The organism is Streptomyces sp. NPDC094034 (genome assembly GCF_040303865.1).
Classification (GTDB): domain Bacteria; phylum Actinomycetota; class Actinomycetes; order Streptomycetales; family Streptomycetaceae; genus Streptomyces.
Window position 1 is genome coordinate 1 of record NZ_JBEOUD010000041.1, and the last position, 55,906, is coordinate 55,906.

At 70.4% G+C, this 55,906-nt stretch carries 53 protein-coding genes and 1 tRNA gene (1 of these 54 cut by a window edge); 31 read left to right on the top strand and 23 right to left on the bottom strand.

Translation table 11 applies throughout. The features are described 5' to 3' along the window. Window positions 1-144 precede the first annotated feature (144 nt). Window positions 145-1,122, bottom strand: coding sequence for an NAD(P)-dependent alcohol dehydrogenase (locus tag ABTZ59_RS28840; RefSeq protein WP_351419569.1), 978 nt, complete (start codon window positions 1,120-1,122; stop codon window positions 145-147). A 102-nt stretch (window positions 1,123-1,224) separates the two neighbouring features. Between ABTZ59_RS28840 and ABTZ59_RS28845 the strand changes: the two genes are divergently transcribed. Beyond that, a complete protein-coding gene (locus tag ABTZ59_RS28845; RefSeq protein ID WP_351419570.1) occupies window positions 1,225-1,902 on the top strand; it encodes a TetR/AcrR family transcriptional regulator in 678 nt (225 codons plus the stop codon). A gap of 50 nt (window positions 1,903-1,952) precedes the next feature. Here ABTZ59_RS28845 and ABTZ59_RS28850 read toward each other — a convergent pair whose 3' ends face one another. Together ABTZ59_RS28850 and ABTZ59_RS28855 are read right to left on the bottom strand one after the other, a co-directional pair. Next, window positions 1,953-2,930, bottom strand: coding sequence for a DMT family transporter (locus ABTZ59_RS28850; protein WP_351419571.1), 978 nt, complete (start codon window positions 2,928-2,930; stop codon window positions 1,953-1,955). A gap of 177 nt (window positions 2,931-3,107) precedes the next feature. Further along, window positions 3,108-3,803 carry a TetR/AcrR family transcriptional regulator gene (locus tag ABTZ59_RS28855; protein WP_351419572.1) on the bottom strand — a complete coding sequence of 232 codons (696 nt, stop codon included), beginning with the start codon at window positions 3,801-3,803 and terminating at the stop codon, window positions 3,108-3,110. 221 nt (window positions 3,804-4,024) lie between these two features. Between ABTZ59_RS28855 and ABTZ59_RS28860 the strand changes: the two genes are divergently transcribed. Further along, on the top strand, window positions 4,025-4,312 hold the full coding sequence (locus ABTZ59_RS28860; RefSeq protein ID WP_351419573.1) for a YiaA/YiaB family inner membrane protein: 288 nt from the start codon (window positions 4,025-4,027) through the stop codon (window positions 4,310-4,312). Between the two features lie 141 nt (window positions 4,313-4,453). Continuing rightward, the gene (locus ABTZ59_RS28865) at window positions 4,454-5,080 is read left to right on the top strand and encodes a TetR/AcrR family transcriptional regulator (protein ID WP_351419574.1); all 627 of its coding nucleotides are present in this window, start codon (window positions 4,454-4,456) and stop codon (window positions 5,078-5,080) included. Window positions 5,081-5,158: 78 nt separating this feature from the next. On the opposite strand, the gene ABTZ59_RS28870 is transcribed toward ABTZ59_RS28865, so the two are convergent. Further along, window positions 5,159-5,620 (bottom strand): MaoC family dehydratase, encoded by a 462-nt coding sequence (locus ABTZ59_RS28870; RefSeq protein ID WP_351419575.1) that lies wholly within the window; start codon window positions 5,618-5,620, stop codon window positions 5,159-5,161. A 127-nt stretch (window positions 5,621-5,747) separates the two neighbouring features. Between ABTZ59_RS28870 and soxR the strand changes: the two genes are divergently transcribed. Continuing rightward, window positions 5,748-6,230 carry a redox-sensitive transcriptional activator SoxR gene (gene soxR / locus ABTZ59_RS28875; RefSeq protein ID WP_351419576.1) on the top strand — a complete coding sequence of 161 codons (483 nt, stop codon included), beginning with the start codon at window positions 5,748-5,750 and terminating at the stop codon, window positions 6,228-6,230. Between the two features lie 96 nt (window positions 6,231-6,326). Here soxR and ABTZ59_RS28880 read toward each other — a convergent pair whose 3' ends face one another. Continuing rightward, a complete protein-coding gene (locus ABTZ59_RS28880; RefSeq protein WP_351419577.1) occupies window positions 6,327-6,938 on the bottom strand; it encodes a hypothetical protein in 612 nt (203 codons plus the stop codon). Window positions 6,939-7,178: 240 nt separating this feature from the next. On the opposite strand from ABTZ59_RS28880, the gene ABTZ59_RS28885 reads away from it, so the two are divergent. Beyond that, a complete protein-coding gene (locus ABTZ59_RS28885; protein ID WP_351419578.1) occupies window positions 7,179-10,031 on the top strand; it encodes a penicillin acylase family protein in 2,853 nt (950 codons plus the stop codon). A gap of 129 nt (window positions 10,032-10,160) precedes the next feature. Continuing rightward, entirely contained in the window at window positions 10,161-11,732 is a 1,572-nt protein-coding gene (locus tag ABTZ59_RS28890) for a serine/threonine-protein kinase (RefSeq protein WP_351419579.1), read from the top strand. Window positions 11,733-11,828: 96 nt separating this feature from the next. Here the strand turns inward: ABTZ59_RS28890 and ABTZ59_RS28895 are convergent, their stop codons facing one another. Then, window positions 11,829-13,148 carry an MFS transporter gene (locus tag ABTZ59_RS28895; RefSeq protein WP_351419634.1) on the bottom strand — a complete coding sequence of 440 codons (1,320 nt, stop codon included), beginning with the start codon at window positions 13,146-13,148 and terminating at the stop codon, window positions 11,829-11,831. A 170-nt stretch (window positions 13,149-13,318) separates the two neighbouring features. After that, the gene (locus ABTZ59_RS28900) at window positions 13,319-14,632 is read right to left on the bottom strand and encodes an exo-beta-N-acetylmuramidase NamZ family protein (RefSeq protein ID WP_351419580.1); all 1,314 of its coding nucleotides are present in this window, start codon (window positions 14,630-14,632) and stop codon (window positions 13,319-13,321) included. 219 nt (window positions 14,633-14,851) lie between these two features. On the opposite strand from ABTZ59_RS28900, the gene ABTZ59_RS28905 reads away from it, so the two are divergent. From ABTZ59_RS28905 to ABTZ59_RS28920, 4 genes are all read left to right on the top strand, one after another. After that, window positions 14,852-15,634, top strand: coding sequence for an SDR family NAD(P)-dependent oxidoreductase (locus ABTZ59_RS28905; protein ID WP_351419581.1), 783 nt, complete (start codon window positions 14,852-14,854; stop codon window positions 15,632-15,634). Window positions 15,635-15,844: 210 nt separating this feature from the next. Then, the gene (locus tag ABTZ59_RS28910) at window positions 15,845-16,438 is read left to right on the top strand and encodes a TetR/AcrR family transcriptional regulator (RefSeq protein WP_351419582.1); all 594 of its coding nucleotides are present in this window, start codon (window positions 15,845-15,847) and stop codon (window positions 16,436-16,438) included. A gap of 183 nt (window positions 16,439-16,621) precedes the next feature. Further along, window positions 16,622-16,816, top strand: a complete 195-nt coding sequence (locus tag ABTZ59_RS28915) for a hypothetical protein (protein ID WP_351419583.1) — start codon at window positions 16,622-16,624, stop codon at window positions 16,814-16,816. Window positions 16,817-17,150: 334 nt separating this feature from the next. Continuing rightward, on the top strand, window positions 17,151-17,990 hold the full coding sequence (locus tag ABTZ59_RS28920; RefSeq protein ID WP_351419584.1) for a response regulator transcription factor: 840 nt from the start codon (window positions 17,151-17,153) through the stop codon (window positions 17,988-17,990). Between the two features lie 108 nt (window positions 17,991-18,098). On the opposite strand, the gene ABTZ59_RS28925 is transcribed toward ABTZ59_RS28920, so the two are convergent. From ABTZ59_RS28925 to ABTZ59_RS28950, 6 genes are all read right to left on the bottom strand, one after another. Beyond that, window positions 18,099-19,331: an acyl-CoA dehydrogenase family protein gene (locus ABTZ59_RS28925; RefSeq protein ID WP_351419585.1), complete on the bottom strand. Its 1,233-nt coding sequence runs from the start codon at window positions 19,329-19,331 to the stop codon at window positions 18,099-18,101. A 7-nt stretch (window positions 19,332-19,338) separates the two neighbouring features. Then, on the bottom strand, window positions 19,339-20,370 hold the full coding sequence (locus ABTZ59_RS28930) for a phosphotransferase family protein (RefSeq protein WP_351419586.1): 1,032 nt from the start codon (window positions 20,368-20,370) through the stop codon (window positions 19,339-19,341). A 152-nt stretch (window positions 20,371-20,522) separates the two neighbouring features. Beyond that, window positions 20,523-21,434, bottom strand: coding sequence for an MBL fold metallo-hydrolase (locus tag ABTZ59_RS28935; protein WP_351419587.1), 912 nt, complete (start codon window positions 21,432-21,434; stop codon window positions 20,523-20,525). A gap of 99 nt (window positions 21,435-21,533) precedes the next feature. Beyond that, window positions 21,534-21,869 carry a DUF202 domain-containing protein gene (locus tag ABTZ59_RS28940; RefSeq protein WP_351419588.1) on the bottom strand — a complete coding sequence of 112 codons (336 nt, stop codon included), beginning with the start codon at window positions 21,867-21,869 and terminating at the stop codon, window positions 21,534-21,536. Then, window positions 21,869-22,261 carry a YidH family protein gene (locus ABTZ59_RS28945; protein ID WP_351419589.1) on the bottom strand — a complete coding sequence of 131 codons (393 nt, stop codon included), beginning with the start codon at window positions 22,259-22,261 and terminating at the stop codon, window positions 21,869-21,871. Before ABTZ59_RS28945 ends, ABTZ59_RS28940 begins: the two co-directional genes overlap by 1 nt. Window positions 22,262-22,271: 10 nt before the next feature. Further along, the gene (locus ABTZ59_RS28950) at window positions 22,272-22,796 is read right to left on the bottom strand and encodes an NUDIX domain-containing protein (RefSeq protein WP_351419590.1); all 525 of its coding nucleotides are present in this window, start codon (window positions 22,794-22,796) and stop codon (window positions 22,272-22,274) included. Window positions 22,797-22,891: 95 nt separating this feature from the next. Here ABTZ59_RS28950 and ABTZ59_RS28955 point away from each other — a divergent pair, with 95 nt between their 5' ends. The 3 genes from ABTZ59_RS28955 (at window position 22,892) to ABTZ59_RS28965 (ending at window position 26,084) form a co-directional block, all read left to right on the top strand. Beyond that, window positions 22,892-24,550: an FAD-binding dehydrogenase gene (locus tag ABTZ59_RS28955; RefSeq protein ID WP_351419591.1), complete on the top strand. Its 1,659-nt coding sequence runs from the start codon at window positions 22,892-22,894 to the stop codon at window positions 24,548-24,550. Window positions 24,551-24,802: 252 nt separating this feature from the next. Next, entirely contained in the window at window positions 24,803-25,468 is a 666-nt protein-coding gene (locus ABTZ59_RS28960; protein ID WP_351419635.1) for a molybdopterin-dependent oxidoreductase, read from the top strand. After that, window positions 25,410-26,084 carry a cytochrome b/b6 domain-containing protein gene (locus ABTZ59_RS28965; protein ID WP_351419592.1) on the top strand — a complete coding sequence of 225 codons (675 nt, stop codon included), beginning with the start codon at window positions 25,410-25,412 and terminating at the stop codon, window positions 26,082-26,084. Before ABTZ59_RS28960 ends, ABTZ59_RS28965 begins: the two co-directional genes overlap by 59 nt. A gap of 63 nt (window positions 26,085-26,147) precedes the next feature. On the opposite strand, the gene ABTZ59_RS28970 is transcribed toward ABTZ59_RS28965, so the two are convergent. Continuing rightward, complete coding sequence (locus tag ABTZ59_RS28970) at window positions 26,148-27,545, bottom strand: GntT/GntP/DsdX family permease (protein WP_351419593.1); 1,398 nt, start codon at window positions 27,543-27,545, stop codon at window positions 26,148-26,150. A gap of 20 nt (window positions 27,546-27,565) precedes the next feature. Next, window positions 27,566-28,075 carry a gluconokinase gene (locus ABTZ59_RS28975; protein WP_351419594.1) on the bottom strand — a complete coding sequence of 170 codons (510 nt, stop codon included), beginning with the start codon at window positions 28,073-28,075 and terminating at the stop codon, window positions 27,566-27,568. A gap of 154 nt (window positions 28,076-28,229) precedes the next feature. Here ABTZ59_RS28975 and ABTZ59_RS28980 point away from each other — a divergent pair, with 154 nt between their 5' ends. The 3 genes from ABTZ59_RS28980 to ABTZ59_RS28990 all read left to right on the top strand — a co-directional run bounded on the left by ABTZ59_RS28980 (window position 28,230) and on the right by ABTZ59_RS28990 (window position 30,799). Further along, window positions 28,230-28,931 (top strand): FadR/GntR family transcriptional regulator, encoded by a 702-nt coding sequence (locus ABTZ59_RS28980; protein ID WP_351419595.1) that lies wholly within the window; start codon window positions 28,230-28,232, stop codon window positions 28,929-28,931. A 153-nt stretch (window positions 28,932-29,084) separates the two neighbouring features. Further along, window positions 29,085-30,170 carry an S-(hydroxymethyl)mycothiol dehydrogenase gene (locus ABTZ59_RS28985; RefSeq protein WP_351419596.1) on the top strand — a complete coding sequence of 362 codons (1,086 nt, stop codon included), beginning with the start codon at window positions 29,085-29,087 and terminating at the stop codon, window positions 30,168-30,170. Next, entirely contained in the window at window positions 30,170-30,799 is a 630-nt protein-coding gene (locus ABTZ59_RS28990; protein WP_351419597.1) for an MBL fold metallo-hydrolase, read from the top strand. The genes ABTZ59_RS28985 and ABTZ59_RS28990 overlap by 1 nt, the downstream gene beginning before the upstream one ends. Here the strand turns inward: ABTZ59_RS28990 and ABTZ59_RS28995 are convergent. Continuing rightward, window positions 30,793-31,728, bottom strand: coding sequence for a pseudouridine synthase (locus ABTZ59_RS28995; protein ID WP_351419598.1), 936 nt, complete (start codon window positions 31,726-31,728; stop codon window positions 30,793-30,795). The two genes, ABTZ59_RS28990 and ABTZ59_RS28995, sit on opposite strands and share 7 nt — an antisense overlap. A gap of 184 nt (window positions 31,729-31,912) precedes the next feature. Between ABTZ59_RS28995 and ABTZ59_RS29000 the strand changes: the two genes are divergently transcribed. Then, entirely contained in the window at window positions 31,913-32,782 is an 870-nt protein-coding gene (locus ABTZ59_RS29000; protein ID WP_351419599.1) for a DMT family transporter, read from the top strand. 14 nt (window positions 32,783-32,796) lie between these two features. On the opposite strand, the gene ABTZ59_RS29005 is transcribed toward ABTZ59_RS29000, so the two are convergent. Next, window positions 32,797-33,240: a PAS domain S-box protein gene (locus ABTZ59_RS29005; protein WP_351419600.1), complete on the bottom strand. Its 444-nt coding sequence runs from the start codon at window positions 33,238-33,240 to the stop codon at window positions 32,797-32,799. A gap of 551 nt (window positions 33,241-33,791) precedes the next feature. Here ABTZ59_RS29005 and ABTZ59_RS29010 point away from each other — a divergent pair. The 7 genes from ABTZ59_RS29010 to ABTZ59_RS29040 all read left to right on the top strand — a co-directional run bounded on the left by ABTZ59_RS29010 (window position 33,792) and on the right by ABTZ59_RS29040 (window position 40,728). Then, on the top strand, window positions 33,792-33,968 hold the full coding sequence (locus ABTZ59_RS29010; RefSeq protein ID WP_351419601.1) for a hypothetical protein: 177 nt from the start codon (window positions 33,792-33,794) through the stop codon (window positions 33,966-33,968). A gap of 52 nt (window positions 33,969-34,020) precedes the next feature. Then, window positions 34,021-34,194, top strand: a complete 174-nt coding sequence (locus ABTZ59_RS29015; RefSeq protein WP_351419602.1) for a hypothetical protein — start codon at window positions 34,021-34,023, stop codon at window positions 34,192-34,194. 130 nt (window positions 34,195-34,324) lie between these two features. Continuing rightward, entirely contained in the window at window positions 34,325-34,708 is a 384-nt protein-coding gene (locus ABTZ59_RS29020) for a hypothetical protein (RefSeq protein ID WP_351419603.1), read from the top strand. A 17-nt stretch (window positions 34,709-34,725) separates the two neighbouring features. Then, a complete protein-coding gene (locus ABTZ59_RS29025) occupies window positions 34,726-36,201 on the top strand; it encodes an asparagine synthetase B family protein (protein WP_351419604.1) in 1,476 nt (491 codons plus the stop codon). Next, complete coding sequence (adfB, locus tag ABTZ59_RS29030) at window positions 36,198-36,467, top strand: actinodefensin-associated protein B (protein ID WP_351419605.1); 270 nt, start codon at window positions 36,198-36,200, stop codon at window positions 36,465-36,467. Before ABTZ59_RS29025 ends, adfB begins: the two co-directional genes overlap by 4 nt. A 799-nt stretch (window positions 36,468-37,266) precedes the next feature. Continuing rightward, entirely contained in the window at window positions 37,267-38,895 is a 1,629-nt protein-coding gene (locus ABTZ59_RS29035; RefSeq protein ID WP_351419606.1) for an alpha/beta hydrolase family protein, read from the top strand. A 3-nt stretch (window positions 38,896-38,898) separates the two neighbouring features. After that, window positions 38,899-40,728 (top strand): ABC transporter ATP-binding protein, encoded by a 1,830-nt coding sequence (locus ABTZ59_RS29040; RefSeq protein WP_351419607.1) that lies wholly within the window; start codon window positions 38,899-38,901, stop codon window positions 40,726-40,728. A 661-nt stretch (window positions 40,729-41,389) separates the two neighbouring features. Here the strand turns inward: ABTZ59_RS29040 and ABTZ59_RS29045 are convergent. Continuing rightward, window positions 41,390-42,400: an AraC-like ligand-binding domain-containing protein gene (locus ABTZ59_RS29045; protein WP_351419608.1), complete on the bottom strand. Its 1,011-nt coding sequence runs from the start codon at window positions 42,398-42,400 to the stop codon at window positions 41,390-41,392. A 391-nt stretch (window positions 42,401-42,791) separates the two neighbouring features. Between ABTZ59_RS29045 and ABTZ59_RS29050 the strand changes: the two genes are divergently transcribed. Further along, window positions 42,792-45,716 (top strand): AfsR/SARP family transcriptional regulator, encoded by a 2,925-nt coding sequence (locus ABTZ59_RS29050; protein WP_351419609.1) that lies wholly within the window; start codon window positions 42,792-42,794, stop codon window positions 45,714-45,716. A 207-nt stretch (window positions 45,717-45,923) separates the two neighbouring features. Here ABTZ59_RS29050 and ABTZ59_RS29055 read toward each other — a convergent pair. Beyond that, window positions 45,924-46,008 (bottom strand) — tRNA-Leu (locus ABTZ59_RS29055). Window positions 46,009-46,251: 243 nt separating this feature from the next. Between ABTZ59_RS29055 and ABTZ59_RS29060 the strand changes: the two genes are divergently transcribed. From ABTZ59_RS29060 to ABTZ59_RS29070, 3 genes are all read left to right on the top strand, one after another. Further along, a complete protein-coding gene (locus tag ABTZ59_RS29060; RefSeq protein ID WP_351419610.1) occupies window positions 46,252-47,577 on the top strand; it encodes a M20/M25/M40 family metallo-hydrolase in 1,326 nt (441 codons plus the stop codon). 149 nt (window positions 47,578-47,726) lie between these two features. Continuing rightward, complete coding sequence (gene chpH / locus ABTZ59_RS29065) at window positions 47,727-47,960, top strand: chaplin ChpH (RefSeq protein WP_351419611.1); 234 nt, start codon at window positions 47,727-47,729, stop codon at window positions 47,958-47,960. A 141-nt stretch (window positions 47,961-48,101) separates the two neighbouring features. After that, window positions 48,102-48,923: a chaplin gene (locus tag ABTZ59_RS29070; RefSeq protein WP_351419612.1), complete on the top strand. Its 822-nt coding sequence runs from the start codon at window positions 48,102-48,104 to the stop codon at window positions 48,921-48,923. Window positions 48,924-49,033: 110 nt separating this feature from the next. Here ABTZ59_RS29070 and ABTZ59_RS29075 read toward each other — a convergent pair whose 3' ends face one another. Continuing rightward, complete coding sequence (locus ABTZ59_RS29075; protein ID WP_030354641.1) at window positions 49,034-49,222, bottom strand: DUF5703 family protein; 189 nt, start codon at window positions 49,220-49,222, stop codon at window positions 49,034-49,036. Between the two features lie 47 nt (window positions 49,223-49,269). Here ABTZ59_RS29075 and ABTZ59_RS29080 point away from each other — a divergent pair, with 47 nt between their 5' ends. Then, window positions 49,270-49,920, top strand: coding sequence for a hypothetical protein (locus ABTZ59_RS29080; RefSeq protein ID WP_351419613.1), 651 nt, complete (start codon window positions 49,270-49,272; stop codon window positions 49,918-49,920). 140 nt (window positions 49,921-50,060) lie between these two features. Here the strand turns inward: ABTZ59_RS29080 and ABTZ59_RS29085 are convergent, their stop codons facing one another. Together ABTZ59_RS29085 and ABTZ59_RS29090 are read right to left on the bottom strand one after the other, a co-directional pair. Beyond that, complete coding sequence (locus ABTZ59_RS29085; RefSeq protein ID WP_351419614.1) at window positions 50,061-52,382, bottom strand: helix-hairpin-helix domain-containing protein; 2,322 nt, start codon at window positions 52,380-52,382, stop codon at window positions 50,061-50,063. Continuing rightward, complete coding sequence (locus tag ABTZ59_RS29090) at window positions 52,379-53,362, bottom strand: aldo/keto reductase (RefSeq protein ID WP_351419615.1); 984 nt, start codon at window positions 53,360-53,362, stop codon at window positions 52,379-52,381. The genes ABTZ59_RS29085 and ABTZ59_RS29090 overlap by 4 nt, the downstream gene beginning before the upstream one ends. 128 nt (window positions 53,363-53,490) lie before the next feature. Here ABTZ59_RS29090 and ABTZ59_RS29095 point away from each other — a divergent pair, with 128 nt between their 5' ends. Together ABTZ59_RS29095 and ABTZ59_RS29100 are read left to right on the top strand one after the other, a co-directional pair. Then, window positions 53,491-54,543: an LLM class F420-dependent oxidoreductase gene (locus tag ABTZ59_RS29095; RefSeq protein WP_351419616.1), complete on the top strand. Its 1,053-nt coding sequence runs from the start codon at window positions 53,491-53,493 to the stop codon at window positions 54,541-54,543. 324 nt (window positions 54,544-54,867) lie between these two features. Continuing rightward, a complete protein-coding gene (locus ABTZ59_RS29100) occupies window positions 54,868-55,653 on the top strand; it encodes a ferritin-like domain-containing protein (protein ID WP_351419617.1) in 786 nt (261 codons plus the stop codon). A gap of 115 nt (window positions 55,654-55,768) precedes the next feature. On the opposite strand, the gene ABTZ59_RS29105 is transcribed toward ABTZ59_RS29100, so the two are convergent. Then, window positions 55,769-55,906, bottom strand: the 3' end of a protein-coding gene (locus ABTZ59_RS29105) for a magnesium and cobalt transport protein CorA (RefSeq protein ID WP_351419618.1). Its footprint extends 897 nt past the window's final position; 138 of the gene's 1,035 nt are visible here — the last part of the coding sequence; its start codon lies off the right edge, out of view; its stop codon occupies window positions 55,769-55,771.

A 55,906-nucleotide genomic window follows, 5' to 3' on the forward strand; every position in this document is an offset into this window, starting at 1 on the left:
GGGAGCCATGGCGGAGCCCTGGTGACTGACGACAACGCGGCGAGGCGCGGTGCCAGGGCACGCGAGCCCGGCAAGATCCGAACGAAAGGCCCTAGCCGGGACCCAGGGCTTCGGACCTCGGATCCCCGACGTCGGCAGCGGCCCTCAGCTCTCCGGCCGAGCGACCCTGACCACGTACTTTCCCCGCACACCGCCCGACTCCAGCGCCTGGTGCGCCGCCGCCGTCTCCTCCAGCGGGAAGACCGTGTCCACGGCCGGGCTCAGCTTCCCCTCGGCCACATGACGGGCGAGGCGGTCGAAATCCTTCCGCGTGGGGTTGCCGCTGAAGAAGCGCACCCGGCTACGGCCATGGACCGTGCTGGCCGCGACGTAGCCGAGCGTCGCGGCGGCCCGTGCCGGGTCGAAGGCGAGGGTGACCATGCGCCCGCCGGGGGCCAGCAGGCGCCGGAATTCCCGCAGATCGCCTCCCGCGGTGTCCAGGACCACATCGAAGCGGCCCAGTTCCGCCGGGCGGACTGTCCGGTGGTCGACGGCCTTGTGAGCACCGAGTTCGCGGACGAAGCCGAGATTGGCGGCGCGGGCGAGCGCCGTGACCTCGGCGCCGTACGCCCGGCCGAGTTGGACGCCGGCGCTGCCGGTGCCGCCCGACGCGCCCCGTACCAGCAGGCGCTCCCCGGAACGCAGCCCGGCCTTCTCCCGCAGCGCGGTGATGACGGCGGTGGCCACCGGCAATGTGGCGGCTTCGACCAGGTCCAGCCCATCGGGCATCCGGCCGAGCCGTTTGGCGGGCACACTCACGTACTCGGCCGCGCTGCCGAACCCGGCGGTCCGCCCCAGGACACCCCATACGCGGTCGCCGATCGCGAACTGTGTCGTACCGGCGCCCAGCGCGGCGACCTCGCCGGTGAGGTCCAACCCGACACGCTGGGGGAACTTCCGGCCGGTCAGCAACGGCATGCGGCCGGCACGGGCCGTGAGCTCGCCGCCGTTGACGCTGAACGCGCCCACCCGCACAAGCACCTCGCCGGGGGCCGGCTCGGGGCGTGGCACCCTGCCCACGTAGAGCACATCGGGGCCGCCGAAACGGTCGAAGAGCACTGCCTTCATCATGCGGTCGTCCATCGTTCCCACCCTTTGTCACGGTGTCCGTACGGGAATCCGGGACCGACCGTAGGCTCTTAAACGGATGGAACCGTCCACTTGGACCGGAAGCGAGAGACATCGATGGCGAAATCCTCTCGGATCACAGAACCGGGCGGGGTACGGGCCGACGCCCGGCGTAACCGTGAGCGCGTACTCGCCGCTGCCCGCGCGGTCTTCGCCCAGCAGGGGATCGACGCACCGATGGCGACCGTCGCCCGCCGGGCCGGAGTTGGCGTAGCGACGCTCTACCGACATTTCCCGACCCGGGACGCCCTGGTGCGGGGCGCGTTCACGCGGCAGATGGAGACCTGCGCCCAGGCGCTCGACGATGCCCTGGCCGACCCCGACCCATGGCAGGGCTTTCAGCGGCTGATCGAAACGGTCAGCGAGCTCCAGCGCGCGGAGAAGGGGTTCCCGGCCGCGTTCGTCGCCGCCTTCCCCGACGATCCGGCGGAACACGCGCGGTCCCGGGAGCGCGTCGAGCGGGACCTCTCGACCCTGGTGCGCAGAGCGCAGGCAGCGGGCGCACTACGGGCCGATTTCCACCCTTCCGACCTCGTCGTGGCCCTGTTGGCGAACTGCGCTCTGATCAACACCCTGCCGGACGACAGCGCGGCATCCCGGCGTCTGATGGCCTACCTGATCCAGTCGTTCCGTGCCGAGGGGGCCAACGCCCCGCTGCCCCGGCCGTCTTCGCTGTCACCCCGCAACCTCCCGATCACGGCCGACAACCCGAAAGAACACCGGAATCCGCCGTGAGTTCCGGCCTGCTGGAAACTCACTCGCACCGTGGCCACGGGCGCGGGCGCTCAGTCGGCCCGGGCCGCCGCGTCCGTCGCCGTGCTGTCCCCGGCGGCCGTGCCGCCGTCGTGCCGCGCGACCACGGCAGCGCGGCGCGGGCGCGAGCGGGACACCGTCACCCCCGCCAGACACAGGGCGCCGCCCGCCAGCGTGAACAGGCCCGGTATCTCGTCCAGGAGCAGCCAGGCCATCAGCACGACCAGCGCCGGGACCGCGTACGTCGTCGCGCCCATCCGGCCCGCCGTCGTACGGGCCAGCGCGTAGGCCCAGGTCGTGAACGCCAGCGCGGTCGGGAACACGCCCAGATAGACCATGTTGAGCGTGGCGGACAGCGGGGCGTCGGCGGCCTCGTGGAGCAGTTGTCCGGCGAACGGCAGACAGGCGACGGCGCCGACCAGACAGCCGAAGGTGGTCACCTGGAGCGCGCTCGCCTTCGCCAGCGCGGGCTTCTGCGCCACCACCCCGCCCGCGTAGGCCACCGCCGCCAGCAGACACAGCAGCACCCCCAGTACCGAGGCATGGCCCTCGCCGGACATCGAGAGCCCCACCACGACCGCGCCCGCGAACGACACCGCCATGCCCGCCAGCAGCCGGGGCGGCAGCGTCTCGCCCAGCAGCCGGGCGCCGAGCAGGGCGATGAGGATCGGGCCAATGTTCACGACCATCGCGGCCGTGCCCGCGTCGACCTCCTGCTCGCCCCAGTTCAGCACCACCATGTAGACGCCGAACCAGAGCAGACCCGACACCGCGATCCCGGGCCAGGCGGCGCGCGGCGGAAGGCCCTCACGCCGTACGAGCCAGACCGCGCCGAGGACGAGCGCGCCCGCGACCAGCCGGCCGAGGGCCAGCGCGCCCGGCGAGTAGGCGGCGCCGGCGCTGCGGATCGAGACGAAGGCCGAGGCCCAGAGCACGACCGTCACTCCCGCCGCGGCCACGGGCAGCCAGGTCGGAGGGGCGGGGCGGGCGGAGATGTTCGAGTGCGTCATACGGTGAAGGTACGCGGACAACGCGTCGGCTCTCACCGCAATATCGCGGGCTCGACACCCAGCCTCTCGTACGGCTCCCGCTCCCCGTCCTCGGTCACCCAGGGACGTTTCGGCGCGGGCCGAAGCGCGCGCCCGCGGGAGCCGACGCCGTCCCCCTGTCCCCGGCCCCGTCCCCGGCTACGTCCGCGGCCCCGGCCCCGTACCCGTCCCTGTCCCTGTCCCTGTCCCTGTCGCCGACGCGTACCGCTCGTGCTGGAGGGAGAGGCCGTCGAGCAGCGCCCGCAGCCCGGTCTCGAAAGCACCCTCGTCCACCTGCTGCTGCCGCTCGGCGAGCAGATGGGCCCGGCCGAGGTGCGGATATTCGGCGGGGTCGTACGCCGTCGCGTCGTCGACGAAGCCGCGCGCGAACGAACCGAGCGCCGAGCCGGTGATGAAGTACCGCATCAGCGCGCCGATATGGGTGGCCTGCGCGGGCGGCCAGCCGGCCCGGACCATCGCCCCGAAGACGGCGTCGGCGATCCGCAGCCCGGCCGGCCGGCGGCCGGGGCCGACGGCGAGGACCGGGACGAGGTGCGGGTGGTCGGCGAGCGCCGCGCGGTAGGAGACGGCCCAGTCGTGCAGCGCGGTGCGCCAGTCACGGCCGTCGCTCTCCTCGAACATCGACAGATCGACCCGCGCGGCGACCGCGTCGGCGACGGCTTCGAGGATCTCGTCCTTGGTACGGAAGTGGTTGTAGAGGGAGGGTCCGCTCACCCCCAGCTCGGCCGCGAGCCGCCGGGTGGAGACCGCTTCCAGGCCCTCCGCGTCCACGAGCGCGCCCGCCGCCTCGACGATGCGTTCTCTGCTGAGCAGGGGCTTGCGCGGTCTGGCCATGGCGCACATGGTAGGGCCTGCCGATCAGGAGCCGGCGGTGCTGATGGACTGTGGGGTGCGCGGGTGAACCTCGGGCCAAGCGCGGCGCGCCGGGCTTCCTCGGGCTTCCTCGGCCTTCTTCGGTCGGGCTTCCTCGGTCGGGCTTCCTCGTACCGGCTCTGAGTACCCGCTGAGTAGGGATACGGATGTGGCGGGCGCAGGCGCCCTCGATGCTGACCGGTATGACTGAGACTCCCGTCAAGCAGCAGAACACCGCGGCCTTCTACGGTCAGGCCGTCCTCTCCTTCGGCCTCGCGCTGGCGGCCGTGACCGTCGGCATCATCAAGCTCGAAGCCAGCGCGTGGGTGCGCGGCTTTCTCGGTATCGCCGTCCTGTATCTGACGACCTCGGCGTTCACCCTGGCCAAGGTGGTCAGAGACCGCCAGGAGGCCGGTCAGATCGTCAGCCGGGTCGACCAGGCGAGACTTGAGAAGATGCTCGCTGAGCACGACCCCTTCCAGAAGCTCTGACCCGTCGTTCGTGGCCGCAGGCCCCCGCGACGGAAGCCCGGAGTCGCTCTAAGCGCTTGCTCACCCTCGGGGTATGGTGTTCGTCCCGCCCGGTGGGCCGGGCGGGACGGGTGAGCCGGATGGAACGGGAAGAGGTGAGCGATGCGCGCGGCGGAGCGGACAGGGGACGGCGAGAACGCGCCGTGGGGTGAGGTCACCCCGGAGGCAGCCAGAAGACTGCTGGTCGCCGCGGTCGAGGCGTTCGCCGAGCGTGGCTACCACGCCACCACCACCCGCGATATCGCCGGGCGCGCCGGGATGAGTCCGGCGGCGCTCTACATCCACTACAAGACCAAGGAAGAACTGCTCCACCGGATCAGCCGGATCGGCCACGACAAGGCCCTGGCGCTGCTGACGGCCGCGGCCGACGGCGAGGGCACGGCGGCGCAGCGGCTCGCCGAGGCCGTCCACTCCTTCGTGCGCTGGCACGCCGAGGGACACACCACGGCGCGGGTCGTGCAGTACGAGCTGGACGCGCTCGGCCCCGAGCACCGGGCCGAGATCGTCGAACTGCGGCGGCGCAGCACGGCGACGGTGCGGCGCATCCTCGTCGACGGCGTGCGGGACGGGGAGTTCGACGTCCCCGACGTACCGGGCACCACACTCGCGGTGCTGTCGCTCTGTATCGATGTGGCGCGCTGGTTCAACGCGGCGGGGGCCCGTACCCCCGACGAGGTCGGCGCCCTCTACGCCGACCTCGTCCTGCGCATGGTCGCCGTGCGGAAGTGATCGCGCGGAAGTGACCGTGCGGAAGTGATCGCGCGGAAGTGATCGCGCGGGAGCGGAGCCCCTCAGAAGTAGTACCGGTCAGAAGTAGTACCGGGAGACCGACTCCGCCACACAGGCCGGCTTCTCACCGCCCTCGCGCTCCACCGTCACGAGCGTGGTGAGCTGCACCCCGCCGCCCGCCTCCGTGAACTCCGTCAGAACGGCCGACGCGCGCAGCCGCGAGCCGACCGGTACGGGGGAGGGGAAACGGACCTTGTTCGTCCCGTAGTTGATGCCCATCTTCACGTTCTCGACCCGCAGGATCTGCGGCACGAACGCGGGCAGTAGCGACAGCGTCAGATAGCCGTGCGCGATCGTCGTCCCGAACGGCCCGGTCGCGGCCAGCTCCGGGTCCACATGGATCCACTGGTGATCACCGGTGGCCTCGGCGAAGAGGTCGATCCGCTTCTGGTCGATCTCCAGCCACTCGCTGTGCCCCAGCTGCTCGCCGACCCCGGCGCGCAGTTCCTCGGCGGAGGTGAAGATCCTCGGCTCGGCCATGTCCCTGTTCCCTGCCTCTCCAGCCCATGAAGCCTGTCAGGCGCATCCGTCTAAGCGCTTGCTCAGCATGTGGGGCCACCGCTCTCCTGTCAACGCGGACACAGAGTGGACGACCTAGGGTCTAGGGGTGCCTCAGATTCCGGAGAAGATCCACGAACTCACCGTCGGCCAGTTGTCGGCGCGCAGCGGTGCCGCCGTGTCCGCCCTGCACTTCTACGAGTCCAAGGGGCTCATCCGCAGCCGCAGAACAAGTGGTAACCAGCGCCGCTACGGGCGCGACGCACTGCGCCGTGTGGCCTTCGTCCGCGCCGCCCAGCGCGTCGGTATCCCGCTCGCGACGATCAGGGACGCCCTGGCCGAACTGCCGCAGGAGCGCACCCCGAACCGGGACGACTGGGCGCGGCTCTCGGCGGCCTGGCGCGCGGAGCTGGACGCGCGCATCAAGCAACTCGGGCGGCTCCGTGACCACTTGACCGACTGCATCGGCTGCGGCTGTCTGTCGCTGGAAACCTGTGTGCTGTCCAACCCGGACGACATCTTCGGTGAGCGCATGACGGGCTCGCGCCTGCTCGCGGAACGCCGGACTCCGAAAAACCCCGAATGCTCCTGACCCCGCGCACGGCCGTGAACCGCGCCGTGCCACAGGACTGAACAGATCACCGATTCCGCGGGGGCGCGCCATACCCGCGGTCCGCCCCCGCGGACCTCAGGCCACCGACGCCAGATCCTTGAGCCGCACCCGCTTCGCCCGCTTCAGTGCCTCGGACGTGAGGACGGGCAGCGGTACGACGATGCCGCAGCCCATACAGACCGGTCCCGACCAGGGCTCGCCCGCCAGGTCGGGGCGCCAGACGATGTCATGGTCCGCGCAGACCGGGCAGGTCGCCCCCGGGCCCGTCTCCAGTCCGGAGATCAGTCGGCGCAGCACCTCGGCCAGTGACTCGGCCGGATGGACGGCCGGGTCGTCGCACCGGGCGACGCCGTTACCGCCCCAGGTCCGCCGGTGCCAGTCGTCGAAGCTCATGGGGCGCCGCAGCCCTTCGTACTTCTCGCGCCTGCGCCGTTCCGCGAACTCCCTCTCGTACGTGAGCCAGACGGCCCGCGCCTCCTCCAGCTCGTCCAGCGCGGCCATCAGCCGCACCGGATCGGGTGCCCTGTCCTCGGGCTCGATGCTGTGCCTCGCGCACAGATGATCCCAGGTAGCCCGGTGCCCATAAGGGGCGAATCGCTCCAAGCACTTGCGCAGTGAGTACCGTCGCAAGGCCAGATCGCATCGCGGGTCGCGCACCTGTCTCGCAAGACTCCGGAATCCGGCCATCGCATGCCACCTCCGTCGCTTCATCGGCGTTGAGGAATGGACGTACGCCTGCCCCATTCGGCTCCATCAAAAAACAGATGGCACCCATGGATTCCGACATTCCGGTTGTTATCGAGCCGAATTCGATGGCGATTCACAGAAACCGGCGCCTGGCGGTTCGGAAAAGGTGACTGATGTTCATCTTACTGGGCGGTCATACCGTCGGTAACCTCCGGGCACCGGCCTCCCCGAGGAGCACCCATGCGACGACGCACCGGAAGACTCGCCAGCGCCACCGCCGCGGCGGTGTTCGCGCTGGGCGCGGCTCTGCTGACCCCGCTGCCACAGGCTGCCGCCGAACCCGCACGGGCACCCGCCCCCGCGGCGGACGCGGACGCCCGCGGCGCGGCGGCCGACCCCGTCACCGATCACTGCCAGGGCCAGTGCGCCGATATCCTGCCGCCCGGCCAGAACGGCAACGCCACCCTCGCCGACATCCTCGGCAACCGTCTGTTCGGCACCTTCCCCGCCCATGCCTCCGATCAACTCGCCCGGTACGACGCGCTGGTGGCGGGTCATGGCGGACTCACCGACGCGAAGCTCGCCGACTTCTTCAACGACGCCTCCTTCGGGGTACCCGCGGACCAGATCGAGTCCGTCACCTCCCCGCGCGACGACGTCACCATCACCCGCGACAAGAAGACGGGCGTCCCGCACATCAAGGGCACCACCCGCTACGGCACCGAGTTCGGCGCCGGCTACGCGGCGGCGCAGGACCGGCTGTGGATGATGGACCTCTTCCGCCATATCGGCCGCGGCGAGCTGACCTCCTTCGCGGGCGGCGCGCTCGCCAACCAGGGCCTTGAGCAGCAGTTCTGGCCCTCGGCCCCGTACACGGAAGCGGAGTACGAGGCCCAGATCGAGCGGATCAGGACCACCGAGGGCGAGCGCGGCGAGCTGGCCATGGCGGACGCGCAGGCGTATGTCGACGGCATCAACGCCTACCGCCAGAAGTCCAAGGACGGCCGCTACTTCCCCGGCGAGTACGTACTCACCGGCAAGATCGACTCCATCACCAACGTCGGCGAGATCCAGCCCTTCAAGCTCACCGACCTGATCTCCATAGCGTCCGTCGTCGGCGGACAGTTCGGCGGCGGGGGCGGCGGCGAGGTACAGGCGGCGCTCTCGCTCCTCGCCGCCCAGCAGAAGTACGGTGTCGTCAAGGGCACCGAGGTCTGGGAGTCGTTCCGCCAGCGCGACGATCCCGAGGCCGTGCTCACCGTCCACGACGGCACCCGCTTCCCGTACGCGCGCAAGCCCGCCCAGCCGCGCGGTACGGCCATGCCCGACGCCGGCTCGGTCCAGGCCGAACAGCTGGTGTACGACAGGACCGGCTCGGCCGCCACGAACGCCAAGGCCCCGGTCGCCGCCCCGGAGAAACTCAAGCCGCTCCAGGGCCTCTTCGACGACGGTGTCGTCCCGCCCGGATCGCTCTCCGCCAAGCGCGGGATGTCCAACGCGCTGCTCGTCTCGGGACAGCACACCGCGAGCGGCAATCCCGTGGCCGTCTTCGGGCCGCAGACCGGCTACTTCGCGCCACAGCTCATGATGCTCCAGGAACTCCAGGGCCCCGGCATCAGCGCCCGAGGCGTCGCCTTCGCCGGAGTCGGCATGTACGTCCAGATGGGGCGCGGCCAGGACTACGCCTGGAGCGCCACCTCGGCGGGCCAGGACATCACCGACACCTACGCCATCGAGCTGTGCGAACCGAACGGCTCGCCCGCCACCAAGGCGTCCACGCACTACCTCTACCGCTCCGTCTGCACCCCGATGGAGAAGATGGAGCGCAGCAACTCCTGGAAGCCGACCGTCGCCGACTCCACCGCCGCGGGCTCCTACCGGCTCCAGGTCTGGCGTACCAAGTACGGCATGGTCACCCACCGCGCGACCATCGGCGGCAAGCCCGTCGCCTACACCTCACTGCGGACCACCTACCGGCACGAAGCCGACTCGATCATCGGCTTCCAGATGCTCAACGACCCCGCGTACACCAAGGACGCCGCCTCCTTCCAGCAGGCGGCGCACCGCATCGGCTACGCCTTCAACTGGTTCTACGCGGACTCGCGCACGGCCGCCTTCTTCAACAGCGGCTCGAACCCGGTGCGCGCGGCGGGCGTCGATCCGGCGCTGCCCGTCAAGGCCGAGCAGGCGTACGAATGGCAGGGCTTCGACCCGGTGCACAACACCGCCACGTACACGCCCTTCGCCCAGCATCCGCAGTCGGTCGGGCAGGACTACTACATCTCCTGGAACAACCGGCAGGCGAAGGAGTACGACGCGGCGGGCTTCGGCTTCGGCGCGGTGCACCGCGGCGATCTGCTGGACGACCGCGTCAAGAAGCTGGTCGCGGACGGCGGCGTCACCCGTGCCTCGCTCACCAGGGCGATGGCCGAGGCGGCCGTGACCGATCTGCGCGGTGAGCAGGTGCTGCCGGAGCTGCTGAGGGTGCTGCGTTCGGCGCCCGTCACGGATCCGCAGCTCAGCACCGCCGTACAGCGACTGGAGTCCTGGCACGCGGCGGGCTCCCCGCGCAAGGAGACGGCGCAGGGCTCGCACACGTACGGGCACGCCGACGCCGTACGGATCATGGACGCGTGGTGGCCGAGGCTGGTGGAGGCCGCGTTTGGGCCGGGCCTCGGCGACGGCCTTTTCCAGGCGCTCACCGCCTCGCTCCCGACCGACGAGTCCCCGGCTTCCAGCCATGGCCCGACGGGCGCGCACAGCGGCTCCGCGTTCCAGTACGGCTGGTGGGGATATGTCGACAAGGATCTCCGTCAGGTCCTGGGCGAACCGGTCCAGGCCCCGACACCGGACACCTTCTGCGGGGGCGGCTCCCTGAGTGCCTGCCGTGACGTGCTCCTCACCGCCCTGAAGACAGCGGCGGCGGCACCCGCGGGCGCGGTGTATCCGGGCGACGACAGTTGCGCGGCCGGGGACCAGTGGTGCACGGACACGATCATCCACCGGGCGCTGGGCGGCATCAACCACCCGAAGGTCAACTGGCAGAACAGGCCGACGTACCAGCAGGTGGTGGAGTTCCCGAGCCACCGTTAGCGACCGGTCGGCGGCCGGGAGCTCGCGCGGCGTCCCGCGCGTACGAAGCGGGGGACGCCGCGGGCCGATCACCGTTACAGTGACGGCCGTTGGCGCGGCGGCTCGGGGGGCGGCAGGGTGGGCGACGACGTGAGTGACCGGATGCGCGCGACACCGCGGCAGGGCCGCCGTTTCGGACCGTTCACAGTACTGGCGGAGCTGGCCGGCGGCGGGATGGGCCGTGTCTACCTGGCCCGCTCACCGGGCGGCAGGACCGTGGCCGTGAAGACACTGCTGGCGGACGGCGCGAGCGACGTGGTCTCCGAGGCCGACCGGCGCCGCTTCGCCCGTGAGGTGGCGCTCGCGCAGCGGGTACGGGGGGTGTACACGGCGAGCGTCGTGGACGCGGACGCCACGGCGCCCATGCCCTGGATGGCGACGGAGTACATCGCGGCGCCCTCGCTGGGGGATCTGGTGGCCGGCTGCGGGACGCTGAGGCCGGACGCCCTGTACTGGGTCGCGGCCGGTATCGCGGAGGCACTGGTCAGCATGCACACGGCCGGCCTGGTGCACCGCGATGTGAAACCGTCGAACGTCCTCCTGCCCATCGAGGGCCCACGAGTGATCGACTTCGGGATCTCCCAGGCCGACGATGTGACCAGGACCCAGGCCGTGCTGGGTACGGTCGCGTTCGCCGCTCCCGAGCAGGCGAAGGGCGATCCCACCACCCCGGCCTCGGACGTCTTCTCGCTGGGTGCGACCCTCTTCCATCTGGCGGTCGGCAGGGCGCCGTACCGGGACGGCGGCGCGGGTCCCGCCCTGGAGCAGCTGGTTCGGGCGGCGATGGGCGACGTGGACGTGTCCGGGCTGGCACCCGAACTCGAAACCCTGGTGCTGCCCTGCCTGGCGCTCGACCCGGCGGACCGGCCGACACCCGCCCGGATCCTGGAGATGTGCGCCGCACATCTGCGGCGCCGGCCGGAGGCCCGGGGCGGGGCCGACTGGCTCGACCCGGCCTGGATCACCGAGATCGAGCGATACCGCGAGCGCCGCTCCCAGGAGGTGGCGGAGGCGCGGCGGCGCGCCGACCCGGACGCCGCGACAGGCCCGGTGGTGGCACCGCCCCCTACCTCGGTGCTGCCGCCCGCGCCGCCGGACCCACCACGGCGCCGGCCCGCGCGGACCTGGGCGTGGGCCGCCGCGACGGCCGTCGGGTCCGCGGCGCTGGCGGTCCTCCTGGTGTTACGGCCGTGGGAGAGCGCCGGACCGACGGTCGTCGCGCCCGACGAACCGGTCGGGTTCTACGCCGTGGAGCGGAAGACGACCGGAGTGTGCGGGGCCGACCCCGCCGCCCTGCCCGCCCCCGATCCGTCGCTCTCCTATACGGCGGACGACCGCGGTGCCTGTGCCACGGTCTCCCGCGCCGGCGGGCTGACCGTACGGAAGCTGGACGGCGTCCGCGCGTTCGAGGACCGGGAGTCGGGGCAGGGCTGGGTCGTCGAGGTCACCTTCAACAGCGAGGACGCGGCCCGCTTCACCCTTCTGACGGGGCAGGTCGCCGGACAGCCGGAACCGCGCAACGAGATCGCCGTCGTCACCGGCAGCCGGCTGCTGGCCAACCCCGTCGTCCTGGACCGGCTGACGAGCCCCACGGTCACGATCGCGACGAAACTCACCGAGGCCCAGGCGCGGTTCCTGGCCAGCGCGCTCGGCGCCCGCTGAAGGGCTGTTTCCCCACGGACCGAGCCTCGATGGAACACGGGCGAGCAGGGGCGAGTACGGACCGAGCCCGGACCGGACGGCGCCGGGCCTCGCGTGTCAGCCCAGCTCGCGCTCCCGTGTCTCCGGCAGCGCCCGCACGCACAGCAGGGAGACCACGGCCATCCCGAAGACGTACCAGCCCACCGACGCCGAGCCGAAGCCGGACTGAAGGCGCGGCACGACCAAGGGGGAGACGGCGCCGCCCAGGACACCGCCGAGGTTGTACGCGAGCGACGCGCCCGAGTAGCGCACGCGTGCCGGGAACAGCTCCGGCAAGTAGGCGCCCATCGGACCGGATGTCACGCCCAGACAGAACAGCGCGCCACCGAGGGCCAGCGCCATCAGCACCGGCCGCCCGGTGTCGAGCAGCGGGAACAGCAACAGGCTCCAGACCGCGGCCAGTCCGCACCCCGACAGGACCAGTCCCCGTCGGCCGTCCGTGTCGGAGCGGGTGGCGGAGAACCAGATGCCGGCCGCGAGGAAGAGGCACGCGACCAGGGAGAGCGCCAGCATCGTATTGCGGGGCACGCCCAGCGAGTTCGTGGTGTACGACAGGCCGTAGGTCATCGACGTGTAGAAGAGCGCGTACACGATCGCCATCGCGCCCGCACCGAGCAGCAGTTCACGGGTGTGACGCCGCAGGAGTTCCATCAGCGGAGCCCTGCTCGCCGCGCGTCGCGCCACGGACCGCGCGAACACCGGGGTCTCGCTGATCTTCAGCCGTACGACCAGTCCGACGGCGACCAGCAGGAAGGAGAGCAGGAACGGAACGCGCCAGCCCCAACTGGCGAAGGCGGCCTCGTCGAGCGACGCGGACATCAACCAGAAGACACCGGTGGCGGCGGAGAAGCCGACGGGCGGGCCGAGTTGGGGGAACGCCGCGTACAGCCCACGCTTCCCGGGCGGTGCGTGCTCGACGGCCAGGAGCACCGCGCCGCCCCACTCGCCGCCGATCCCGATGCCCTGGAGGAAGCGGAGCATGACGAGCAGCAGGGGCGCCCAACTGCCCAGGGTGGCATAGCCGGGCAGCAGCCCCACCAGCGCCGTGGACACACCCATCAGCAGCAGCGAGGTGACCAGAACGGTTTTACGGCCGACGCGGTCACCGAAATGGCCGAAGACGATTGAGCCGATCGGGCGAGCCAGGAAGGCCACCGCGTACGTGGAGAAGGACGCGAGCGTGGCGTTGAGGGGGGAGAGGTTGGGGAAGAAGACGTCGTCGAGGACCAGCGCCGCCGCCATGCCGTAGATGAAGAAGTCGTAGAGCTCGATGGTGTTGCCGATGAAGCTCGCCACGGCCACCCGGCGCGGACTCTCCTGGCGTTCCGGAGTGTCCGCGGCGGGCGCCGTGGGAGTGGGGGACAGAGTTTCGTCGATCACGACAGGCACTTTCACGGCCGGTGAACGACACGGTCAACGGCGCGCGTTGAGCACTCTCCGAAATCGCCGTGCTACCGATTGTTATCGGCCGCGTCGTGCGCTCGCCGACGGACTCATGCGGCCCTCGGCGAAGCGGGTCACCGGTGGAGCGGTCATCGGCGGAGCGGTCACCGGTAGAGCAGGTATCCCCCTCGTACGGCACGGAACGCGGCCAGTTCGCTCTGCCACGCGCCGGTCACCTCGTCCGTGTCCGCGCCCGCGTCGATCAGCGCCCGGACCTTCGTCGACCCGGTCAGCTTGTCGATCCAGTTGTCGGGGCGCCAGGCGAACCCGCTCCACGACCGCTTCGCCGTCACCAGCAGCGCGATGCCGGTGCGTACCGGATCGAACGACTCCCGGTCGTGGACATGGAGTTGGACACCGCCGACCGTCCGGCCCTGGAACTTGGAGAAGGTCGGCGCGAAGTACGCCTCACGGAAGCGCACCCCCGGCAGCTCCAGCGCGTTGGCCGCCGCCGCCCACTCGCGGCCGATGCCCTCCGCGCCCAGCAGCTCGAACGGCCGTGTCGTGCCCCGTCCTTCCGACAGATTCGTCCCCTCGAAGAGACAGGTCCCGGCGTACACCAACGCGGTGTCGGGCGTCGGCATATTGGGGCTCGGCGGCACCCACGGCAGGCCCGTCGCGTCGAAGAAGTCGCCGCGCCGCCAGCCCGCCATCGTGACGACGTCCAGTTCCACCGGCTTCGACGTGAGGAACTCGCCGTTGAACAGCCGCGCCAGTTCGGTGACGGTCATGCCGTGCGCCTGTGAGATCGGCTGACGCCCCACGAAGGTCGCGAACTCCCGTTGGAGTACCGGCCCGAGGGCCGCCCGCCCGGTCACCGGATTGGGCCGGTCGAGCACCACGAACCGCTTGCCCGCGAGCGCCGCCGCCTCCATGCAGTCGTACAGCGTCCAGATGTAGGTGTAGAAGCGGGCGCCCGCGTCCTGGATGTCGAAGACGACGGTGTCGACCCCGGACGCGGTGAAGATGTCCGCGAGAGGCTGACCGCTCTTCAGATACGTGTCGTAGACGGGCAGCCCGGTGGCCGGGTCGTCGTAACGGCCCTCGGAGCCGCCGGCCTGCGCCGTGCCGCGGAAGCCGTGTTCCGGGCCGAAGACGGCGACCAGTCTCACCCGCGCGTCGGCGTGCATGACATCCACGATGTGGCGTGCGTCGGAGGTGATCCCGGTCGGGTTGGTGACCACGCCGACCTTCTCCCCGGCGAGCCGCCGGTAGCCGTCGGCGGCCAGCCGGTCGAACCCGGTACGCACCCGCGCGCCGCCGCCGGGGTGCGCGGCCCCGGCTCCGTCTCCCGAGCGCGCGGCGGCCGGGGCGGGGGTCGGGGCCGGGGCCGCGACCGCGGGCCCCGCCGCACTCGCCGCACCCACGACACCCATCGCGCCACCGGCGGCCAGCAATCCCCGTCTGGACAGGCTCATTCCGCTACCTCCGCGCATCGGCTTGTCGGCTGTCATGGCCACGCACGCTAGCGCGGCGGTCGCCCGCGCGGAACGAGGCGGACCGTACGCCGCGTCGCCAGTCCCGCCCGGACAGGGCCCGGCCCTCTTCCCGCCGTACATACCGACCGGTTAGTCTGCCGGAGTCGACGAGGCCGTCGGCGAGGCAGAGGAACCGGAACGCCGGAAAGGCAGGTCCCGATGAGTTCGGTGCGCGGTGCGGGGGTTGTGGTCACAGGAGCCGGCGGCGGCATCGGCGCCGCGCTGGCCCGCGGATTCGCCGCCGAGGGCGCCCGGGTGGTGGTCAACGACCTCGACGCGGAGAAGGCCGAAGCCGTCGCCGCGGAGATCGACGCCGTCGCGGTCCCCGGCGACGCCTCCCTGATCGTGGCCGACGCGCGTGAAGCGCTCGGCGGCACCGTCGACATCTACTGCGCCAACGCCGGGCTCGGCTCGCCAGGCGACGCGCTCTCCGGCGAGGACGTCTGGTCGGCCGCCTGGGACGTCAATGTCATGGCGCACGTGCGCGCCAGCAGGGCGCTACTGCCCGGCTGGCTGGAGCGCGGGAGCGGCAGGTTCGTCTCCACCGTCTCCGCCGCCGGACTGCTCACCATGATCGGCGCGGCCCCGTACAGCGTCACCAAACACGGCGCGCTGGCGTACGCGGAATGGCTCTCGCTCACCTACCGTCACCGCGGGCTCAAGGTGCACGCCATCTGCCCGCAGGGTGTGCGTACGGACATGCTCACCGCCTCCGGCACCGCCGGTGAGCTGGTGCTCACCCCCACCGCCATCGAGCCGCCCGCCGTGGCCGAGGCGCTGTTCACCGCCATGGCGGAGGACCGGTTCCTCGTGCTGCCGCATCCCGAGGTGGCGGGCTTCTACCAGGCGCGCGCCGGCGACCCCGACCGCTGGCTCGCCACGATGAACCGCGTCCAGCAGAGGTGGGAGGCGGTCGAGGGCGCCGAGGGCACGCGGGACTGACCGACCGGGGCCGCGCACGATGGCCCCGCGCGGCCCCGCGCGGCCACGATCCTGCCCGAGCCGCCCAGGACAGCGGATGGGAAGATCCTCGGGCGGGAACCGCGTTCCCCCTCGTGGACGTCACGGCAGGCGTCATGGTCCGGGAACGGTACGAGGGCGCCACCCGGGACCGCACGAGGACGGCACGGAGCGAAAGGCAGGTGACGGCAGATGGCCAGAACGACGGACGGGGACGGTACCCCCGTTCCCCAGCGACTGCTGGCCGCCGCCACCCGGCTCTTCGCTGAGCGCGGCTACGACCGCACCTCGGTCCAGGAGATCGTCGAGGCGGCCGGCGTCACCAAGGGCGCGCTCTACCACTACTTCGGCTCCAAGGAAGACCTTCTCCAGGAGGTCTACGCCCGTGTCCTGCGCCTCCAGCAGGAACGTCTCGACGCCTACGCGGACGCCGACGAACCGGTGGAGCGCCGGCTGCGGGCCGCCGCCGCCGATGTCGTCGTGACGACGATCGACAACCTGGACGACGCCGCGATCTTCTTCCGCTCCATGCACCATCTGAGCCCGGAGAAGAACAAGCGGGTACGGGCGGAGCGCCGCCGCTACCACGAGCGGTTCCGCGCGCTGATCGAGGAGGGCCAGCGGAGCGGGGTCTTCTCGACCGCGACCCCGGCCGATCTGGTCGTGGACTACCACTTCGGCTCGGTCCACCATCTCTCGACCTGGTACCGCCCGGACGGCCCGCTCGCCCCGCAGCAGGTCGCCGACCATCTCGCGGATCTGCTGCTGCGCGCGCTGCGCCCCTGAGGCCGAACCCCGGTGCCGCCGCGGCCCCGTGCGTTCCCCCGCACCGAACGCGGGTGCTCCCCCTACGTACTTGTACGCATTGTGGGTGCCGCGCAGCTTGGTCACTATGAGTGTTGTTCGACCTACGGGACGGAAAGCGTTCCGTGCGTCTGACCACGCGCACACGACTCAAGGGGGACCGGCATGACTCAAGGGGGACCGGTGAACAAGATCCGCTCGTTCCCGCGCCGGGCCGGGCCGACACCCGCCCAGGCCGGCGCTCTCCGCGGGACCACCGCGACGTTCCTGAACTCCGACCGCGGCGTTCGCCGGACCTCCAGGGCACCCCGGACCGGCACGGCGGCCTGGACGCCGGTCTTCTACGTCGTGCCCTGCTGACGGCCCGACGGCCGGGAGCTCCTGTGGCGTGAGCCCGGACGGAGCGACGGCCGGAGGGCGTGACGGGTCGGAGGGCGCTGGTGGAGTCGCCGTGGCCGTGGCGACTGCGTCGGCGGGCACCCCCTCGGCCCAGGGCTCCCGGGGCAGCGGCTGTGCGCGAGCCCCGGGAGCCCCCTTGTGGTGTTTGGCCGTTCAGGCCGGTTCACCCCTCGGTCGGGCTGTCCATCGAGCGAGAGGTACGGCAGAATGAACACGGAGAGTACTGATATCGGTGCGTAAAGTCAGCATCGGCGATCACCGGTCAGCACCGGCCGTCGGGGGCGCGGGGGTTTCGATGGGGTCTGTCCTGTGGCGTGATTACGCCCATATGCTCGGTCTGGCTGTCGCCGTGCTGGAACGCCCGGACCCGGAGCCCGCCTGGTCCTCGGTCCTCGCCGAACTGGCCCGGGGCATGCACGCGTCGGCGGTCTCGCTCTCCCAGGCCAGTTACGCGAAGCGGACCGGCCGTGTGGTGGCATGGAAGTCCACGCACGCGTTCTCACAGGACTATCTGGACGCGCTGACCCGTCGGCAACTCCGCGCGGACAACCCCCTCGTGGCCCACTACACCTCCGCGCGGGACCACACCCCGCTGTCGGCGAGCCAGATCATGGGCGAACGCTCATGGCTGCGCAGCCGTAGCCACCGCCTGGCCCGAGGGACCCTCGGTGCCCATATGCTCGGGATTCCGCTGCCCGCCCCGGCCGGTGTCGCCCGAGGCTTCGTACTGCACCATCCGCAGGACGACTTCACGGCGGAGGAGCTGGCGTACGCCCGCCGCGTTCAGCCGCTGCTGGTCAGTATCGACTCCCACTACAGCGCCCTCGCGCGATGGCGCGCCGCCGCCGGCCGCGCCGCCCCTTCCTGTCCCGCCCCCTCTCGCGTCGCCTCCGTCGCGGACCCGGCCGAGCGGGCGGCGGAGGCGGGGCTCACACCCCGTCAGCTCACCGTCCTCACACTGCTCGCGGAGGCCATGCCGGCCACCGCGATCGCCCGACGGCTGCATATCTCCCCGCGCACCGTCCACAAGCACATCGAGGGCATCTACCGCAGACTGGGCACCTGCGACCGGCTCTCCGCGGTCATGCGCGCCCAGTCCCTCGGCCTGCTCCCACCGCCGTCGCCCGACTCCTGACAACGCAGGTCGGCAGCACGCCGTACGCACCGACCCCGGGCGCACCGACCCCGGGCGCGCCGACCCCGGACGCACCGACCCCGGACGCACCGGCCCCGGTGGGCCCGCTCAGAGGTACTTCTTCAGCTCCCGCCGCGCCAGCGACCGCTGATGCACCTCGTCGGGACCGTCCGCGAGCCGCAAGGTCCGTGCCGCGGCCCACAGTTCGGCCAGCGGGAAGTCCTGGCCGACCCCGCCCGCGCCGTACAGCTGCACCGCCGAGTCGATGATGTCGACGACCGCGCGCGGGGTGGCGATCTTGATCGCCTGGATCTCCGTGTGAGCACCCTTGTTGCCGACCGTATCCATCAGCCAGGCCGTCTTGAGTACGAGTAGCCGCAGCTGTTCGACCGTCACCCGGGCGTCCGCGATCCAGTTCTGGACGACGCCCTGCTGGGCGAGCGGCTTTCCGAACGCCGTGCGGGACAGAGCCCTGCGGCACATCAGCTCGATCGCCCGCTCGGCCATCCCGATCAGTCGCATGCAGTGGTGGATCCGGCCGGGACCGAGCCGCGCCTGCGCGATCGCGAAACCGCCGCCCTCCTCGCCGACGAGATGCGAGGCGGGCACCCGGACGTTGTCGAAGACCACCTCGGCATGGCCGCCGTGGGAGTGGTCCTCGTAGCCGTACACCCGCATGGCGCGCCGGACTTCGAGCCCCGGGGTGTCGCGCGGGACCAGGATCATCGACTGCTGGCGGCGGATGTCCTCGCCGTGGGGGTCGGTCTTGCCCATCACGATGAAGATCGCGCAGTCCGGGTTCATCGCCCCGGAGATGTACCACTTGCGGCCGTTGATGACGTAGTCGTCGCCGTCCCGCCGGATCCGCGTCTGAATGTTGGTCGCGTCCGAGGACGCCACATCGGGTTCGGTCATGGCGAACGCCGACCGGATCTCGCCCGCGAGCAGCGGCTCCAGCCACTGCTCGCGCTGCTCGGCGGTGCCGAACTGGGCGAGCAGTTCCATGTTCCCGGTGTCGGGCGCGGCGCAGTTCAGCGCGGTGGGGGCCAGCTGCGGGGAGCGCCCGGTGATCTCGGCGAGCGGCGCGTACTGGAGATTGGTCAGCCCGGCGCCGTACCGCGGGTCCGGCCCGGTGTGCTGGTCCACGAAGAAGAGATTCCACAGACCTTGGGCGCGCGCCTCGGCCTTGAGGTCCTCGACGACCGCCGGGGTGTCCCAGGGATCGGCCAGCAGGGACCGCTGTTCGTGCGCGACCGCCTCGGCCGGCAGGACGTGCGCGTCCATGAAGGCGAGCAGCCTGGCCCGCAGTTCTTCGGTCCGGGCGTCGAATGCGAAGTCCATGAGGTACTCAGCCTTCCTGGAGGGTGGTGAGGCCGTGCTGGATGAAGACGGGCACGAGCGCGCCGATCCGGTCGAAGCCGGGCCCCACGGTCTGGCCCAGGGTGTGGCGGTAGTGGATGCCCTCCAGGATCACGGCGAGCTTGAACCAGGCGAACGCCGTGTACCAGGAGATCGCCGAGGTGTCCCGGCCCGAACCCGCGGCGTAGCGCTCGATCAGCTCGCCGGGCGTGGGGTGGCCCGCCGCCTCGGCCGTCGTACTGATCGGGGAGCCCGTCAGCTCCAGGGGCGTGCTGTACATCACCAGCAGCCCCAGGTCGGTGAGGGGATCGCCGAGCGTGGACATCTCCCAGTCCAGTACGGCCCTGATCCGGTCGTCCGTATCGATCAGGACATTGTCGAGCCGGTAGTCGCCGTGGATCACGGTCGGGGCGGGGGAGCCGGGCAGCGACCGGCCGAGCGCCGCGTGCAGCTCGTCGATACCGGCCAACTCGCGGTCGCGGGAGGCGTCGAGCTGCTTGCCCCAGCGCCGCAGCTGCCGGTCGAGGAAGCCGTCGGGGCGGCCGAAGTCGCCGAGTCCGACCGCCGCGGGATCGACGGCGTGCAGCTCGACAAGCGTGTCGACCAGCGCGAGGACGGCGCCGCGGGTGCGCTCGGGGCCGAGCGGGGCGAGCTGTTCGGCCGTACGGTAGGGCGTGCCCGCCACGTACTCCATCACGTAGAAGGGCGCGCCGAGCACGGACTCGTCCTCGCAGAGCAACAGCGGCTCGGGCACCGGCACGGCCGTCGGATACAGCGCCTCGATCACGCGGTACTCGCGTTTCATGTCGTGCGCGGTGGCCAGCACATGGCCCAGCGGGGGTCTGCGGACCACCCAGCGGTGGGCGGGATCGGCGGTATCGGTGACGGCGTACGTCAGATTCGACCGGCCGCCCTCGATCAGCCGCGCGTCGAGCGGTCCGCTCACCAGGCCGGGAAGCGCGCGGTCGAGATGGCCGCGCAACCGCTCGGGAACGAGTCCTGGTGGGGGGACTGGGCTCATCGTGTGTACCTCCGTGGACGATCGTGGCCGGACACTCATGATGCCGACCAGTCGGTATGTCGTCCAGTGTCAGTGCTACCGCTACCGCTACCGCTACCGCTACCGCTGTCGGCGCCATGGGCCGGACGGATCCGCCGGGTGGCCAGGACCGGTCAGGCGTGACAGGCCGGGAGCGCGCCACCGTTCATCGCGGCCATCTCGGCGAAGACGGTGACCGGGTCCAGCGGCGAGCCCTCGGGCAGCCCGTCCAGCTCGGCGTACGCCCGGTGCAGATTGCCCACCAGCCGCTCGCTCTCCCGCAGCGCGGCGAACCTCCCGAGATCGGCCGAGCGCGCCGTCTCCAGCGGGGAAAGACCCTTGCCGTGGCCCTCCAGGGCCAGATCCGTCACGTACCGCAGATACTCCTCCGTCGCGTCGAACGCGGACGGGTCGGTGACCGGACCGTGCCCCGGTACGACCACGCTCGCGTCCAGCGAGCGCAGCAGCTCCAGCGCCCGCAGGGATCCGCGCAGCGAGCCCATGGCCAGGAACGGTGTACCGCCCTGGAAGACCAGATCGCCGGTGAAGACGATGCCGCGCTCCGGCAGATGCACGATCGAGTCGCCCCGGCTGTGCGCCACCCCCGGGTGGAACACACGTGCCTCGGTCCCGCCCACATGGAGGGTCAGCCGCTCGTGGTAGGTCACGGTCGGGAGGGTGATCGGGATGGCGCCGAAATCCGTTCCGGGCCAGGCCACCCGGAGTTCATGCCCGGCGGCGGACTGTTCCTCGCGGCACGCGTCATGGCCGATGACGGTGGCCTCCGGCACGAACAGGCCGTTGCCGTAGGTGTGATCACCGTGATGGTGCGTATTGACCACGGTACGGGGGAGCGGGACGCCGGCCGTCAGGATCGCTTCGCGCAGCAGCACCGCGCGGCGTTCGGTGGCGGCGGTGTCGATGAGAAGTGTGGTCTCCCCGTCGCTGACGAAACCGGCGTTGTTGAGGCACCAGCCGCCGTCCGGCTGGACATAGGCGTGCACCTCCGGTGCCAGTCGGACGAGATACGGATCGGTGGCAGGCATGGGGCCCCCAGGCTCATGGGCGAACGGTCGTCCCGAGCCTGCCAGCTGACGGCGCGCCGGGAGCGCCGCCGTACCGTACGCGACCGTACCCCTCGCCCCTCACGCCAGCACCGCCACCGCGAACAGCGCCAGCAGGATCGTGCAGCCCGCCGCGGCGATCGCCGCGCGCGCCGGCAGGGGCCCCGGCACGGCGGCGTCCAGCGTCAGCGTCCTGCGGTGCGCCACGCCCAGAAATGCCAGCCAGACCAGGGCGCTCAGCGCGGCGCCGGCGATTCCCGCGCCCGTGGCGCCGCCATGGACGGCCTGCCGGGCCGCGAGCACGGCGACCACCGTGCAGGAGAGCGTCGTACGCCGCCAGGCCAGCCGGGTCCGCTCGGGCTGGAGCCCCGGATCCCTGGCCGGAGCCCCGCCCGTGTCCTCGGGCGGCGTGGCCATCAGCCGGCCCGCCCCAGTACCACGATGACCAGCATCGTGAGGGCGACGAGCCCCACCGCCAGACTCAGCACCGTCGGAAAAGCGGAGACGGGCAGATCCTCCTTGCGCCGCATCGCCCGCTCGCACCGGACCCAGTGATTGACCGCGCGCAGCGCGCACAGCGCGCCCGCCGCGAGCAGCGCCACCGCGAGCCCGACCCGTACCCCCCAGCGCAGGTCGGGGAGGAACTGATCGACCGCGAAGCCGCCCCCCACCAGCGCGAGCGCCGTGCGGATCCAGGCCAGGAAGGTGCGCTCATTGGCGAGCGAGAAACGGTAGTCGGGGGTTTCGCCCTCCTCGGCGACGCGCCCGGGCGTGAACCACAGCCGCAGGCTGCGCAGAAAGTCGCTCACCCGCCGCACCCTACGCGCGGTGGGCGCGGAGCCGCTCGTACGCCGCGAGCCCGTCCGGTACCCACTCCCAGCCGTCCGGCCCCGGTCCGAGCCGGCGCTCCAGCTCCGGCTCCGCGAGGAAGTCGTGCCAGGCGACCTCCTCCACCTGCGGACGCACCGGCAGCGTGCAGCGCACCTCGTACACCCGTGACCACCAGCTCCCGGCCCCGTCCGCCGCCGTGTACAGAAACGTGAACAGCGGTACGGGCCGGGGCAGTCCCGACACCCCCAGCTCCTCCTCGGCCTCCCGCAGCGCCGCCGCGTCATAGCTCTCGCCCGCGCCGACGACACCGCCCACGAACATGTCGTACAGCGAGGGGAAGACCAGCTTCACCGGGGTTCTGCGATGGACGAAGACCCGGTCCTCCGCGTCCCGCGCCAGCACGAAGACCGCGCGATGGCGCAGCCCCCGCGCGTAGACCTCCCCGCGCGGTGCCTGTCCGACCACACGGTCGTCCTCGTCGACGATGTCCAGGATCTCGTCAGCAGCGCTCATGAACGCCATCCAACCAGTTGACGCGTTACTCGCGCGTACGGAAGATCGGACGATCGACAGGGCTTCACCGACCCCGCTCGCGAAGGATGGCACCCATGGCGTACGACGCTGATGTGATCGTGATCGGGGCGGGCCTCGCGGGCCTGGTCGCCGCCGCGGAACTGGTGGACGCCGGCCGCTCCGTCATCGTTCTCGACCAGGAGCCCGAGCGGTCGATCGGCGGACAGGCGCACTGGTCCTTCGGCGGCCTGTTCTTCGTGGACTCGCCCGAGCAGCGCCGGCTGCGGATCAAGGACAGCCGGGAACTGGCCCTTCAGGACTGGCTCGGTACGGCGGGCTTCGACCGGGCCGAGGACGACCGCTGGCCGCGCGCGTGGGCCGAGGCGTATGTCGACTTCGCGGCGGGCGAGAAACGGGCCTGGCTGCACGGGCAGGGCATGCGGTTCTTCCCGGTGGTGGGCTGGGCGGAGCGCGGCGGGTATGACGCGACCGGACACGGCAATTCCGTGCCGCGCTTCCACATCACCTGGGGGACCGGGCCGGGGGTGGTCGAGCCGTTCGAACGGCGGGTGCGCGCGGGCGTGGCGAAGGGGCTCGTGACGTTCCGCTTCCGGCACCGGGTCACCGGCCTCGCCACCACCGCGGGCGTGGTGGACACCGTGAGCGGCGAGATCCTGGAACCGAGCGAGGCCGCGCGCGGCACCGCGAGCAGCCGTACGGTCACCGGCGCGTTCACGTTCAGGGCACAGGCGGTGATCGTCACCTCGGGTGGCATCGGCGGCAATCACGAGCTGGTACGCGCCCAGTGGCCCGAGCGGCTCGGCACTCCGCCGCGGAAGATGCTCTCCGGGGTCCCCGCGCATGTCGACGGACTGATGCTCGGCATCACGGAGGCGGTGGGCGGCCGGCACATCAACCGCGACCGGATGTGGCACTACACCGAGGGCATCGAGAACTGGAACCCGATCTGGGCCAGGCACGGCATCCGTATCCTGCCGGGCCCGTCCTCGCTCTGGCTGGACGCGCGCGGCCGGCGGCTGCCCGTACCGCTCTTCCCCGGCTTCGACACGCTCGGCACGCTGGAACACATCATGCGCTCCGGCCACGAGTACACCTGGTTCGTCCTCGACCAGCGCGTCATCGGCAAGGAGTTCGCGCTCTCGGGCTCCGAGCAGAACCCCGATCTGACCGGGAAGTCGGTCCGCGGGGTGATCGGGCGGGCCCGCGCCGAAGTCCCGGGACCGGTGAAGGCGTTCATGGACAACGGCGCCGACTTCGTCGTGGAGAAGGACCTGGGCGCGCTCGTACGCGGGATGAACGCGCTGACCGGTGAAGGGCTGATCGACGAGGAGCGGTTGCGCCGTGAGATCACCGCGCGCGACCGTGAGATCGCCAACCCGTTCACCAAGGATCTCCAGGTCATGGCCGTCCGGGGCGCCCGCAAGTATCTGGGTGACAAGCTGATACGTACGGCCGCCCCGCACCGCCTGCTGGACCCCAAGGCGGGTCCGCTGATCGCGGTACGGCTGAACATCCTGACCCGTAAGTCGCTCGGCGGCCTGGAGACCGATCTGTCCTCCCGTGTCCTCACCGCGACGGGCGCGCCGCTGCCCGGCGTCTTCGCGGCGGGCGAGGCGGCCGGCTTCGGCGGCGGCGGTGTGCACGGCTACCGCTCGCTGGAAGGCACGTTTCTCGGTGGCTGTATCTTCTCGGGCCGTACGGCGGGCCGGGCGGCGGCGAAGGCCGTCCGGTAGCGGCGGCGGCGCGCGCACAGGGCCGCGTCCTCGTCGGGTCCGGCCCCGGCCAGTCGGAGAGGGCGGCCGAGTCGCAGACGACGGCCGGGGTGTGAGGTCCCCGCCCTGAGGCGGACAGCGCGCTCCTGACGAAAGTATGACGAACACTCGCGGTCCCTGGCCTCACGGGGCCTTGGGTGGTCTCCTCGATGGGTGACCCATCAATCAAGCCGGCCCGAGGGCACGCCGGTAGGACGGCGCCTGGTGCTCTCCATGCTCGGCCTCGGCGCCGCGGGACTCGTCACGGCGCCCCATCTTCAGCGCGGTCTCGAAGCCTTCCTCGGCTCGGCCGCGGACAAGGACCCGACCGGTCTGACCGGACTGCTGCCCAACGGCGGCGGCTTCCGCTACTACTCGGTCGCCGCCTCCGTACCGCGCAAGGGCCCGGACACCTACCGGCTGACGGTCGACGGACTGGTCGACCGGCCCGCCACGTACACCCTCGACGCGCTGCGCGCGCTGCCGCAGACCCGGATCGTGCGTGATGTGCAGTGCGTCACCGGCTGGCGCGTCCCGCACACCCCCTTCGAGGGCGTACGGCTCTCGCGGCTCCTCGACGCGGCGGGGGTACGGTCCGACGCCAAAGCCGTCCGCTTCACCTGCTTCGACGGCGCGTACAGCGAGAGCCTCACCCTTCAGCAGGCCCGCCGCGCCGATGTGATGGTGGCGCTCAGGATGCGGGACACCCCGATCGAGCACGCCCACGGCGGCCCGGTCCGGCTCTATGTGGCGCCGATGTACTTCTACAAGTCGGCGAAGTGGCTCTCCGGGATCTCCGTCACCTCCGACGTCAGGCCCGGCTACTGGGAGGAGCGCGGCTATGACGTCGACGCCTGGGTCGGCCGGTCCAACGGCCGAGACGACACCCCCACCGTCTGAGCCCCCGGCCCCCGGAGCCGACGGGCGGATACGGCGCTTCAGCCGGGCGGAGCGCTGGGTGCACCGTGTGACCGGCGCGCTGATGCTGCTGTGCGTGGTGACCGCGTGCTGTCTCTACGTCCCCCAGATCGCCGAACTCGTCGGCCGCCGCGCTCTCGTGGTCACGCTCCACGAGTGGTCGGGGCTGCTGCTGCCGGTACCCCTGCTGCTCGGCCTCGGCTCCCGCGCGCTGCGCGCCGATCTGCGCCGGCTCAACCGGTTCCTGCCGTACGACACGGAGTGGCTGCGCGCGGTACGGCGGCGCGACACGCGTCCCGCGGCGCGTCCCGCGGGCAAGTTCAACGCCGGGCAGAAGCTCTACGCGGGGTGGATCGCGGGCGCGGTGCTGGTGATGCTTGGCACCGGCCTGCTCATGTGGTTCACCGGTCTCACGCCGGTCCTGTGGCGTACGAGCGCCACCTTCGTCCATGACTGGCTGGCCCTGGCCATCGGCATCGTGCTGCTCGGGCACATCGGGATGGCGTACGGCGATCCGCAGGCGCGGCGCGGGATGCGCACCGGGTCGGTGGACCGCGCGTGGGCGGAGCGGGAGCACCCCCGATGGAAGGAGGAGTGACCCGCCCCGCCCGGACGCGACGAGGTGAGGTGAGAGGAGGCTCTTACAACACCGGTGAGGCTTCTACAACACCAGGGAGAGCAGCAGGACGCAGCCGAGGCCGACCACGGAGATGATGGTCTCCATCACCGACCATGTCTTCAGCGTCTGACCGACGCTCATCCCGAAGTACTCCTTCACCAGCCAGAACCCGGCGTCGTTCACATGGCTGAAGAAGAGCGAACCCGCGCCGATCGCCAGCACCAGCAGCGCCGCGTGCGTCGTCGACATGTCCGCGGCGAGCGGCGCCACCAGACCGGCCGCCGAAATGGTCGCGACCGTCGCCGAGCCGGTCGCCAGCCGGATCGCCACCGCGATCAGCCAGGCGAGCAGCAGTGCGGGGATCGACCAGTCCTTCGAGATGTCCAGGACCATCTGGCCCACGCCCGAGTCGATCAGTGTCTGCTTGAAGCCACCGCCCGCGCCGACGATCATCAGCACGCCCGCGATCGGGGCGAGCGACTTCTCGACGGTGGAGGAGATCCGGTCCTTGGTGAACCCGGCCGCGCGGCCCAGGGTGAAGATGCCGACGAGTACGGCGGCGAGCAGCGCGATCAGCGGGGAACCGACGACATCCGCCACGCGCTGGACGGTGTTCTCCGGATCGTCCACGACGATGTCCACGAGCGCCTTGCCCAGCATCAGCACGACCGGCAGCAGCACGGTGGAGACGGTCGCGACAAAGCTCGGCCGGGTCTTCAGATCGTCGGAGGTGCGCTGCGGCACCATCGCGTCGGGCGCCGGGATGTCCACCCAGCGCGCGGCGTACCGGGAGAACAGCGGGCCCGCGATGATCACGGTCGGGATGGCGACGACCACCCCGAGCGCCAGCGTGACACCGAGGTTGGCGCCGAGGGCGTCGATCGCGACCAGCGGCCCGGGGTGCGGCGGGATCAGACCGTGCATCACGGAGAGTCCGGCCAGCGCCGGGACACCGATCCGCATCAGGGAGTAGTTGCCGCGCTTGGCGACCAGCAGGACGACCGGGATCAGCAGCACGATGCCGACCTCGAAGAAGAGCGGCAGCCCGATCACCGAGGCGATCAGGACCATCGCCCAGGGCATGGCACGCCCGCTCGCCTTGGCGAGGATCGTGTCGACGATCTGGTCGGCGCCGCCGGAGTCGGCGAGCAGCTTGCCGAGGATCGCGCCGAGCGCGATCAGTACGCCCACCCCCGCGACCGTGGAGCCGAGGCCGGCGGTGAAGCTGGTGATGACCTTGTCCAGCGGGGCGCCCGCGAAGGCGCCGAGCGCCAGCGAGCCGAGGGTCAGGGCCAGAAAGGCATGGAGCTTGAAGACGGTGATGAGCAGGACGATGACGGCTATACCGGCGAGAACCGCTATACCCAGCTGCGCGTTGCCCGCCGAGGTGATCGGTTCGGCTGCGTCCGCTGCCAGCGTCTCGACACTGAGACTGGTCACGGGAGTCACGGGAACTTCCTTCAGCTTTCGAGCCGGCGCAGCGCGGCGACGGCCCGGTCGGTGATTTCTTCGGGGGTACCGGACACATCGACGGCCACGCCCGCTTCGTCCGCGCCCAGGTTCTCCAGGGCCGCGTACTGCGAGTCCAGCAGCGCGGTGGGCATGAAGTGCCCCTTGCGCTCCGACATCCGGTGTTCGATCAACGGCCGGTCGCCGGTGAGGTGGAGGAAGACGGCGCCCGGCGCGGCCGACCGCAGCCGGTCCCGGTAGGCGCGCTTGAGCGCGGAGCTGCTCACCACACCACCGAGCCCGGCCCTGCCGTGCGCCCAGGCCCCGATGGCGTCGAGCCAGGGCAGCCGGTCCGCGTCGTCGAGCGGGGTGCCGGCGGACATCTTCGCGATGTTCTCCGGCGGATGGAAATCGTCGCCCTCGGCGTACGGGACGCCCAGTGCGGCGGCGAGCAGGGGGCCGACCGTGGTCTTGCCGGTTCCTGCCACGCCCATCACCACGACGACGTGGGGGGTGCTCATCGCATGCCTCGCTGTCTTCCTCGACATCGGCTTCAGTCCGTCCCGGGCATCGGGCCGTCGCGCTACTGAAACCCATTAGGTACGACTTATTCAAGAGGCTGTGATGTAAACGTCGTACTTAATTCGGGAGGGGTGCGCCACGTAGGGTTGTCCCATGACCACTGAAGGCCGGGGCTTGCATACCCGTGTGCTGGACACTCTCGGCCTCGCCATCACCGCGGGCGAGTACCCGCAGGGCAGCGTGGTGCGCACGGACGAGGTGGCCCAGCGCTTCGATGTCTCGCGCACCGTCGTCCGCGAGGTGGTCCGTGTCCTCGAATCCATGCATCTGGTGGAGTCCCGGCGCCGGGTGGGCGTGACCGTACGTCCCACCGAGGAGTGGAACGTCTACGATCCGCGCGTCATCCGGTGGCGCCTGGCCGGCTCCGACCGGCCCCGTCAGCTGCGCTCGCTGACCGTGCTGCGCTCCGCGATCGAACCGGTCGCGGCGGGGCTCGCCGCCCGGCACGCCACGCCCGAGCAGTGCGCCGCTCTCACCGAGCAGGCGCTCGGCATGGTCGCCACCTCCCGGGGCCGCCGGCTGGAGGACTACCTCGTCCATGACATCGCCTTCCACCGCGTGGTGCTGAACGCGTCGGGCAACGAGATGTTCGCCCGGCTCGGCGATGTGGTCGCCGAGGTCCTCACCGGCCGTACGCACCACCAGGTGATGTTCGACGACCCCGACCCGGCTGCCGTGACCCTGCATGTTCAACTCGCCGAGGCGGTACGGGAGGGAGACGCTGTCCGCGCCGAGGAACTCACCAGACAGATCGCCGTCGGCGCCCTGGAGGAACTGGACGTGCTCGCCCCCTGACGCCCATGCGCGCGCCTCCCGCGCGCTTCGGCGCCTCCCGCGCGCGCTCCGGTACGGGAAGGGCGCTCCGGCACGGGATAGTAGGAGCTGACGGAACGTTCGGTGCCTCAATGTCCGAACGTCTGACGGTGTGAGGAAAGGCAGGTCCTGGCAATGGCGCAGCAGGTGCGGGGGGTCATCGCCCCCGGCAAGAACGAGCCGGTGCGGGTCGAGACGATCGTCGTACCGGACCCCGGCCCCGGCGAGGCCGTGGTGAAGGTGCGGGCGTGCGGCGTCTGCCACACGGATCTGCACTACAAGCAGGGCGGTATCAACGACGACTTCCCCTTCCTCCTCGGCCATGAGGCCGCGGGTGTCGTCGAATCGGTCGGCGACGGTGTCACCGAGGTGGCGCCCGGCGACTTCGTGATCCTCAACTGGCGTGCGGTGTGCGGGAACTGCCGGGCCTGTCTGCGCGGACGTCCGCAGTACTGCTTCAACACCCACAACGCCGCACAGAAGATGACACTCACCGACGGCACGGAACTCTCCCCGGCGCTCGGCATCGGCGCCTTCGCCGAGAAGACCCTTGTCGCGGCGGGCCAGTGCACCAAGGTCGACGCCGGTGTCTCACCGGCCGTCGCCGGTCTGCTCGGCTGCGGCGTGATGGCCGGCATCGGCGCCGCCATCAACACCGGCCAGGTCGGCCGGGGCGACTCGGTCGCGGTCATCGGCTGCGGCGGTGTCGGTGACGCGGCGATCGTCGGCGCGCGCCTCGCGGGCGCGGCCCGGATCATCGCCGTCGACATCGACGACCGCAAGCTGGAGACGGCGAAGTCGATGGGCGCCACCCACACCGTCAACTCCCGCTCCACCGACCCCGTCGAGGCGATCCGCGAGCTGACCGGCGGATTCGGCGCGGATGTCGTCATCGAGGCGGTCGGCCGCCCGGAGACGTACAAGCAGGCGTTCTACGCCCGTGATCTGGCCGGGACAGTCGTCCTGGTCGGTGTCCCCACCCCCGAGATGACGCTCGAACTGCCGCTGATCGACGTCTTCGGCCGCGGCGGCTCCCTCAAGTCCTCCTGGTACGGCGACTGTCTGCCGTCCCGCGACTTCCCCATGCTCATCGACCTGCACCAGCAGGGCCGGATCGACCTCGGCGCGTTCGTCACCGAGACCATCGGACTGGGCGATGTGGAGAAGGCGTTCGCCCGGATGCACGAAGGCGATGTCCTGCGTTCCGTGGTGGTGTTCTGATGACCGTCCGTATCGACCATCTCGTCACCTCCGGCACCTTCTCGCTCGACGGCGGCACCTGGGACGTCGACAACAACGTCTGGATCGTCGGCGACGACTCCGAGGCGATCGTCATCGACGCGGCTCATGACGCCGCCGCCATCGAGGACGCGCTCGGCGGCCGGACGCTGCGCGCCATCGTCTGCACCCACGCGCACAACGACCACATCGACGCCGCGCCGGCCCTCGCCGCCGCCACCGGCGCGCCCGTACTGCTGCACCCCGACGATCTGCCGCTGTGGAAGCGGACCTACCCCGAGCAGGTCCCGGACGGCGAGCTGACCGACGGCGCCACGCTCACCGTCGCGGGCACCACACTGACCGTGCTCCACACCCCGGGGCACGCCCCGGGCGCGGTCTGCCTCCACGCCCCCGAGCTGTCGTCCGTCTTCACCGGCGACACGCTCTTCCAGGGCGGCCCCGGCGCCACCGGCCGGTCGTTCTCGCACTTCCCGACGATCATCGACTCGATCCGCGACCGGCTGCTCGGTCTGCCGCCCGAGACGGTGGTCCGTACCGGACACGGCGATACGACCACCATCGGCGCCGAGGCGCCCCAACTGGCGGAGTGGATCAGGCGCGGTCACTGAGGCGGCCACCGGGACAGGGTGAGCCGGCTCTCGAACCGGCACGGCTCACCCGTCACCGGATCGGTGAACTCCAGCGCCTTCGCCAGGAGTTGCAAGGGTGACGCATAGTCGTCCGGGCCTTCCGCCCGGACGACGGGGTACACCGGATCGTTCAGGATCGGCAGCCCCAGCCGGTTCATATGGACCCGCAGCTGATGGGTCCGGCCGGTGGCCGGCAGCAGCCGGTACCGGCCGAACCCGCCCCGCCGCTCCACCAGCTCGATCCAGCTCTCCGCATTCGGCTCGCCGTCCACCTCCCGCGCCGCCAGCACCCCGCGCTCCTTCTCGATCCGGCCGCGCACCGTGACCGGCAGCGCCACGGCGGGGTCGTACGGCGCGATCGCCTCGTACTCCTTGCGCACCAGCCGGTCCCGGAACAGCGTCTGGTACGCGCCACGGTCCCCGGCCCGTACGACGAAGAGCGTGAGCCCGGCCGTGAGCCGGTCGAGCCGGTGCGCGGGCTGCAACTCCGGCAGCCCGAGATCCCGGCGGAGCCGCGCCAGCGCGGTCTCGGTGATATGCCGTCCGCGCGGGGTGGTGGCCAGGAAATGCGGCTTGTCGGCGACCACGATCCGCGCGTCGCGGTACACGATCCCGATCCCGAACGGCACCCGTTCCTCACCGGCGAAGTCCCGGTGGAACCAGACGTACCGTCCGGCGGCATACGGCTCCGCCGCCCCCACAGGACCGTCCACCCCGACGAACCGCCCCTCACGGAACATCGCGTCGACCCGCCCGGCCCCGATGGCGTCCGCGAACCGCGCGACCAGATGATCCCGTACGGTCGTCCACTCGCCCCGCTCGTCCGCGGGCAACCGGAGCCGCACCGGATCGATCCCGTCCCGCTGGGGAAGGGGCGAGGGGGGAGGGGTGCGGTGTCTGCGTGCCACGGGTCCCCGTGTCTTCCTCGGTGTGGTCTCGGCGCCCTCTCCAGGTCGCCTCCGGCGCACGGAGCGTCAGCGCCCTGATTCTATCGAGGGCGGACGACACCGGCGTCCCCCGTTCGGCCCCCACCCGGACCGCGCGTGCCGGGATGAGAGCTGTTCCGGAATGGGTCAGCCGCATGATGGACCGGTGATCAGTGTTCTGTTCGCCGTGCTGACCGCGATCAGCAACGGCTCCGCCTCGGTGCTCCAGCGCCGCGCCGCGTCCACCGTGCCCGACGCCGAGGCGATGCGTATCTCGCTGATCAAGCACCTGGCGCGGAAGAAGGTGTGGCTGGCGGGGATCGGGCTGGTGCTCGTGGCCGCGGTGTGCCAGGCGGTGGCGCTCGCCACAGGACCGATCGCCGTGGTGCAGCCGATCTTCGTCATCGAGCTGCCCGCCACGCTGCTGATCGCGAGCTGTGTCTTCCGCCACCCGCTGGCCGGGTCCGCCTGGCTGGGAGTGGCGGCGGTGACCAGCGGTCTCGCCCTGGGGATGGCCGCCGCCGCACCGGGCGGGGGCAGCGAGAGCGTCCCACGGTACGCCTGGATCCCGGCCCTGATCATCACCGGGATCTTCGAGGCCGCGCTGATCACCTGGTCGCGACGGCTGCGCGGCAACGCCCGCGCCGCGCTGCTCGGTCTCGCCGCGGCCTGCGGATACGCGCTGACCGCCGCGCTGATGAAGGACGCCATGTCCCGGCTCGAAAGCGGCGGTGTCTCCGCGCTGGTCACCGCCTGGCAGCTCTACGGCACCGCGGTCGCCGGGGTGGGGGCGCTGTTCCTGCTCCAGAACGCACTCCAGGCCGGCTGGCTGGTCGCGTCCCAGCCGATGCTCACGCTCGGCGACGCGCTGATCAGCATCACGTACGGGGTGACCCTTTTCGGCGAGAGCCTGCGCACCGGCTGGTGGCTGCTGCCCGAACTCATCGGGGTCGCCCTGATCGCGGCGGGCTGTGTGGAACTGGCCCGCTCCCCCCTCGCCTCCGGCTCCAAGCCCCCGCCGCCCCGTGTCCGCTGACCGCGACGCCAGGCTCAGGAGGCGGTCTCGCCCGGGGCGGCCGCCAGCAGCCGCCGACGCACCTCCTTCTCCTGGGCCCGCCGCGCGGTGACATCCCGGATGACGGCTCCGACATGGCTCGCGTCGCCGTCGGAGCCGGTCAGCAGGACCACGCTGAACTCGATGGAAATGGTCGAACCGGCGGCGGTCAGCGCGGGAACCGCCAAGAGGTCGTCGTCCCCGTACTTACTGGCGCCGGCGGCCATGGCCGCCGCGAAACCGTCCGAGTGACGCTGCCGGTGCTTCTCGGGGATGATCAGATCCAGATCACGACCGGCGACCTCGGCCGCCGAAAAGCCGAAGATCCGCTCCGCGCCCCGGTTCCAGTAACGGATCAGCCCCTCACGATCGACGATCACCAGACCGTCGGGAGCCCGCTCCGCCATCGCGAGTATCACTTCGGGGTCCAAGTCTCCCATGACGCCTCCGAGTTGCGATGATCCGTCGCCGACACTGCACGGATCGCCCCCGCGAGTGTATACAGTCGACCGCGTCGTCCGCGACGGTGGGAACGGAAAGACCCCCGTACCGTCACGCGAGCCCGGAACCCAGAGGCCGCGCGCGGGCCGGCCATCCGACACGATCCACGGCGAAGCCCCATGCCTGGACGACGGTGAACTTTTGACGCGGACACGGTTACCAGGACCGATCCACCTCATTGTGTTAGCCGTTGTAACTCTTCCAGATTCAGGGTCTGAGCCCGGTGGGGCTTCACGGATGCCGCCCACTTCAGTCGCTCCCTCCGCACCGCCGTCGGCGTCTCCCCAAGGACCACCGGGACTTGGCCAGCAAGCCATGTAATGCAGGAATCGTCAACAATCCCCGCAGCCACCGTCAACGACACCGTGAAGGCGGACCGGCAAGCTTGAACTCATCCCACCAACCAGGGAGCACACCAGCTCTCCGGCACGGGGAACGCCCAATGACCCGGCCGCTTGCGGGCGTGGTCCTGAGAAGGGAGAGGAGAAATATGACCGTCTCATCGATTGCCTCTCGGTTGGCCAGCGACGGCCTGCAGCAGCACATGTTCGCCGCGCCGACCAATGTCGCCGAGGCTTGCAAGCCGGTTGGCTATCACTGCATCAGTTCAGCCCAGTGCTGCAGTGGCCTGTGGTGCGACTGGCTGTTCACCTGCAACCCGGTTTAGCCGCTCCCGAGAACGTGACCCGGATACCAGTCCTCACGGGAAAGGATGAACCATGAAGACCATGTCGATTGCCTCTCGGTTGGCCAGCGACGGCCTCCAGCAGCACATGTTCGCCGCGCCGACCAATGTCGCCGAGGCTTGCAAGCCGACTGGCTACCACTGCATCAGTTCAGCCCAGTGCTGCAGTGGATGGTGTGACTGGCTGTTCACCTGCAACCCCAAGTAGCCGCTGAGCGCAGCTTCATCGCCGCGAACTGAGGCTCTAGCAGTTGTGGTCCGCCGGGGTGGTTCGGTTGTTCCATGTCCCTGCCCGGCGGACCACGGCCCGCCGTACGCAAGAGAAGGAGCTTGTCCTCGTGTTGCTGAAAGCGGCGCTGGGAGCGCGCCGATTCGTCGAATCGGTCAGGCGCGAAGACGGGATCTATCAGATTGACGACTGGCCGCGAGCGCGCGGAAAGCGTGGTGGGCGAGTCCGGAGGATCAATTCCGCTGTAGGCCGGCTACGGGTTTCGGAGCGCCTGATGATGGGGTTTTTGGATCCGGTGGAGGATGCTCTGTTCCTCACGGCCGGCCTACGCAAGATGGGTATTCCTGCTTCTTTCCATCTCGGCCGTGAGTTGGTGCCGACAACACCACCTGCGGGATTTTACGCCTGGGTGGAGTACGGCGGCGAGGTGCTGAGCACGTCACTACCGGTACACGAGACGTATATCGAGGTTCACCGATCTGAGCAGGGGTGAGGAAAGTGCTGGGTGCCGTGGAGATGACCGCCGACGGTGTGCACTGCGCCAGCCCGGGGCCTCCGGTGTTACCCCGCGGCGTGCGGGTCGAAAGGTCCTCCGCCGCCTCGTTCGTCCTGTCCCGGGATCTTCCAGGCACTCGGCCCGTCTACTACCGAGTGGATTACGGGCGGCTTGAGTGGGGCGATGATCTGAGCTCCTTCCTTCAGAAGTCAGCCCGGCCGTCGCTGGATCCGGGCCGGCTGCTGACGCTTGTTCATGGCATGGCGCCGGCGCCGGATGCCACACCGGTACCCGGCGTGCATCGGTTGGCCGTCGGCACCGTCGCACGGGTGGACGCCACCGGGGTCACCGTGACACGGCGCGTTCCCGAACTGCCGAAAACGCGAACCGGCCTGGTCCAGGCGGTGGGGGACGCGCTCGGTACGCTGGGCGGCGAATACGCCATCGCCTACAGCGGCGGGCTCTCCTCGGCCTTCGCTGCCCTGAGTGCCCGGGAGGCCGGGCACCGGCCCGTACTGCTGCACGCGGACTTCGGCTCCGCCCTCCGGCGTCGGCCGACGCCGGAGATCCCGGGGTTCCCGACACGACGCGTGTCCGTGGAACTCTCCGGCTTGCTGGACCACCACTCGATCACCGGTGACGAGATGTTTCCTCCACTGCCGGACATCGAGGTGCCGCAGCGGCTTACGGCCCGGCTGATGGACGCGGCGGGGCTGCCAGTGGCTCATGGCGGACTTCTGGAGGACCTCACGTCCATCCGTCTGCCCGAGGCCGACGCCGGTAGCCGTGGTTGGCGGCTGCTTGGGTGCGAGCCCTTCCACATCACCGACACCCTGCGCAATCTTGCCGAGGCACGCGAGTTGATATCCCGGGGCGCGGTCTTCGCCCCGGGGCTGGGTGGCCGGGAGATCCCGGACAAGCAGCCGGTGGGCATGGCTTCTCCCCCCAAGCCGCTCGGTGCCAGTCCGATGCCGGGCCTTACCCGTGCTGGCGAGGAGGCGTACTCCTCGTCGCAGCTCGCCATGATGGCTTTGTGGAAGGACCACCTGGACTTTCTCCCCCCTGTCCTTGGCCGTGTCATCGCGGGGTTGGAAGAACGTGGGGACGGTGGGGCCCTGCTGCCTGCGCTCGACCCGGTAGTACTCGCGGCCGTCGCCGCGTTACCGCCCAGCAAGCTGGGCCGGATCTCCCGTGGCACCTTCACCACTCATCTTCCGTTGCACAAGGCGCTGCGCAAGCATCGGATCAGCGGGGCAAGTCGAAGCACTCCAGGTCAGTGGATACGTCTGGCCGCCGCTGCCCATCTGCGCCGGGCACGAGCAGAACTCATCGCTCGCATGGAAGATGATGACTGTCCGCTGGCCGATATGGGTTTGGTCGATCCGAACAAGATCATGGAAATCCTGCGCGATTCCCACCAGCTCACAGAACACGCTCTTCCGCTGCTGCGCATGGTATGGCTGGATCAATGGCTGCGGGGCCGGTCATGACCATCTCATCGTCCCTCCCCGATGCTCTCGGTTCGGTGCGGCTGGCACCCCATATCACCTTCACACGGCTTCCGTATGGGGGAGCAGTTCTGGTCAACGGCGTGACGCTGGCGATAGCGGAATGCGGGGAGCGACACTGCCTGCTGATCGAACAGCTGCTGACATGTGGAATCCCTGAATCGGAAGACGGGCTGGTGGCAAGAGAGTTGGCCGCAGACCTGATCAAGAGTGGATGGTTCGCCGTCCCATCACCGGACCAAAGGTAGGAACCAATGTTTCAGTCATGGCCCGATGCTGTCGTAGCCGTACTGGCAGGGCCGCTCGCGGTGGCGGGAGCGACGAAACTGGTGGCCCCCGCCAGGAAACTGAACTGGCCGATTCAGCAAGGGATACTGGCAGCGCCTTACGGACCCCGCCTGGTCGGCGCGGCAGAGGTGATCGCGGCGGCCGCCATGGTTACCGCCCCTGGCCGTATCGCAGCGGCTCTCGCATTGATCCTCTACGTGTCTCTCACCGTGGTGGCACGGGCATTGCGTGGGCAGACGTGCGCTTGTTTCGGTATGGCCCGTTTAGCCGCTGTGGGGCGTGCTCACGTCGCGGGCAACGCCGCTGGCGGGCTCGCTGCGGCCGTAGCCCTCACTGTCGGGTCCGGCACCGCACCCGTCTCAGCGCGGGCAGGCATCGGTGCGGCTGCGGCAGCGGTGGTCCTGGGTATCGTGTCGGTTCTCGACCAACGCCGGGCGGGTAGCCAGGACGTCGAACCCGTCTGTACCGAGCAAGTGACTGCCGTGCGGCTTTTCACCACTCCCGGCTGTCCCAGCTGCCGGTCGCTTCGGCAGCTGGTGAACGCGATGGAGCCCGCTCGTCGAGGCGCGGTCACCACGACTGTTCTGAAGAATGGAGAACAGCTCCCCGAACCTATGAGCGGTCTCGGTGTCCCTGCCGCCTTCGGTGTGAACGCCGCCGGTTCGCCTGTCTGTGCCCCCGTCTCAGGAATTGGCCCGGTGAAGTCGCTCATCGACTCGATAACTGTCGGTACGCACGCCGACCCGGTGGAAGCGTCCCATGGACGGTGAGCGACGCTGGCGGGACTACGCGCTCGGTCGTCGTGTGTGGGCGGACGTCATCGCCCCCACCCATCCCTCCCTCGCTGAGCACAACCCCGCGACGGTCCAGTGGCGCGATCGCACGATCGACCCCGATCTCGTCGGACTCACCCCCGGCCGTGCTCGCCCTACACGCATTGACATCGCTCACGGCGGGAGCCGGGCATGGACCCTGCCCATTCAGGAGGTCCTGGCGACCCCGCTGGCCTGGCACCCGAATCGCCCCCTGGTCGCCGGACTGCTCGTGCGAGGTCGCCGTGCCCACCCCTGGGTCGCGGATTACCGATCCCGCACGCTGACCGTCCTCGACCGCGTCCGGGCGTCGACCGCGTTCACCGCACAGGGCGGCACGCCGCTGGCCTGGTGCGCCGACGGCCGATTGGCGCTGCTCGTTCCGGGGCCTGAAAGCAGCCCTGGCCCCGAGGTCGAGATGCCACTTGCCCGGCCCGTGACGTTCGAGGCGAAGGGGCCGAAGCACGTCACCTTCTTTCCTGGTACGGGGGAGCTCAAGGCTCTGGCGGCCGGGCGCGTCGCCGTACTGGACCTCGGCGGGGGCGAGCCCGTGCCACTCACCGGCCCTCTGCTGGTACGCGGCCTGCGGCCGGCACCCTCAGGGGAGTCCCTGCAAGTTGAGTACGCCGAGGACGAAGGAGTCGCGGTCGGCCTGGGCGAGCACGACGGGGTGGCCGGTGTTCGGGAAGCCCCGGCCGGGCTTCGCTGGCGGACCACCCTGGTAGAAACCGGGGCTCAGGGCTCAACGCGGCCGGCGGAGCGCGATCCACTCACGGCCTGCTCCGTATCCGATGCCCTTGCCGACGGGCCCCAGGACATCCCCGAGCCTCGGGACCCGGCGTCAGAGCCCGACTCGTATTCAGTGCCGATCCCCGGCGACGCTCGCCTCACCCTGTTCCCCGGCGACACCATCACCCCACATGCCGCGGTGCTGTGGATACGCGCCCGGGAACCCGAAGGGGCCGGCGTCGCCGTCCCTCCTGTGACCGTGACAGCCGCGGGCTGTGCGGTGGCCATTCTCGACCTGCCCGTTCACTGGCCGTCCGACGCCACGCTGGAGACGCTGCACACAACGATCACCGGTACGGTCCGGGCCGGTCTGGATGTCCTCACCGGTCTTTTCGCGGAGCATCACAACGGCAAGCTGATCGTCGGCGGCCACAGCTTTGGCGCCACTCTCGCTCTCTACGCGTTGGCACATGTCCCCGGATTCACCGCCGCGATCGCCCACAGCGGCTGCTACAACCGCAGCCTGACCCCCACCGGTTTCCCACACGAGAAACGGTGGTACTGGGAAGTGCCCGACATATACCAGGCATTCAGCGCGGTGCACTTCGCCGACCGTTTGGCCGGGCCCGTGCTCATCATTCACGGCACCGACGACATCAACCCGGCCACCCCTCCCGACCAGGCCGTAGGGCTCTATCGAGCGATCGTCGCAGCCGGCGGCCATGCCCGCCTCGTCCTGTTGCCCCACGAAGGGCACAACTTCCACCACTGTGAGTCCCAGCAAAGCCTGGTCGCGGAGCACCGTGCCTGGCTCGCGCGATGGACGTCTGAGCCGAAGGGGTGCTGAACCGTGGCCACGAAAACGGAAACCCCTTCGGTTCGCACCCGCGACTTGATGAGATCGGCCGCCTTCGCGATACAACTGGCGTGGCACGCGGACCGTCGCGGTCTCATCCTGGTGGTACTGGTCCAGTTGCTGACCGCGGCCGGGTTGGCCGGAGTGATCCTGGTTCTGCGAGGTTTCCTGTCCGATGTCTTCTCGTTCGCAAGAGGCCAAGGCGGCGCGGACACCGAGCGCTTCATCCCCGCGATGGCCGTATTGGTCCTCGTCGGCGCGCTGGGCGGAACTCTGCAAATCGTCAGTGCCGCCCGCCAACGGATACTTGCCGCGCAGGTGGACCGGCACGTCATCGCGATGGTTCTGCGAGCCGCAGTCCACGCCGAATTACCGGAGTTCGAGGAACCGGAGTTCCACGACCGGCTGCAGCGTGCGGTCTTCGCCTCCCGCAGCGAACCCGCCATGGTGGTCACCACCATGGCCTCGCTGCTCCAGGCCGCGCTGACCGCCGTCGCAGTCACCGCCGCGTTCGTCCTGATGGCCTGGTGGCTGCTGCCCTTCGCGGCCCTCACCGCACTGCCTGCGCTGAGGGCGGCCCGCAACGAACGCAATGCCCGCTACGGCTTACACCACGACCTGGCTGAGAACCGGCGTGTCCGCGATTATCTCGAACGCCTGCTGACCGGCCGGGAAGAGGCCAAGGAGATACGCGCGCTGGGCCTCGGGCAACTGCTTCGTTCCCGCTGGAACGCCGAGTATCGGGACGAGATTCGTGGAACCGCGGCTCTCATCGGTACTCATATGCGACGCAGGATCACGGCTAAACTCACGGGGGACGCCGGTACCGCGGTCATCATCGGCGGCGTGTGGTGGCTGGTACACACCGGTGCAGTGGCGTTGCCCACGGCAATGGCCGGACTCGTGGGGCTCTGGATGCTGTCCAACCGGATTCAAACGATGGGTGGCATGCTGAACAGTGTCGGTGAATCCGTTCTGTACCTGCAGGACCTGCGGACCTTTGCCGCGACAGATGACACGACGGCGATTATCCAGCACCCTGCCGACGCCGGCCCTTTCGGAGGCCTTCGCGCCGAGAACCTTGGATTCACCTACCCAGGATCCGATACACCCGTCCTCCGCGACGTAAGCATCACTCTGGACAAGGGAGAGATCGTCGCCCTGGTCGGCGCCAACGGCTCGGGAAAAACAACCTTGTCCAAAATCCTCGCCGGGCTGTACCAGCCGGACACGGGCGTCCTCTTCCAGGGCGATGTACCGGTTGATCATCTGAGTCTACTTCGGGACATGACCACTGTGGTCTTCCAGGACTTCACGCGCTACAGGCTTCCGGCCATCGACAACATCGTCTTCGGCCGTCCCGACATGGCGGCCGACATCCAACGGGCCACGGATGCCGCACTGTACGCCGGTGCCCACGAGTTCCTCAAGCAACTGCCGAACGGCTACGACACGTTGCTCAGCAAGGAATTCACGGGCGGCTCCGACCTCTCCGGCGGCCAGTGGCAGCGATTGGCTCTGGCGCGCGCCTTCTACCGAGATTCCCCCTTCGTGATCCTCGACGAACCCACCGCGGCCCTGGACCCGCAGGCTGAAGCCGATCTGTTCGCGCGCATCCGGGAACTCTTCGCAGGGCGCACTGTGCTGCTCATCTCTCACCGCTTCTCCAGCGTCCGCCACGCCGACCGGATCTACGTACTGGAGGCGGGGCGGGTGAGCGAACAGGGCACACATGAGTCACTGATGAGCCACGACGGGACCTACGCGCGCCTTTTCCGACTGCAGGCCACCGCATTCCAGAATGGACGTCAGCGTCAGGTGTAACCCTGGCCACAGGAGACTGGTGGACATGACCCCTCATCACCCGACCGTATCAATGAGCGGTGAGTGCTTTGGGAGCATGTCACGCTGCTGAGCGCCTCGGGGACGACGAGCACACGGAGACTCGTAGACCTCAGCGTTTTGGCCGTTCCCCTCGGTCGTCGGCAGATGCACCGGCGGGCTTTGCCCGTGCCGGCAGCACCGTCGGCACCGAGCCGAGTTGGCGGCACACGTCGAAACGGGGGCCTCAGTCGGCCAGAAACGTCAGGACGCGCCGGGGACGAACGGCGAATCCCCGCCCCACCCGGCAGGCCATACACCGTAGGGCCAGGGGCAGAGGTGGCGGCGCGGGCGCCGTGGGGGCGTTATGGGGTGGTCGCGGCCACTGCGTGGCGGTCACCCCACACCCGTGGCCTGCCGGGAGTACGCCGGCCTTCCTGCGCGGCGAGCGCCGCGTCGACGAAGGTCTCCACGAAAGCGGCCACCTCGGACGCGTTGATCTCCGTCGTCCAGTTGCTGACCGCGCGTCAGCCGAGTGCGCACCCGATCGGCCAAACCGAACCGCATCGGTGACCGGCCAGGCCCTCCGGGCCTCACTTCACGCGGTGTGCGGTGTGACCTTGCTTCGAGCCTGCCCATAGGCAGGCGGGATGTCGTTGGACGGTCACTGCGCGGTTGTTGACGATACTCGCACGCGGTGGCCGTGCCGGGCGAGGCCCCGGTGCTCCTTGGGGGAGATGCCGTAGGCGGTGCGGAAGACGCGGCTGAAGTGCGCGTTGTCGGTGAATCCCCAGCGGGCGGCGATGGCATGCACCGGGCGGGAGAACAGTCGAGGGTCGGCCAGGTCCACGTGGCAGTGTTCCAGGCGGCGCCGGCGTATCCAGGTGGCGACGGGGAGCCCCTGCTCCCGGAAGAGCGTGTAGAGCTGTCGGGCAGAGATCTGATGGGCGGCGGCGATCATGTTCGGGGAGAGCGCCGGGTCGCCGAGTCGTCTTTCGATGAAGTGCCGGATCCGTCTCCGCAGGATCTCGTGGTGGGTCTCGGGGGGCACCTGGGTCTCTGCATCGAGGTGGTGGGCGAGCTGTGCGGTCAGGAGGTCGACGGTGAGGGCGGCCAGGCGTGCGCTGTCCCCCGGCTGATACGTGGTGGCGTCGCGGAGCAGCTGGGTGAGGTAGCCGGAGAGCAGGGCGCCGACCCCCTCGCGTCCCGGCAATGGCACCGCGACGAGTTCGGCCAGCCTGTTGGGGGGAAGGGGCAGGAGTGCCTTGGGAACGTTCAGCACCATTCCCTCGGCCGCGGCGGTCTCCGTGTCGGCGCGGACCCAGAGTCTCCATGGGCGCGAGGCGTCAGTGAGCATCACCTCCCCGGGTCCGACCGTGGCATCCCGGCCGACATGGATGATCCGATGCCCCCCGCGCAGGTTGAGCAGCAGTTGGTAGGACTCGGGGTCGAACGTTCGGATCAGCTTCGGCGTCCGGGAGTTCTCCGACGAGAGGCAGGTCACGCCGGACACCTGCACCGCGCCGAGATGAAGCAGCCGCACACTCGCCCGGAAACACTCCGGCCGTTCGCTTCGGACCACGCTTGGTGCGAGCGAGCTGCCCACCAAGTCGTGCCAGAGACCGAAGCGTTCCTCGACGGGGTAATCCTCTGTGTGGAACTCCGTTACCTTCACCGCGGCCCCCTCGGCGTGGCATCGCCTCCGGCACCCGACCGGCACCCCGGGCGAACACCACCGTCGGCTTCCCGCCTGCCGCACCCCGCACGGACAATCATGAATCCCCCTGAAAGATCAGCGCTCAGCGCCATCGCGACGTGATCTCGGCGAAGCCGTCATACATGTCACAAGACCCCACGCGGTCGGATGGTGTACCACGCACGGTCTTGGTCCGGGCGGGGCACGGTGATAGTGGCTGAGGGGACTGGCAGCGTTCTTGCGCCGTTCTTGCAGAGCGGATGACCCGCTTTTGGTCAGCTCTGCGCAGAACCGGCGAGGGGCCCGCGCTGGGGTGCGAGCGTGGATCCGCCTGTGCGGAATGGGTCCTACGGCGGGGGAAGTGCGCGTAATGATCAGACTGTTGGGGCGTGTCACGTTGGACCTCGGTCACGCGCGCGTGGCGGCCGGGCCCGCCAAGCAGAGCGCAGTACTCGCCGTGCTGGCCCTGAACGCCAACCACGCGGTGCCGCTCGACTCGATCGTCGACCGAATCTGGGACGAAGGTCCGCCGCCCGCCGTACGGAGTGCCGTCTACGCGTATATTGCTCGGCTGCGCAAGCTGCTCGAACGCCTGCCGGACGTACGGCTGTCGCGTGACGGAATCGGCTACGTGCTCGGCATTGAACCGGACCGTGTGGACGTGCTGGCCATGCGGCGCGCCGCGGCAGTGGCCGCACGGGCCGTCACGGCCGGAGAGACCAGTCACGCGGCCGGACTGTGGCGGTCCGCGCTGGAGCTGTGGCACGGGGACGAGGCACTCACCGGTGTCCCGGGATACTGGGCCGCGCGCCAGCGGGAGGCGCTGGAGAGCGAACGGCTGGAGATCCTGGCTGGGCTGTACACGGCAGAGCTGCGACTGGACCGGCACAGGGCGGTGGTGGGCGAGCTGGCCCAAGCCGTCGCGGACCGCCCGCTCGCCGAGGGGCTGGTGGCGCGGCTGATGCTGGCGCTGTACCGCTGTGGGCGGCAGGCCGAGGCCTTGGAAGCGTACGAGCGATGTCAGCGGCGGCTGCGTGACGAGCTCGGTTGCGGCCCGGGCCCGGAGATGAGCGCGGCTCATCATACGGTCCTCACCGCCGAGGCCACCGGGGCCGTTTGGTCGGAAGTACCGGTAACACCCGCGCCCGTGCGCACCGAAGTTTCCGGGTCCGGGTCCGGGTCGATGCGGGCGCCAGTATCCGACGCCCCGTCCGCTGCCGCCCCCACTGCTGCCACTTCGATACGCGGTGCCTCCTCGCTGTCCCGTGTCGTGCCGCGGCAACTCCCCACCGGGCCCCGCTGGTTCGTAGGGCGGGAGAACCAGCTGGCCGAGCTGACCAAGGCCATGGACCGGCTCGGCGAGCCCTGCGGAGCCGCGGTCATCACCTCGATCGGCGGCAGCGGCGGGATCGGCAAGACGTCCCTTGCCTTGCACTGGGCGCACCAGAATGCCGCCCGTTTTCCAGACGGGCAGCTCTACGTCGACTTGCAGGGCTTCGACCCCTCCGAGGAGCCGGTCGCACCCGACGTCGCCGTGCGCGGGTTCCTCGACGCCCTCGGTGTGGGCGCCTCGTCCGCACCCCTGGCACCGCAGGCCCTGACCGGGCTGTACCGCAGCCTGGTCGCGGACCGGCGGATGTTGATCGTGCTGGACAACGCGGCCGACTCCGAACAGGTGGCCACCCTGCTGCCCGGCTGCGCCACCTGCGCGGTACTGGTCACCAGCCGCCGCCGGCTGACCGGGCTGGCCACCACGCGTGGCGCGCAGATCCTGACGCTCGACATGCTGACCGACACCGAGGCCCGGGAACTGCTTAGCCACCACCTCGGCGAGGAACAGCTCAGGGCCGAACCCGGCGCCGTGGCGGCGGTCGTCGGACACTGCGCCGGGCTTCCTCTCGCCCTCGGCGTGGTCGCGGCCCATGCTGCCGCCCAGCCGCACTTCCCGCTGGCCGCGCTCGCCGAGGAACTCCGGGAAGAGTCGGCGCGGCTGGACGCACTGGACGGGGGCGATCTGACGGCCAACGTACGTGTGGCGTTCTCCGTCTCGTACCGTGCGCTCACCCCTGGGGCGGCAGAGCTGTTCCGGCTCCTGGGACTCGCTCCGGGAACGGAGACCAGCGAGGCTGCCGTGAGCAGCCTGCTCGGCGCCCCCATGGCCGCCACCCGCAGGATCCTGCGCGAGTTGGAGGTCGTGCACCTGGTGCGGCGATCGGCGCCCGGCCGCTACCGCCTTCACGACCTGCTCCATCTGTACGCCGCCGAGCGCGCCGTCGCCGACCAGCCGGAGCCGTCCCAGGACCAGGCCTTGCGGCGCCAGATGGACTTCTATCTGCACACCGCGCGTGCCGGAGCCGCGATCCTCAGCCCTCTCTCCCACCACTCCCTGGAGATGGACGCGCCCTTGGCCGGGGTGACGCTTGAGCACCTGCCCGACCAGGCCGCCGTCATGGAGTGGTTCCGGGCAGAACATTCCTGTCTGATCGCCGCTCAGCGCCTCGCTGCCGAGCGGGGGTGGGACGTACTGGTGTGGCACCTTGCCCGGGTGGTGGACGGGTTCCTTTGGCGTCAGGGACACCTGCACGACCACGCCGCTCTGTGGCGGACGGGGCTTGCGGCAGCCGAACGGCTCGGCGAAGCGGGCGCACAGGCCTGGGCGCTCCGCCGGCTGGCCCACGCCTGCGCCAGGGCGGGAAACCACAAGGCAGCGGTGGCCCACGCGGGCCAAGCGCTCGCCGCGGCGAGCGAAGCCGGGGACACGGCCGAGCAGGCACGCATTCACGACGTCATGGCGTGGGCCTGGGCCAGGCAGGGTGACGACCGGCAGGCCCTGACCCATGTACACCACACCCTGCGGTTACAGCGCTTACTGAACGATCCGCTGGCAGTCGCGAACGCCCTCAACGCTGTGGGCTGGTACGAGGCCCGGCTCGGCGACTACCGCACGGCCCTGACCCACTGCGAGGAGGGCCTTGCCATCCACCGGCGCGAGGGCTTCCGTGACGGTCAGGCCTGCACACTCGACAGCCTCGGCTACATCGCCCTCTCCGCCAACCGGCACGCCGACGCGCTGGATTACTACCGCCAGGCCCTCGCCCTCTTCCACGACCTCGGCAATATCTACGAGGAGGCCAACACCCTCGCCAACATCGGCGATGTCCATCTCGCGCACGGTCGACTGCCAGACGCCCGCGAGAACTGGCAGCAGGCCATTACCCTTTACCAGTCCCAGCACCGCAAGGAAGATGCCGAACGGCTCCAAGCGAAACTGGACTCCATGCGGCCCCCCTCCTGATGGTGAGAGAGCCTCTGGCTTCGTTCACTCTCAGCGACAGCGTTTGACGATGAGCTTCCTTGACACCGGTCGCACCACGTCGTCAAAACTCGTCAGCTGCCCCTTGCCGAACAAGATCCCGAACACAGAAAAACTCCCAGCCCGGACGAATCCGTGCTGGGAGCTCTGTAAAACCTGGGCAATTGTGTGAACTACCCTTTGCTCTTGTGTCCGAGGGGGGACTTGAACCCCCACGCCCGATAAAGGGCACTAGCACCTCAAGCTAGCGCGTCTGCCATTCCGCCACCCGGACCAGGTGTCTGCCGGGCGGCCATGGGCCGTTCCGACGTGGAAAACCATAGCAAACATTCGACGGTGCCCGATCACGGCCCGATCCGCGCGACGGCCCCGCCCGCGCGCCGGGTTCGGTGCGGGCGGCGGGTCCTGTGACGGGCGTATGACAGGCGGGGGCCTGTCTTGGGGTGCGGGGGCGGATCGCGGGAGTATGAGGACCATCAAGCGAGGACCACCAGCAACGACCGTGGGAGTGAGCAGCGTGAGCGAGCCGAACGCGGGCAGGACCGTCTCGGGCGAGGACGAGGTCGTCGACCTCTGCCGTGATCTGATCCGGATCGACACCAGCAACTACGGGGACCACTCGGGACCGGGGGAGCGGGCCGCGGCCGAGTATGTCGCGGAGAAGCTCGCCGAGGTCGGCCTCGAACCCCAGATCTTCGAGTCCCACAAGGGCCGTGCGTCCACCGTCGCCCGGATCGAGGGCGAGGATCCCTCCAAGCCCGCCCTGCTCATCCACGGCCACACGGATGTCGTCCCGGCCAACGCCGAGGACTGGCGGCACCATCCGTTCTCGGGCGAGATCGCGGACGGCTGTGTCTGGGGCCGGGGCGCCGTCGACATGAAGGACATGGACGCGATGACCCTCGCCGTCGTACGGGACAGGATGCGCACCGGCCGCAAGCCGCCGCGCGACATCGTGCTGGCCTTCCTGGCCGACGAGGAGGCGGGCGGCACCTACGGGGCGCGGTATCTCGTCGACAACCACCCCGGGCTCTTCGAGGGCGTCACCGAGGCGATCAGCGAGGTCGGCGGCTTCTCCTTCACCGTCAACGAGAATCTGCGGCTCTATCTCGTCGAGACGGCACAGAAGGGCATGCACTGGATGCGGCTGACCGTGGAAGGCACCGCCGGGCACGGCTCCATGACCAACCACGACAACGCCATCACCGAACTCTGCGAGGCCGTGGCGCGACTCGGCCGCCATCAGTGGCCGGTGAGAGTGACCAAGACCGTACGGTCCTTCCTGGACGAGCTGTCCGACGCGCTGGGCACTCCGCTCGACCCGGAGGACATGGACGCCACGCTCGCCAAGCTCGGCGGTATCGCGAAGATGATCGGCGCCACCCTGCGCAACTCCGCCGCGCCCACCATGCTCGGCGCCGGATACAAGGTGAACGTGATCCCCGGCCAGGCGACCGCGCATGTCGACGGCCGTTTCCTGCCCGGGTACGAGGAGGAGTTCCTGGCCGACCTCGACCGGATCCTCGGCCCCCGCGTCAAGCGGGAGGACGTGCATGGTGACAAGGCCCTGGAGACCAGCTTCGACGGCAGGTTGGTGGACGCCATGCAGACGGCGCTGTCGGCGGAGGACCCGATCGCGCGGGCCGTTCCGTACATGCTGTCGGGCGGTACCGACGCCAAGTCCTTCGACGACCTCGGCATCCGCGGCTTCGGCTTCGCCCCCCTCAAGCTGCCGCCGGAGCTGGACTTCGCCGGGATGTTCCACGGTGTGGACGAGCGCGTACCGGTTGACGGCCTTCAGTTCGGTGTGCGGGTGCTGGATCGGTTCATCGACCACAGCTGACAAGGGAGTTGAGGTTCCGGTAATCGACAGCGTGTGCGTCCACGACTGAGAAGAGTGAATGCGACCATACGCTCGTAGCCTCATTACTTCCTCCTCGTTACAGGTGTGCGGTCCGCGGCTGGGACCGCGTTTGCCAACAAGGAGGAACAATGATCAAGAAGGTCGTCGCTGCTGCGGCTGTTACTGGTGGTCTGGTGCTCGCGGGTGCGGGTATGGCCGTCGCCGACGCGGGCGCCCAGGGTGCCGCTATCGGTTCTCCCGGTGTCCTTTCGGGCAACGTGGTCCAGGTTCCGGTCCACGTTCCGGTGAACGTGTGCGGCAACACGATCTCCGTGATCGGGCTGCTGAACCCCGCCTTCGGCAACGTGTGCGTCAACCACTGACGTCGTATCTCTCACACCTCGTGAGGGTCTGAGCCCGAGTGGCCCCGGAGTGCGCGCCATGCGCTCCGGGGCCGCTGGGCATCCTGCCCCGGCACCGATGCCCAGGGCAGCTCCGAAAGGCAAGAGGCAGGGATCGAAGCTATGAGGCAGGTCACGCGCAAAGGCCTGATCACTGTGGCAGCCGCGGGCGGCGTACTCGCGCTCGGCGGCGGCTACGCACACGCGGACTCGGGAGCGAGCGGCACCGCCGCGAACTCGCCGGGGGTGCTGTCCGGCAACAACGTGCAGGTACCGGTGCATGTCCCGGTCAACGTGTGCGGAAACACCGTCGATGTCGTCGGGGTGCTCAACCCCGCCTTCGGCAACAAGTGCGCCAATGTGTCCGGTGTGCCCGGCAAACCGTCCGGCGGCGGACACGGCCGTACGCACGGCGGGGGCCAGGACGGCGGTGCCGCGCACCCCGACGGGTCGCACAACGGCGGCTCACACCCCGGCGCCACACACACCGTGCCGTCCGGCGGCTCCCACGCGGCGGGCGGCGCGGTCGACTCCCCGGGCGTCGGCTCCGGCAACTCGGTCGAGGTGCCGATCGACGTCCCCGTGAACGTCTGCGGGAACTCCATCGATGTCATCGGCCTGCTCAACCCCGCCCTGGGCAACGGCTGCGCGAACGACGCGCCCGGCCACCCGCCGGTCAAGCCGGAGCAGCCCGGGATCCCCGGGAAGCCGGTAGCCCCGCACGAGCCAGGTCCGCCGCCGTCCGACCGTGCGATCCCGCCGGCGCCGGTCGCCCCCAGCGCCCCGAACACCCCCGAGACGCACACCGTCGCACAGCCCGAGGGCACCGACGTCCTCGCGCATACCGGTGCCGACGCGCTCGGGATCGCGATTCCGGCGGGTGCGGGCCTGCTGCTCGCGGGCACCATCCTCTACCGCCGCTCCCGGTCCCGTTCCGTCGCGTAGTCACGCGACGCCGCACCGTAGCGAAACAGGCGGAAAACACACCGAAAACGGGACAGGGTAGGACAGGGGCGGGCCTCGCAACAGCGGGGCCCGTTCCGTCGTACTCACCCTCACCAGGTGGCGCGCACCTGACGGATGATGCGTCGGCGCAGCCGTACCCTGCGGCTGCCGTCCCGGTGCAGGCTCAGACGGTCCAATTCCCAGTGCCCGTACTCGGCGTGGTCGGTGAGCAGACGCGCCGCTTCCTTGCGGGAGACCCCGCGCGGCACGTACACGTCGACAAATTCGTATTCCGGCATCGCATCTATTGTGCGGGCAGAGCCCCGGTACGGATAGCGTCTGCACTATGTCTGATGCTGCGCAGCCCACCGCTGCCGAGGTACGCGCTGCCGCCGAGGCGGTCAAGGTAGCTCTGGACCGCCATCTCGCGGCGGTCGAACACCGCACGGGTGAGGACGACCCGGCTGTTTCCGACGCGTTCAACGCCCTCGCCGTCGCGGCCGAGGTCTATGACGAGCGGCTTTACAACCGGTACGACGAAGTCACCCCCTTCGAGATCCCGGACCCGGACGACTCACTGCCGCCCTACAACGGTCCCGAGGAGCCCAACGCCCTCAGCGTGCTGATCCGGCGTGACTACGCGGTCGTGGAGCCGCAGCGGCTGCTCGCACAGGCACAGCGCATCGCCGATGTGGAAGGGGACACCGACAACGCGGGAGTGGCGGGCGGCAGTGTGCACGCCGCCCTCGGTGTGCTCTTCGGTGAGTACGAGCCGGACGAGATCGCCTCCCGTCACAAGGAGTTCGGCCTTGAGGAGGGCGACTCCACCCTCTGGGTGTCCGCCGCGGACGACCTCCCCGAGCCGGGGGAGTGGCTTTCGGCCCCCTTCGACCAGGCCGACCCCCAGCAGGTGGTCTGCCGCTTCGATGTCAGCGCGGTCTTCGACGAGGACGATCTCGACGCGGACATCGACGACCTGGAGGAACAGGACGCCTGACGTCGTGCCGCCCGCGCCGACGCCGAGCCCCGGTGGGCGCGGCGCGGGCGGTACGGACGTCCCGGCTATGACCTGGTTGACCTACGGCCTGGTTGACCTACGGCCTGGTCGACCCACGGCCTGGTCGACCTGGGCGCGGCTCAGCCCGGCTGCACCGCGGGGGCCAGCAGGCCCTCGATCAGCGGGCGCAGTCTGGTGGTCCGCTCCTGGGACGGGATCTCCGCCACGGCGCGCGCGAGCGCCTGGTCGACGCCGTGCACCACCGACAGATGACGATCGCCCCGGCTGAACGCCGTATAGACCCATGGGCGGCTCAGCCCCCGCGCGGCGTCGCCGGGGAGCACCACGACCGCCGCGGGCCAGCGCATCCCCGCCGCCTGGTGCGCGGTGAGCGCCCAGCCGTGGCGTACGGCCGACTCCACCCGGTCCCTGGGCACGACGATCCGCGTGCCCTCGCAGTCGAGACGCAGCCCCTCGGCGTCCGCGGAGACCACCGCCCCCTGGAGCGTCCGGCCGGGCGACGGTACGTAGGCGATCCTGTCGCCCGGATCGAAGCCGCCGAACCGGCCGGGACCGGGGTTGAGCCGCTCCTTGAGCGCCGTATTGAGGGCGCGGGTGCCCGCCGAGCCGCCATGGCCCACGGTGATCACCTGTGTCCGCCCGGCGTCCACCCCGAAGGCGCGCGGCACCGACTCGGCCACCAACTGCACCGTGCGGTGCACCGCCTCGCCCGCGTCCCGCACCGGAACGATCACGACCTCCTTGCCGGGGGCCTCGACCTGCTGAAGCTCACCGATCCCGATGCCCGAGACCAGCTCGCCGATCGGCCCCGGGTCGGGGGTACGGGAGGCGAGCCGCGGGCACACCCCGGCGGCCAGCAGATCCGCGAACACCCGGCCCGCGCCCGCCGACCACAGGACTCCCGGGTCACCGCTGAGGACCAGACGGCTGCCGTCGGGCAGTGACTCGACGATCATCGCGGCCGTCTCGACATCGAGCTGCGGCGCGTCCAGCACGACCAGGAGATCGAGCGCGAACAGGCCGTCCGCGTCCCGTCCGGGGCCTTCCGTGCCTGCCAGCAGCCCGGCCACGGTGACGGCTCCCGCCGTCGCGTCCAGTCGGTCACGGCCGTTCTCACTGTGTGCCGCGACGACCGCGCGCAGCCCGAGCGCGTGGGCCGCCCCGGCCAGGGCGACCGGCTCGGCGCGCGCGGCCTCACCACCGGTGTGCAGCACGAGCCCATGGCCGGCGACCGCGCGGATCAGCTCCGCCGCCGCGCGCGGGGCCTTTGCCGCGGCCTCGTCCCAGGAGTCCTCGGGCACGGTCTTGACCAGCCGCGCGAGCCCGTCGGCAAGGCTCTCCTCGGCGAGCGCGTACCGGTCGAGTCCGAGCAGCACGGGGGCCGGCGGACCGGCCTCGGCCGGGTCGGTGCCGTCGGCGGGCTCCTCTTCCGCTCCGGCCTCGCTCTCCTCCGCGACGGCTCCGGAACGCCCCTCGAAGCCGTCCTCGAAACCGCCTCCGAAGCTGTCCTCCGCGCCCTCCTGGAACACCAGCACCGCGCCCTCGGCGATCGCGTGCCGCACCGCCTCGTGAGGGTCGGGCACCGCGTGCTCGGCCAGGGTGTCCCGTACCGAGGCGGCCTCAAGCGCGGTGTGGCCCTGGAGCGCGGCCCGTTCCAGCAGCCAGCCGATGAGCGCGGCGGCCCGCCGTTCGTCACCGGGGCCGCAGGCCGCTCCGAGCAGGGCGCGCGCGAACCCGTCGGCCTGCTCGGGCCGTACCCCGGCGACGCCGAGCAGCTGCCACGGGTCCTCGCGCAGCATCTCCGCGGCCTGCTCCCCGAGCGCGGCCGCGACCTGCTCCGCGAGCGCCTCCGGCGCACCGCCTTGCGCCAGCACGGTCCGTACGGCGGACACCGCCTCGGCCGGGACGGCGCGCGAAGCCGACGCGGGCGCGGGCGCGAGGCCCGGCGTGGGGCCCGAGGGAGCGGCCGACACGGGCTCAGCGGCGCGCGCAGACGGCTGGGCGCGCTCCGGGGCCCCGGACGCGCGCGGGCCCAGCAGCGACCGGTCCACGGGCGCGCCACTCTCCACGGCGCGTACGGCGGCGAGCAGATCGGCGGCCTGCCCGCTCAGTTTCCCGCCGGCGGCGATGGGGCCGGCCTTCTCCGCCTTGCGCTGCTCGATCCGCTCCCGCAGCTCCCGCTGCGCGGCCAGCTCGGCCGCAGCCTCGGACACCTCGGACACCTCGGACACCTCGGACACCTCGGACACCTCGGCCGCGGCGGGCCCGGCCACCGCCGCCTCACCCTCGGTCACCGCGCCTCCGGCCGTCCCGTCCGCTCCGTCCGCTCCGTCCGGCGCGTCCGTGCCGGCACTGTCCGCGCCGGGGCCTTCCGCGTCCTGAGTGGCGTGCTCAGTGGCGGTCTCGGCCGCCCCCGCGGCGGTGTCGCGGTCCGTACTCACAGCGTGCTCCAGTCCTGGTCGGGATAGCGGTGCACGGGCGCCGACACATCGTCGAGCGCCTGGCAGATCTCGTCAGGAAGACTAAGGCTCTCCACTGACAGAGCGGCCGTGAGCTGCTGCGCGTTGCGCGCGCCGATGATCGGCGCCACGACCCCGGGGCGGTCCCGTACCCACGCCAGCGCCACTTCCAGGGGAGTGGTGGCGAGCCCTTCCGCCGCCGTCGCGACCGCGTCCACGATCCGGCTCGCCGGCTCGTCGAGATACGGCTCGACGAACGGGGCCAGCAGTTCGGAGGCGCCCCGGGAATCGGGCGGTGTGGTGTGCCGGTACTTGCCGGTGAGCACCCCGCGCCCCAGCGGTGACGAGGGCAGCAGTCCGACCCCCAGATCGATCGCGGCGGGCAGCACCTCCCGCTCCACCCCGCGTTGCAGCAGTGAGTACTCCATCTGACTGCTGGCCAGCCGGGTCCGTATACCGGGCGAGGCGAGTTGCCAGGTGGCGGCCTTGGCCAGCTGCCAGCCGCAGAAGTTCGACACCCCCGCGTACCGGGCCCGCCCGCTGGTGACCGCGATGTCGAGCGCGTGGAGCGTCTCCTCCAGCGGTGTGCCGGTGTCGAAGGCGTGGATCTGCCACAGATCCACATAGTCCGTGCCGAGCCGCTCCAGGGACGCGTCCAGCGCGGCGAGCAGATGTCCGCGCGAACCGTCGAAGCGCCGGTAGGGGTCGGGCACACTCCCGGCCTTGGTCGCGATGACCAGATCGCGGCGCGGAACGAGCCGTTCGACGAGTTGACCGAGCAGATATTCGGCCTCCCCGCCGCCGTACACGTCCGCCGTGTCGATCAGCGTGCCGCCCGCTTCCCAGAAGGCCTTCATCTGGTCGGCGGCGTCGTGTTCGTCGGTGTCCCGCCCCCAGGTCAGGGTGCCGAGCCCGATTCTGGACACGCGCAGGCCGGTTCGGCCGAGATGCCTCTGCTCCATGGCTGCTGAGATTACTGGCCATGGCCCCACGCGGAGAGAGCCTGTGGACAACCCGCCCCTGACGGATCCCCGTATCGCGCGCTAGAGTCCCGGGCACAGAGACGTTACTCATCGGTAAGGGAGTGGTTATGCGGCTCGGCATCAACCTCGGATACTGGGGCGCGGGGATGGACGGCGACAATCTCGCCGTCGCGCGGGAGGCGGACCGGCTCGGCTACGACGTCTGCTGGGCCGCCGAGGCGTACGGCTCCGACGCGCCGACCGTACTGAGCTGGGTCGCCGCGCAGACCGAGACCATCGACGTCGGTTCCGCGATCCTCCAGATCCCGGCACGCCAGCCCACGATGACGGCCATGACCGCCGCCACTCTCGACTCCCTCTCCGGCGGCCGGTTCCGACTCGGCCTCGGCGTCTCGGGCCCGCAGGTCTCCGAGGGCTGGTACGGAGTGAAGTTCGACAAGCCGCTCGCCCGTACCCGGGAGTACGTGGAGATCGTCCGCAGGGCCATGACCCGCGAGCGGCTGTCGTACGAGGGCGAGCACTGGACGCTGCCGCTGCCCGGCGGCCCCGGCAAGCCGCTGAAGCTCACCGTCCATCCGGAGCGCGAGCACATCCCGCTCTACATCGCCGCGATCGGTCCCAAGAACCTGGAGCAGACCGGTGAGATCGCCGACGGCGCGCTGCTGATCTTCCCCTCCGCCGAGCATCTGGAGGACACGGCGATCCGGCATCTGCGGGCGGGCCGCGAGAAGGCCGGGCTGACCATGGACGGCTTCGACGTCTGTCCCACCGTGCCGATCGCGATCGGCGAGGACATCAACGCGCTGGCCGATGTCTTCCGTCCGTACACCGCGCTCTATGTGGGCGGGATGGGCAGCCGTGAGCAGAACTTCTACAACCAGCTCGCCCGGCGCATGGGGTATGAGAAGGAGGCCACCGAGATCCAGGACAAGTACCTCACGGGCGACAAGAACGGCGCGGCGGCGGCCGTACCGCACGAGCTGATCGACTCGACCACGCTGCTCGGTTCCGTGGAGCGGATCGCCGACCGGATGGGGGCGTACGCCGCCGCCGGTGTCACCACGCTGACCCTCGCACCGTCCGGCTTCACGCTCGACGAGCGGATCGCCGCGCTCCGGGCGGGCACGGAGGCCCTGGAGCGCGCCGGGCTGGTGTCGTAGCCGCCCTGGCCCTTCTCCGTCCCGGTCCGCGGTCGCCATGGCCCGAACGGGCTACCGGACCGACGGGCTCATACGCGAAGTCCGCGATGACGTACGGGAACGTATGCGGGCGGCCGGTCGGAAGTCTCCGGCCGTGGTGGGGGCTCGGGGGGTCTTCCCCGCCACGGCCGTCATGTACGACAACGCCTCCGGGCCCGCTCGGTTACGCGCCGGGGCTTCGTGCCCGCTCCTTCTTTCGGCTCAGCGGCCCGGCGTAGCTGTTGCCTGTTCCCTCGCACCCCATTTGACTCGGTTTCTGCGGATGTCTGTATGGAGGTGGCAGTGATGCTCTCGGCCCGAAGCCTGTTCCAGGAAATCCTGGACGACGATCGTTCCTTCCGGCTGTTCTGCTCCATCGCGGCCAGCGGCGAGGCTCAGGGAGGGTGGGAGAACGGCCGGATCGCCGCTCTGGTGCCGCGATCCATGCGGGATCTCGCTCCGAAGATCGCCCGGCACGGCGCCGACGAGGACAAACACGGGCGGATCTTCAACGCCCTGCTGCGCAAGCGCGGTCTCCAGCCCGTCGCGGTGCCCGCGGACACGGACTACACCACACTGCTGGAGCGGCAGGGCATCGGGCTCGCCCACACGAAGCTGCGCCGTGACGAGCCGCTGACCGAGGAGGACATCCTCGTCTATCTCGCGCACAGCCGGATCACCGAGCAGCGGGCCGCCGACCAGATGGTGATGCTGGTCAGATACTTCGGCGACAACCCCGAGGTCGGCAAGGCCGTCAAGATGATCAGCAATGACGAGGACAACCATCTCGCCTACTGCCACGAGGAACTGCTGCGCCTGGCCCGCGCGGGCCACGGCCGTACGATCCAGCGCACCCTGCGGCACTGCGCCCTGTCCGAGATCAGGGTCTACCGGCAGGTGAGTCTGGCCGTGATGGGCCGGATGGGCCGGATCCTTGGCTGGCCGGCGCCCAAGTCGGCGGCGCTCGCCGCGGGGATCCGCGCCATCTACGCGTACGAACGGCTCATCGGCTGGCGCCGGATGGTCACGCTCGTGATGCCGGAGCGGCGCGACGCGCTCGGCGGGTCCGCGACCGCCGCGCCGGCCTTCTGAGGCGCCGAGATTCCAAACCCCTGACGCGCGGCGGGTCCGAGCCACGCGCGGCGGGTCCGAGCCACGCGCGGCGGGTCCGAGCCACGCGCGGCGGGTCAGGGCCACGCGCGGCGGGTCACAGCCAGCCGCGACGCTTGAACGCCCGATGCAGCCCGAAGACCACGACCACCATGAACACGAGCACGGCCGGGTACGCCCACGCATATCTCAGCTCCGGCATGTGCTTGAAGTTCATGCCGTAGATACCCGCGAC

Excerpts from the sequence above, each read along its gene's own strand:
- ABTZ59_RS28985 (WP_351419596.1), top strand. The coding sequence starts at position 29,085 with ATGGCGCAGCAGGTGCGGGGGGTCATCGCCCCCGGCAAGAACGAGCCG.
- ABTZ59_RS28935 (WP_351419587.1), bottom strand. The coding sequence starts at position 21,434 with ATGCCTGCCACCGATCCGTATCTCGTCCGACTGGCACCGGAGGTGCAC.
- ABTZ59_RS28870 (WP_351419575.1), bottom strand. The coding sequence starts at position 5,620 with ATGGCCGAGCCGAGGATCTTCACCTCCGCCGAGGAACTGCGCGCCGGG.
- adfB (WP_351419605.1), top strand. The coding sequence starts at position 36,198 with ATGACCATCTCATCGTCCCTCCCCGATGCTCTCGGTTCGGTGCGGCTG.
- ABTZ59_RS29080 (WP_351419613.1), top strand. The coding sequence starts at position 49,270 with ATGTCTGATGCTGCGCAGCCCACCGCTGCCGAGGTACGCGCTGCCGCC.
- ABTZ59_RS29075 (WP_030354641.1), bottom strand. The coding sequence starts at position 49,222 with ATGCCGGAATACGAATTTGTCGACGTGTACGTGCCGCGCGGGGTCTCC.
- ABTZ59_RS28990 (WP_351419597.1), top strand. The coding sequence starts at position 30,170 with ATGACCGTCCGTATCGACCATCTCGTCACCTCCGGCACCTTCTCGCTC.
- ABTZ59_RS29090 (WP_351419615.1), bottom strand. The coding sequence starts at position 53,362 with ATGGAGCAGAGGCATCTCGGCCGAACCGGCCTGCGCGTGTCCAGAATC.
- ABTZ59_RS28840 (WP_351419569.1), bottom strand. The coding sequence starts at position 1,122 with ATGGACGACCGCATGATGAAGGCAGTGCTCTTCGACCGTTTCGGCGGC.
- ABTZ59_RS28880 (WP_351419577.1), bottom strand. The coding sequence starts at position 6,938 with ATGGCCGGATTCCGGAGTCTTGCGAGACAGGTGCGCGACCCGCGATGC.
- ABTZ59_RS29095 (WP_351419616.1), top strand. The coding sequence starts at position 53,491 with ATGCGGCTCGGCATCAACCTCGGATACTGGGGCGCGGGGATGGACGGC.
- ABTZ59_RS29005 (WP_351419600.1), bottom strand. The coding sequence starts at position 33,240 with ATGGGAGACTTGGACCCCGAAGTGATACTCGCGATGGCGGAGCGGGCT.
- ABTZ59_RS29070 (WP_351419612.1), top strand. The coding sequence starts at position 48,102 with ATGAGGCAGGTCACGCGCAAAGGCCTGATCACTGTGGCAGCCGCGGGC.
- ABTZ59_RS28965 (WP_351419592.1), top strand. The coding sequence starts at position 25,410 with ATGACGTCGACGCCTGGGTCGGCCGGTCCAACGGCCGAGACGACACCC.
- ABTZ59_RS28845 (WP_351419570.1), top strand. The coding sequence starts at position 1,225 with ATGGCGAAATCCTCTCGGATCACAGAACCGGGCGGGGTACGGGCCGAC.
- ABTZ59_RS28930 (WP_351419586.1), bottom strand. The coding sequence starts at position 20,370 with ATGAGCCCAGTCCCCCCACCAGGACTCGTTCCCGAGCGGTTGCGCGGC.
- ABTZ59_RS28955 (WP_351419591.1), top strand. The coding sequence starts at position 22,892 with ATGGCGTACGACGCTGATGTGATCGTGATCGGGGCGGGCCTCGCGGGC.
- ABTZ59_RS29035 (WP_351419606.1), top strand. The coding sequence starts at position 37,267 with ATGGACGGTGAGCGACGCTGGCGGGACTACGCGCTCGGTCGTCGTGTG.
- ABTZ59_RS28865 (WP_351419574.1), top strand. The coding sequence starts at position 4,454 with ATGCGCGCGGCGGAGCGGACAGGGGACGGCGAGAACGCGCCGTGGGGT.
- ABTZ59_RS28910 (WP_351419582.1), top strand. The coding sequence starts at position 15,845 with ATGGCCAGAACGACGGACGGGGACGGTACCCCCGTTCCCCAGCGACTG.
- ABTZ59_RS28885 (WP_351419578.1), top strand. The coding sequence starts at position 7,179 with ATGCGACGACGCACCGGAAGACTCGCCAGCGCCACCGCCGCGGCGGTG.
- ABTZ59_RS28940 (WP_351419588.1), bottom strand. The coding sequence starts at position 21,869 with ATGGCCACGCCGCCCGAGGACACGGGCGGGGCTCCGGCCAGGGATCCG.
- ABTZ59_RS28950 (WP_351419590.1), bottom strand. The coding sequence starts at position 22,796 with ATGAGCGCTGCTGACGAGATCCTGGACATCGTCGACGAGGACGACCGT.
- ABTZ59_RS28920 (WP_351419584.1), top strand. The coding sequence starts at position 17,151 with ATGGGGTCTGTCCTGTGGCGTGATTACGCCCATATGCTCGGTCTGGCT.
- ABTZ59_RS28975 (WP_351419594.1), bottom strand. The coding sequence starts at position 28,075 with ATGAGCACCCCCCACGTCGTCGTGGTGATGGGCGTGGCAGGAACCGGC.
- ABTZ59_RS29015 (WP_351419602.1), top strand. The coding sequence starts at position 34,021 with ATGAAGACCATGTCGATTGCCTCTCGGTTGGCCAGCGACGGCCTCCAG.
- ABTZ59_RS29050 (WP_351419609.1), top strand. The coding sequence starts at position 42,792 with ATGATCAGACTGTTGGGGCGTGTCACGTTGGACCTCGGTCACGCGCGC.
- ABTZ59_RS28850 (WP_351419571.1), bottom strand. The coding sequence starts at position 2,930 with ATGACGCACTCGAACATCTCCGCCCGCCCCGCCCCTCCGACCTGGCTG.
- ABTZ59_RS28925 (WP_351419585.1), bottom strand. The coding sequence starts at position 19,331 with ATGGACTTCGCATTCGACGCCCGGACCGAAGAACTGCGGGCCAGGCTG.
- ABTZ59_RS28855 (WP_351419572.1), bottom strand. The coding sequence starts at position 3,803 with ATGGCCAGACCGCGCAAGCCCCTGCTCAGCAGAGAACGCATCGTCGAG.
- ABTZ59_RS28960 (WP_351419635.1), top strand. The coding sequence starts at position 24,803 with ATGCTCGGCCTCGGCGCCGCGGGACTCGTCACGGCGCCCCATCTTCAG.
- ABTZ59_RS28860 (WP_351419573.1), top strand. The coding sequence starts at position 4,025 with ATGACTGAGACTCCCGTCAAGCAGCAGAACACCGCGGCCTTCTACGGT.
- ABTZ59_RS29010 (WP_351419601.1), top strand. The coding sequence starts at position 33,792 with ATGACCGTCTCATCGATTGCCTCTCGGTTGGCCAGCGACGGCCTGCAG.
- ABTZ59_RS28905 (WP_351419581.1), top strand. The coding sequence starts at position 14,852 with ATGAGTTCGGTGCGCGGTGCGGGGGTTGTGGTCACAGGAGCCGGCGGC.
- ABTZ59_RS29100 (WP_351419617.1), top strand. The coding sequence starts at position 54,868 with ATGCTCTCGGCCCGAAGCCTGTTCCAGGAAATCCTGGACGACGATCGT.
- ABTZ59_RS28915 (WP_351419583.1), top strand. The coding sequence starts at position 16,622 with ATGACTCAAGGGGGACCGGTGAACAAGATCCGCTCGTTCCCGCGCCGG.
- chpH (WP_351419611.1), top strand. The coding sequence starts at position 47,727 with ATGATCAAGAAGGTCGTCGCTGCTGCGGCTGTTACTGGTGGTCTGGTG.
- ABTZ59_RS28980 (WP_351419595.1), top strand. The coding sequence starts at position 28,230 with ATGACCACTGAAGGCCGGGGCTTGCATACCCGTGTGCTGGACACTCTC.
- ABTZ59_RS28900 (WP_351419580.1), bottom strand. The coding sequence starts at position 14,632 with ATGAGCCTGTCCAGACGGGGATTGCTGGCCGCCGGTGGCGCGATGGGT.